Origin of the sequence: Nodosilinea nodulosa PCC 7104, assembly GCF_000309385.1 — a bacterium.
Classification (GTDB): domain Bacteria; phylum Cyanobacteriota; class Cyanobacteriia; order Phormidesmidales; family Phormidesmidaceae; genus Nodosilinea; species Nodosilinea nodulosa.
Window position 1 is genome coordinate 82,128 of the sequence record NZ_JH976537.1, and the last position, 57,671, is coordinate 139,798.

Below are 57,671 nucleotides of genomic sequence, written 5' to 3' on the forward strand. Positions count from 1 at the left end.
GGCATGATGAACGACAACTTCAACGCCATCAACCAGCGAATCACCGGCACACTATAGAATCCCCGGTCGAGATAGAGCCGTTCCACCTTAACGGCTAAGGGGTTCATCGCGTCAAGTAGGCGAGTGATAATCGCCACAGCCGTCTCGCCCCGCCGCACCGCATGAATAGCCAGCGTCACCCGCCGATGGGCACGAATTACGTACACCGTGGCGTAGGCAAAAAAGGATGTGGTGCCTGCTTTGGCTTGAGAGCGATAGATATAGGGGGCTTCTGCCTCACTCGGCTGACCGTAATAGGGCAAGAGATGCAGGTCGATGGCTAAGCGATGGCGATGATTGACGATGCCCGAGGGGAGATGGCTTTGCAGGGCCGCATTCACCTGTTGCTCGACTGTCGTCCTATCCTCAAATTTGTCCAAGTGGTAGCGGAGATCATTGACCGTGGGCACTCCAGTGAGCTGTTGGGCCGCATGCTCAACGCTGTCGTGATGGCTCGCCGCCCACAGCAACACCTCGTAGAGGGTCTCCGGCTGGCACTCCCCTTGCATGGGCACCGGCAGATGAGCTTTCAAGCACTCTAGGGCAGCACTCAAGGTCACCTCGTCCGTCAACGCTGGCGTAGGGGATACTGAAGGGGGGCAGGTTGTCATGGCTTTTCGTCCAATTCTTCTTGCCTGACCCTACCCCTTTTCTACAGATTCAGCCCCTGCCTCGATTCTTTGTGATCTACTGAGGATACGATAGAGGCACTCACTTCGCTCAATCATGTGCATTTAATCCGACTTGATATAAGACACCTCATAGCGAGTGTTGGGTGTCTTGCCAACGACAACCAGATCGCCCCCAGAGGTTTTGAAATGCTGGGGACGGGCTTCATCAAGGGCGTGAGAGCCATCGGATTTGGTGCGACAGGAGGGCCGAAGTTGAGTGGATAGGTTAGCGGGGTCGATGACCTCATTGCCGACCTGGATGGTGTCCATCGGGTAATTGACGGTGGCGCTAACTACTAAAAGGCCGCATGGGTTAGCCGTCAGGTTGCGACGGGGCGGGGCATCAAGGCCCACTCGAATTTGACTATTCGGCGGCAGCCTATAAACCGATATGCCGCCGTCGCCATCCAGTCCAGTAACCCAAACAGGGCCTCCGTCGTGTTCCACTCCTTAAAGAAGGCTCGGAAAGACTCTTTGGCGGCATACATCAACGCCAGTTTGGGCGACACCGCTTTCACCGCTGCCAGCGTCTCACGTTGGTTTTTCTGTTAGACGCTCTTCGGGTTTCAGCAAGGCAGACTTACTGTTTTTGAGGGCCGCTTTGGCGGCTTCGGGAGAAACGCCTTCCGGCACGTCATTGGGCGCTCGCCGAAACGCATTGCGCGCCTGATTCAGTTCGTCATTGACTAACTTCGTCATATGAAAGCGGTCTGCCACAACCTCGGCCTGGGGCATCAGCCGATGCACTAACCCCCGGTAATTCCCGGATAGGTCGATGCTGACTTCTTCAATAGCCGACAACACGGCGGGTCCCCAATCGAGCAGCACCGTCTCAATGGCGGCATGAGTCCGGGCTGGAGCCATGCCAATCAGCCGATGGGTGTCGAGGTCACTCAAAACGACAACAAAGTCTTTGTGCCCTTTGCGTAGGGCGATTTCATCGAGACCTAACCGACGCAGCCCGCTCACGTCGATGGCGACTTTTTTGCGCTCATATACTCCACCATCGACCAGACGATGTCTTCACTCAACCCTTGATGGCGGGCGACGTTGGCGCTATCACTGTGGACCACCTGCTGCACCACCCGTTCGGCGTAACGGTCGGTATAGCTGCGCCGAGCTCCCATAAACTCGAAGTCCTCGCTGAAGGGTTTGCCGCACACCGCGCACTTGAACTGGCGACGGTTGACCCGTAACCAGGTCTGGCCATAGTGACTGATGGGCAGGTCTCGCACGAGATGCCAGTGACTCTAGTGAAGATGGTGACTGACGCTACCACAACGAGGATAGACAGCTGACGCCGCATGGACGTCCATATCGAGAATCAAGCCGTCCTCATTGGCTTCATAAGACTCGACATTCACACCCGGTAAACCCAGTAGTTCCGTGAGTAGAGGCACCATAACAACTCGGTATAGTATCGACTACATCAGCATACTCATTCCCGTAGAGCCAGTAGATGGTCTAGCTGTATCATCCCAACTTGAGAACGCTTTTTTGAGCACCGCCCAACAGCTCTAAGATAAGTTGTCGTGAGCTGAGAGCAGTGGAACCACAATCCACCCTCTACCTGGGAATGTTTTTGGATAGGCCATCGTTGTTATGCCCCTGCTCGAGGCGATCGTGCATGAGCCGTACGGTATGCCAAGGATTGGGGTAAAGGCCGACGGCCGCCAGTCAACCAGCCCAAAACATAGCTCCATTTAAAGCGTCGTGCCCTCAACCTGTTCTCTTATGAACCTTTTGCCAAGTTTGGCAAGAAGGCGAAACGACTCAAACTAGGCTAGGATTATGCTCGTTTCACCAGAATCGTAGCCAGGATAGGGTTAGCATGCGTTAACTATGCCCTATAGAAGAGTTGACTGTTTCTTTAGAAGCAGTGTATAAATATCCTCATATTTTGTATGAGGATCAAAATTTACGCCTTTTGCCTTTGCGCTCAACTCAGTTGTCCGATATATGAGACTGGTTGAAGTACTGGCATAACACCTATTAACCACTTCAATCAAAATCCATACTTCCAAGGTTAAGCTTTTGCTGAACTGTTGGGAAAATACTTGCAGATGCAATGGGTGAATCTGCTTTTTATTCCGATGGGTTCATGGTGAAAGATTTGCCAGGGTAAGCGCAAGAAAACTATCGATACATTGTGCTAGGTTGCGAGCCCTGCAGCAAGGACAGTGAGCATGTAGTCAGGACTCATTGAGGCTCGCTTTGCCTTCTGCTTAAGACTTCGTTTTTTGAGGTTTCTTGGTTCAGCACACTGATGGCCAAGCGCCTCAGGAGCGCCATATTCTCGCCACCGTGGCCCCGCCTGATGCGAGACTTATCCTCGCCCCAGGTGACATCGAGCACCCAATGGAGTTGATTTTCGATACCCCAATGGGTGCGAATCGCCCGGCCAGCCATGGCGGCATCACAGGGCAATGACGTGAGATAAACCATCGTCTCTCGGGTGATCTTGTTCCAGAGATGTCGGACTCGCTTCACGAAGACGATGGTTTTGAGGCCCACCCATTGCTCGATTTGGTGTAGGTCTCCCATGGCGGCGATGGGTACAGCCCACACCTGCCGATGCTCCCGCCGATGATGGCCCGACTCCACCCGAGCGTCATAACTGTGCTCTAGAGCGGTAAAGTTACCGGCTTCAGCCTGCTCAAACCAGGCCGTGACCTCGGCCCACAGGGTGGGGTGATTGGCCTTGAGACAGAGGACATAGTCGGCCCCGTGCCCAACGATCTCACGAGCAATTTCCTTCTGGGTGCCCATGGCATCGAGGGTGATGATGCAGCCGCTGATATCGAGAAGTTTCAGCAACGCAGGAATGGCGGTGATCTCGTTGCTCTTGGAGGCAACTTTGACTTGCCCTAACAACAGCCGATGCTCGCTGGCCCAGGCGCTGACGACGTGGAGCGCAGACTGCTTGGCGTTGCGGTCATAGGAGCCTTTAATCGTCTTGCCATCGATGGGAATCACTTGGGCTCCACTGCTCTCAACGATCTGCTTCACCCAGCCCAGAAAGCAACGCTCTAGGGCTTCAGGGGCCATCCGCTCGAACAAACGACGATAGGTGTCGGCATGGGGCACGCCGTTCGGTATCGAGAACAGGGTACTCAGCCACGCCTCGTGACTCTCGGCATAGGTTTCGATGTCCTCCCACCCCGTCGCGCCGCCGATGACGGCCAGAATCGCGATCATCACAATGCTCAAGAACGGGTGCTCTACCCCTTGACTGCCACGCGGGTCTTCTAGTTCAGCAAAGTGTGATTCCCACTGCTGCTGAATGGAGTTAGCATCGGTAGCCGCGCTCAAGGGTGGCTTGGTCTGACCGGCTTTAGCCGTCTCTTCATTGGGAGCAAAGCCTTGGCTCATGGGGACTCGCTAAGGGTCGCAGTGATAGCATGCCCCTAGCATGTCACAGACCTATTTTTCTTGCGCTTACCCTGAAAGATTTGCAACTTCTTTCTAGAGATAACCGATGAGATCTATAGGCAAGGGTTAAGCATCGTGAAATACATTGTTAGAAAGCTGACAGTCTTTTCTGCGTTGATTACAACCAGTTTTTTCGGGATTGACCTAGGATCGATGACTACTGCTCAGGCCCAGGGATTAAAGCGTTTTTCCGCAGTCATTGCTCAATCTTCTAACCCTGTCACCTATATGACGGTAATCGACAGAAACACTGTCGTGATTCAAATTTCAGAGGGAGGAGAATTTTTCTTTCACGGTTATCTAGAGCGCACCTCGGGCAGCACATTTACTGGAGAAGACGATCAGGTTCGCGTGATCTACGACGAGAATACTAAGCAAATTGTCGTCATCAACCGAGTGACGGGCGATGAATTTTATAACTACTATTTCTCCAACGTGGATGAAGGAGCCCTTTGAAGACATAAACTCTAACCATTAATTGATCAGGCTAAACCCTGGTTTGTGATTTACAACGGCGAAAAACTGTCAACTTACTGCATTACTGCAACGGAGAAATTAGTTCATGGGAAGTTTTGCTCGGGCTACTGCTTACAACATGCTGGCCGCTGCCGCAATCACTACATCTCTCATCCTGGCTAGCGCTGCACCGTCGCTAGCTCAGGCGCACACGGTCGTCCATTTTTCCCCCGGTAACGACAATGCCTATATGAGTTCCTCGATCGTAGGCGACCAGTACCACGACTACATTTTGGGTGCTCGGACGGGCCAGACGATGACGGTTTCGCTGATTACCGACGGAACCGCCTACTTCAACATTCTGGCACCGGGCAGCAGTCGGGCGCTCTACAACAGTTCAATGTCGGGCAATGACGGCACCGTTACGCTGCCCCGGAGCGGCGATTACACCGTTCGCGTCTATCTGATGGGAAACGATCGCGACAGCAATCGCACGGTGCCCTATGAGCTTTCCGTTGCCATTCTGTAATGGTGAGCGATGGTTGGCGCGGCTGAATGGTAGCAGGGGCAAACGGTTGTGCCTCTGCTACAGGTATTAACTGTTTGACGCATACCAGTGTTCGGCAACCCTCAATTTAATTCAGTCCGGCAAGGCAGATCTAACCCTGTCGTTCGGGACGACTGCAACGCTGACATCCTAGAGACTCTCCATTTTGAACTGCGCATATTGAACCCCGCGCAGCGGTACTAGTAATCCTGATAGGTAATCTGTATGAAATTGCATCGAGTAATTGTTGGGGTGGTGAGTTCGCTGATTATCGCAGCGACCAGCAATGCCCAGGCTCAAAATGCTGGCGATTCTGTGCCTGAGCTTAACGATTTGGTGAATGTGCGCGGGCGCGATGGAGAAGTTCAATTGCAGCAGCGGGGTTATATCTATCGCTGGGCCGAGAGTTCCGACGATGCGGTCTATAGCTACTGGACTCAGTCAAGCACAGGGCAGTGCATTACGGTGAGAACCGAGCAGGGGCGCTATGTTTCTCTGGCCTATACCGGAGGCTCGGCTGACTGCGATCGCGGCGACCCGCCCACCGTGAGCAATACCTCTCCTCCCGCCCTGCAAGACATGGTGGGAGCCCGAGCCGGTCAGGCCGAGGCTGAATTGCAGCGGCGGGGGTATAGCTATCGCCGCAACGAGCGCATATCTAATGCCGCCGTTGCCTCATTCTGGATCGAGGGCAACTCGGGGCAGTGTGTTGAAATTGTCACCTCAGATGGCCGCTACAAGGACATCTATTACGTAAATTGGCACCACTGCGAGAACTAGCTGGATTGGTACTCTTTGTTGCCATTCTCAGGCGCGTATGACCTTATCCAACAGAGCCAGTCTGCTGTACGGCTCGCCTTTAAACAAACCCCGCAACGCCGTATTTCTGGTAGCTGTTCTACTGGTGCTGATTATCATCAGCGCGTCATCGTTCATTCGAGAATTTTCGGCTGTAACCCAGGGTGGTTTTCAGGTCTTTTTGATCGCTCTGGCGGGGGCGGCTTTGCTGGCGATTGTGCCCCTGGCGATTGTGTGGTTTCTCGATCGCCGCGAGCCCGAGTCGAGATGGCTCTACGCGATCGCCCTGCTGTGGGGAGGGCTAATTGCCACCGGGGTGGCATTGCCGATCAACAACTACCTCCTTACCACCATCGCCGGTTTTATCGATCTGCATCCCGCCCTTCAGACCATTTTGGGCTCCGATGCTGAGAGGGTTTTGGGCGCTCCCCTGGCCGGGCCTCTGGTGGAAGAAACCACCAAAGGCCTGGGCGTGCTGCTGCTGTTTTGGCTGCTGCGGGCTGAGTTTGACAATGTTCGCGACGGCTTTATCTACGGCGCGCTGGTCGGCATCGGGTTTAACCTGTGCGAAGCGCCTCTGTACGTGCTACAAGGGTTTGTCGCCGACGGAGACGCGCCGCTATATCTTCAGCTCGGGGATCGCTTCTCTCTGTTTGGCCTGGCGGGGCATGCGCTCTACACCGGGCTCTTTGGCCTGGGGCTGGGGCTAGCTCGGCAGACCACCCGTCGCTGGCTGCGCTACGCGGCTCCTGTGGGGGGCTGGCTGCTGGGGTTTTCGGCGCATTTCCTCAACAATGGCATTGGTCTGATGGTGCTCTTGTTTGTTTTTCTCACCACTGGGCAGCCGGTAACCCAAGACTCAACGCCCGAAGTGGCCCCTCAGATGGTTGAACCCTTCTTCCACGTGTGGATCATCCATAGTGCCTTGAGATTAATTGGCTTTTTTCCATTTTTCCTCATTGTTGGAGTGATGCTGTGGCAGAGCGGCATCTGGGAGCGGCGGGTGATTCGCGAGGAGCTGGCCGATGAGAGCGAACCTGTGATTTTGCCAGAAGAGTATGAAGCGGTGAAGGGCGATCGCCTATTCAAAACGCGCTCCATTCCCCACCTCAACCGCCGCACATCTGCTGCGATCGTGCGGGCGCAGGATGAGCTGGCCATTCGTAAGTGGCGGGTCAAGCAGGCGGGACAATCGGTGGAAAGCGACCCCTTAGTGGCCTCCTGGCGAAGTGAGCTGGGGCGGCTGCGGGGTTAGTCGCTAATCGGATTGCAGACTACGACAGTGGATGATTGAGAGGAAGGACTGATACAGTGACTAATTTGATCGATCCGGTTGTCAAAGATTATCTGCTGCATAATTCTCGCTGGCGATCGGCTTTAGGTAAGAGAGTTTTGTTGAGCATTGTACTAGTTGTAGCGGTGCTGGCGTATTTAGATCTCTACAGAAGCGGAAGAATCTTTGCCGCCTGGATCTGGGTTCCCTATGCAATTGCAGGCTCTACGATCGGCTATTTTCTCATTGCCTTTCTCGACCGCGAGCGGCGCGTTCGCTTTTTTCACGTCCTCACCATTGCCAGTGTTTTCTTCCTCACTGCCCCTGCTGCTGCTGTCTTTAATGATGTTTCTCCTTTCCCCAAACAAACAGTTGGTTTTGTTGAGGAGGGACTAAAGATTTTACCTGTGCTCTTGTTGGCAATTTATATCCCGAATCTGATCCGAACTCGAAAAGACGGTATCGTCTACGGGGCGCTGGCAGGAATGGGCTTTAACATCATTGAGATGGGAATTTACATTGCCGATCTCATCCATAAATCACCGGTGCTGGATGTGTTGGCTGAACAATCGACGCGCCTCGGACTGTGGGGATTAAGCGAACACGTCGTCTGGTCGGCTTTTGTGGGCATGGGCATCGGGTTTGCGGCAGAGTCAACCCAGCGCGGGTGGCGGAAGTGGAAGCGCTTTGTGCTCTTTTTTTTGATTGCGGCTGTGATGCACAGCGCGTTTGATTCCGGTCTTTTGGCAGTTGGATTAATCGTTGTAGCGAAAATTCAGAGTGTCCTGCAAGGTGTTCCTCTAGACTTTAATCGCCCGAGTGCCGGTCAGGTGTTTACGCCACTGTTAGACGGTATGCGCTATGGGTCATACCTCTACAACCTTGTGTTAATTGTTATTCTAATTGTGCAAATTAGACGATCGTTTCGGCTAGAAAACAGGCTACAGGCAGCTGAACTATCCACAGAAGAACCGAGCGTGGTGACAGAGGAGGAATTAAAGAAGGTCATGGGCGAGGGATTGTTCTCAAAGCGGAAGTACAAGAACTTTCCAAGGGCGATCGGGGCGAAGATGGTGCTCTACCAAAATCTGTTAGCCATGCAAAAACATGCGGCGACTCAGTTTGGTCTGCCCGTTGATGAAGTGAAGCCGGTTGGTAGGTTACGGCAAGCCATTGAATCGCTCAGAATAAGCCATCAATAGGGCCGACCGGCGATAGTCTGCTGAAGGGAAGACGCCAACTCAGGATCGATTGTCCAGCAGGTTTTTCATGGTTATGGGTTTCTCTCGGCAATTCTATCGGTTGACCATGCGCTTTGGGGTAATCAGCCTGATGGCGCTGGCGCTGGTACTTGGCAGCGGGGCGATCGCCCTGGGCCAGCTGCCCTCGCTGCCGACCGCTACCTCCAGCGCGTTTAGTCCGCCCGACGGGGTCAGCCGCCACGGCGAATACGAAACCGCTTCCATCCGATCGCCCCTTGATCGGCGGGAGTTGTTTGAGGTCACGTCCCCGACGGTTTTGAATCGCGATCGCGTTCCCGAGGGGCTGCTGCCGGTTGAGGTGCGCGCCGAGGAGGTGAATGAGCGCCTGTGGCGGCTGTTTTATCGCGCTTATGCCAGTGAGCCATCGGCCCAGCCACCGGTCGTGACGATTGCCACCCTCAGCAACCAGCCGATCATTCAGGCGAGCGACGATCAGTCCTCTCGCCCCATCCGGCTGGTGACCGTGACCGAGCCCGATGCCGACTTCAACGGCAAAACCCTAGACGAACTCGCCCAGGAGTGGCAGACCATTCTTCAAGCTGAAATCGTCCGCTTTAGAGAGCTAGGCAGCCCAGAGGTGATTGCTCAGCGCATCGGGCGGGCGCTGCAAATTTTGCTGGGGCTGCTGCTGGCCAGCGCGGTGATCTGGTGGTTGCGCCGCCGGTTGACCCGCCGACAGCAAACCCTGGAGAACCGGTATCAGGAGCAGCTAGCGGCCATCGCCGTCGGCCCATCGCCGTCAGGCTCAGAGGACGGGGAGGCGATCGCTAGGTCTACGCTGCGATCGCAAATCCTTGCCAGGGTGCAGCACTCGCTCAGCGTGCAGCGGCAGTTAGAGATCGACAAGTTTCTAAAATGGCTGCTGTTCTGGATTTTTATTGTGATGTGGTACGTCGGCATTGCCCGCATCTTAGCCACAGTGCCCCTCTTGATGCGGTGGAGCCTTTACGCCTGGGCAACACCGTTAGTCTTTATGGCCCTCTGGTTTGGTATCAGTTTAGCCATTCGCGTCAGCAGCAGCCTGATCAATCGCCTGACCCATTCCTGGAAAACTAGCCCCTACCCGTTGTTAGGTGAATCCCAGCGGATTTCCCTGCGAGCCACCACCATCTCTAACGCCCTCAAGGGGTTGACAACCTCGGTGCTGGTGATTATCGGCATCATTTGGACCCTCAGCCTGTTTAACATTCCCACCGGCTCAATTTTGGCAGGGGGCGCGGTGATTGGTCTGGCCGTGTCCTTTGGCTCCCAGAGTTTGGTCAAAGACCTTGTCAACGGCTGCTTGATCTTGATTGAAGATCAGTTTGCCGTGGGCGATGTGGTGCAGATTGGCGATAGGAGTGGCCTGGTCGAAAACCTCAACCTGCGCGTGACGCAGCTGCGCAACAGCGAGGGGCAGCTGATCACGATTCCCAACAGCACCATCACTTATGTCAGCAACCTGACGCGCCTGTGGTCGCGGGTCGATTTTTCGGTTGTGGTGGCCTACGAGAACGATCCTAAACAGGTGCTCAGCGTTTTGCAGCAGGTGTGCAACCAGCTCTACCGGGAGCCGGAATGGCGCGATCGCTTGCCAGAACCACCTACAGTCCTTGGCATTGATGATCTGTCCCACACCGGCATGCTTGTCCGCGTTTGGCTCAAGACCGCACCTATGCAGCAGTGGATCGTTGGGCGCGAGTTCCGGCTACGGGTACGTCAGGCCTTTGAAACAAACAACATTCAGATCGGCAAGCCACAAACAATTAACTACAATACGGGCTTAGCGGATGTAACGCCCCACAACTAGTGGTCAGTCAATAAATAATTGACTGACCACTAGCAGCAGCAGGGCCGATTTAATCGCGTCTTGGCCGACAATGGCTGCCAGGGGAAAGGTGTCAGTGCGGGGGGCGGCAGCGGCCATGGCTACCCCTTGACCCCTTCCAGGTCGGCATCGGTGAGGTCGTAGAGCTGACGCAGCTGGTCAATCTGGTCGGCATCGGGTTGCCAAAAGCCGCGACCGTGGGCTTCTAGCATGCGCCCGACCAGGTTGCGAAAGGCTTCGGGGTTGGCCTGCCGCAGTTTTTCGGCCATGGCGGCATCGAGGGCGTAGGTGGCGGCGGCCTGGTCGTAGACCCAGGGGTCTTTGAAGTTGGCGGTTCCGGCCCAGCCCATCAGCGCCGTCATCCGTTGCGAAATTTCGTAGGCACCGCCAGAACCCTGGTTGGCCATGGCCTCGGCCCATTTGGGGTTCAGCAGCTTGGTGCGATACTCCATCCGCAGTAGGTCTTCCAGCTTGCGGGGGGTGGTGTCGTTGGAGAAACTTTCCACAAAGCTGGCGGTGACGGCCTTGCCCCGCTGCATTTCGGCGGCCCGCTTCAGGCCCCCAGTGTTGGCGTAGTACTCCTGAATATCGGTGAGGCCGTACTCCACCGAGTCGATCTGCTGCACCACCCGCTCAGTGCTTTTCAGCAGGGTGTGCAGAATCTCGGGGCGGGCCTGGCCCTTATCCTGGCGACCGTAGCTGAAGGTGTTGCGATCGCGCCAGGTATCCCCCAGCTCGTCCCCGATTCCCAGTTGGCATCGGTGACGCGATCGTTCACCAACGAGCCAAAATCCCCCGCCGGGTTAGAAAACAAGCGAGCGCTGGCATTCTCAACCCCCTGGGCTTGCAGGGCCAGGGCATGTTTGCGAATGAAATTCTGGTCTTCCGGCTCATCCGCTGCCGCCGCCCGCTGAAACAAGTCATCCAGCAGCTCAATGATATTGACAAAGCTGTCGCGAAAAATCCCCGATAAATTTCCCAGCACATCTACCCTGGGGTGCCCCAGCTCCGCCAGGGGCCGCAGTTCGTAGCGCACAATTCGCCCGGTGCCCTCCTTCACCGGCTCGGCCCCCACCAGTTCCAGCAAAATGCCGATCGACTCGCCCCGCGTCTTGATCGCATCCAGCCCCCACAGCATCACGGCAACGGTTTCAGGGTAGGTGCCCGTTTCCTGCTGGTGCTGGGCCAGAATTTTTTGGGCAATTTCCCGACCGCGCAGGTAGGCTGCCGGGGAGGGCATGCGGTAGGGGTCGAGGGCGTGGATGTTGCGCCCCGTGGGCAGCACCCCAGGGCCATCCCGCAGCAGGTCGCCGCCGGGGGCCGGGGGAATATATTCGCCGTTGAGCCCCCGCAGCAGGTTGGTCAGTTCGTCGGTGGTTTGGGCCAGCAGGGTGCAGATATCGAGAGCGGCTTGGAGTTTGGCGTCGAGCTGGGGCCAGGTGTCGGGGGGAATTTTGGATTTTAGAATTTGGATTTTGGATTCTAGCTCCTGGAGGCTAGATTCTGCGGTCAATTGGCTCATGTCCTGGAGGAGATCTGGGGGCAAATCATCGCCGAAGTAGGCGGAGAGGTAGCTATGCAATTCCTCAGCGGTGGGGGGCTGGCCCAGGACGTGGAGGCCGCTAGAGAAGAGGCGGGTTTCGAGTACTTGCAGGTAGTCGTAGAGGGTGACCAGGTAGCGGTTGAAGACGGCGGCGCTGAAGAGATCCACGGTCTCTGGGGTGAACTCGATGCCGAGTTTTTTGGCCTCTGGGAAGGGGCAGTCGGCGTCGAGGCCCGTGTCAAACAGCTTTTTCAGAATGGCCTCTTTGAGGGCGGCGTTTTTGGCGGGGTCTTCGCGGTATTCGGCGATCAGCTCCCGCAGGGCCAGCAGTTCTTTGTAAAGGCCAGCCCGACCGTAGGGCGGCACATTGTGGGAAATCAGCACGCCGTAGCCCCGCCGTTTGGCCAGCATCGACTCGGAGGGGTTGTTGGCGGCGTAGATATAGAGGTGGGGCAGGTCGCCCAGTAAAATGTCGGGCCAGGAGTAGCCGGTGTTGCCCAGGGGCGAACCCGGTAGCCATTCCACCGTGCCGTGCATGCCAAAGTGCACCACCGCATCGGCCTGAAATGCGTTTTGCAGCCACTTATAAAAGGCGGCGTACTGGGGGTGGGGGGTGAGGTCACGCTCAAACATCAGCCGCATGGGGTCGCCCGCTATCCCCAGGGGTGGCTGTACGCCGATCCACACATTGCCCAGCTGCACGCCCCCCAGCAGACACTGCCCGTCGAAGGTTTTGAGGTTGGCCTTTTCGAGATCGCCCCACTGGCGAGTCATGCGATCGCGCTGCCGATAGGACAGCCATTTCTCTAGTTGTCTTAGGGAAACCGTAGTGGGCTGCGGGGCTGCTAGATCCCTGGGTGCTTGGGAAAACCTAGGGTTCTGAAAACCCGGAATCGCCTCATCCGCTGCCTTGACCTGCTCAATCAGCGCTTCTCCCTCCTCCGGCAAGTCCCCCACGGTATAGCCCTGGGATTTGAGCGCCTGCAACAGGCTCAGCAGCGATTTCGGCACGTTCAGCAGCGCCGCCGTACCCGTGGCCCCATAGCCGGGGGGAAAGCCGTAGAGAATGATGGCGATCTTGCGCTCTGCCGGGGGCTTCTGCCGCAGGGCAATCCATCGTTTGAGGCGACCCGTGAGGCGCTGCACCCGTTCGGGAATCAGATAGATGTGGTCGCCCACCAGCCCGCCCAGGGGCACCGGGTCGATCGCCCCATCCAGCTCCGGTAGGGCGTAGAGCACTACGCTCTGCAAACCGCCAATCCCTTGGCGCGTCCAGGAATGGATGTCTTGAATCAGCAGCGGGGCCGCAACGATATAGGGCACATTCTTGGCGCTGAGGATGCGCTTGGCCACCTCCACCTGCCGCCCCGCTTCCATGGATCCCGCTGGCCCACCTACCAGGGGAAAGCCAATCGTTGAAACAATGGCATCCACCTCTGCCGCCTCGGGCGAGAGGGAGAGGGTGTCGCGCTGGCCCCGCTGTCGCTGAGCGGTTTCGTAGGCCGTGGTGAGCAGGTCGCGCACGGCCACATGACCCTCCACCCCGTTGATAAAAATAGGCAGCGGCACCAGCTCGGCCTGCTCAAACTGGCGAATCAGCTGGGGAATGTAGGGCTGCTGGGTAATCACATGCTTGCGGTAGAGCAGCAGCCCCACCACGGGCCGGCCCTCGGCCTTCGGATGGGTTTGACGATACCAGTCGAGGTACTGCCGGGGCGACTCAAAGTAGCCGGGGTAGTCGGGGTGCAGCAGGCCCAGGTTCGGCGTTTCCTGCGGCGGTGGAATGTCGCCCACCGTCAGGCCCAGGTAGGTTTCAGCCAAAAACCAGAACAGCGCCGCCACATTGCCGTTGCCGCCCGCGTTCCAGTAGCCGTAGATGATCAGCCAGTGGCGCAGATCCTGCACCTTTTGGACCGGCACAAACTTGAGCAGCTTGGGGCCGGTCTTGAGAAAGCTCAGGTAGCCCGCTAGCTTGTCTTCTTCACGCCCGCTGCTGAACTTGCTGAGAATAAATTTGATCGGCTTGGGCATACCCTTGGGCTGGTCGCCAATCACAAATTTTCCCAACCGGGTCAGGCTCATCAGCTCCAGGGCCGACTCAAACACCAGGCGAATGGGGATAGTTTGCATACGCTCCCGCAGCCACATCACCTGGTCGTAGTCAAAGATCAGGCTGCAAAAGACAGCATCGGCCCCTTGCAGAGCGGCTTCTACCTCATTGGCGTGGGGGGTGAGGTCGCGATCGCTAAATACCTGAATATCCAGCTCTGGGCAGCGAGCCTGGGCCAGCTGGGCGGCCTGCCGGTAGAGGTCGGCGTTGAAGGACTCAAACCCAGCAATCAAGACAATGCGTTGCATACCCTGCCCCTGACTAGACCGCCATGGCTCACCTTAGGCTGCTACTCTGCCGTTCTCCTTGATCTTAGTTCCACAACACTAGCTGCTTTTGGAGCCAGCACAAAAATTTGCCGAGAGGGCGGCGCGGTTACAACGCAGGGGACGCTATTTTGCGCCTCTAACCCGGCGCAAGGGGCTCCCAAGCTTTCTAGTGGCGCTGCGCATTTTTTCTTGGGCCTGCCTTGCCCTTGGGCCTGGTTTGACCGCTACCGGAGAGAGAACCGCAGGCGTAGAAAGGCCTCGTTGCGTTGGCTCTTGCTATGCAGTCAGTTCCGTTTGAGTTCGTTCAGGGTTTCGCGGCTGAGTTCGGTGCAGTCGAGTGCTGCTGGCGCGAGTCCGACAGGTTGTTTACCGGCTTCGTGGCTGAGGTGTGGTTCGCGCAGTTGCCCTCGGAGTTCTGTGCTCGGTGGGCTGCGGTCGTGGGCTACTCCATCCTGGTGCGGGGGCTGTCCTTGGGGCCGGGGGCGTTCGCGGCCTCCATTCCCTGCACTGTCCCCAGTAGCCAGGTGTCCCTCGGCCCTGCTTCTCGCGGGTCACGGGTGCAGCTGCGGGGTTAGTTTCTTAGGGGGCTTAGGCTCCCTTTTTTGCGTTGAATAGGAAGAAAGGATATTTGACTTCAAATATTATGAAAAGACAACTAAATGTTGAACTTTTAATTTTGGTTAAAATTGCTCATTTACCCAATTTTTGATTCTGTTATTCAATTAAAATAAATTTGTTAGTAAAAATACTTATCACCTCGTTGGTGCTTGCTTTATGGTTTGCGCCGTGTAGTTGAAGTGAAGACTTCTTTATTCTGTGTTGCCAAAGTGTTTAACGGAAGGGTGAAATGCAATGAAAAACAAAATGCATGGGTACAATATTGCGCTGCTTCCTGGAAAGCCAGGCCCTAAAAATAGGTTTCTAAGATTCTATAGACATGTAGAAAGGAAAATTCATCTTGATAAAAATGTGTGGAATTTCCTTATAATATTTTTCATGCTATTTTCTGTCGCAATAGCATGGAGACATCCTGGATTAACCAATGAGCAACGAGATAGTTTAATAAGTACTGCTGCGATAATTGGTGCCGCTGGCGCTTTGGTTTGGACGGCAAATGGTATTCACAATCAGTATCATGCGTGTTTGCTTTCAAGAGCGTCAAACTATGTCCAAGCATGGTATAGCGATGATCTTGCTAATTCTCTAAAGGTAATCCGAGGTTTGGTTGGGAATGAATTTGACTCAGTTTATGATGGTCAAATTAATAACATTGATGATTTTGATATAAACCCGGTTCTATCTTTCAAGTATGGAGAACTGGAGTTGCTTGAGAAGCTTTCTGAAGCTCAGCTCAGGATTGCTAAAAAAATAATGTCTGACAAAGAACTAGAAGGGCATGTTGAGAAAGTAGCGTGTTTCTTTGAACAAATGGGGCAGGATGTTAAATTTGGGCTAGTAGATACTGAATACCTAAAAGATTTCTTCTATGTAATTGTAGTTAAGTATTATGAATTGCTGAGAAAATATATCGAATATTGGCAGGACTATCACAGAAGTCTCTATGTCTACTGCAACTTTGTCTATCTTGCTCAAACTTGGGAAAAGCAAGAATATCCGCCAAAAATCCCTACCATATGTCTTCGCAAGAGTATTCTTAGCAAGAAAGACTGCCGCCGAATAGGAAAAAGGAAATTGATTGACTTTGGTTTTCTCAGGAAGCTATTCGGTCAATAAAGATTCAACCGGGGACACTATCTCCCCTAAGACAACACCCTCGCTGAAGGAACACGGGCCGTGCTCTCGCCCCGCCCTTACCCTCTCTCTACCAACCTGCTCTACCAAGCCCCTGCCCTTCTCCCCACCGAGGGGGCAGGGCGTCAAACCTGCTTTGAGGCTGCGATCGCATCCAGCAGACCTACTTCACACCGTTGCTTAGCCTGCCTCCTCCGCTGGGGTTTGTAGACGATACTGAGTTTTACTTGCCAGAGAAAGAGCCAGTCATCCACGTTCGAGCAGCAGCCCGCTTAGGAGAATCTGATTTAGGTGTGAATAGACGGCGATTGGAGCAAATCCGCTTTGCCTTGAAGGACTTGGATATTTAGTCGGTCACAGCCAGCGATCGCGCTTCAGCCCCCGCCCCCTCCTCGCTGGCGGCACACGGGCCGCGCTACCCCGCCGAGAGGACAGGCAATGACCAGACTCCTTTCTGCAAGATGGGGCCTGTTCTTCTGTGCCATTCCATCAGAAAGCCGCTGCACCCTTTGGGTTAGCCTCCTGTAGCCCCACATTGATTGGTGTATGAGGCTGCTTTGCTCGCAGCCTGTTATTCCCCTAGCCACCTGGCTTTCTTTCACGGCAATGGAGGCCAGCGTGGGTAAGGATCAGCTGATGGCCTTGAATATGGTGAAGCTTGCCGCTTACGATGCCTTCCCAGTAGTCGTACTCCATCGCCCTCTCAAGAAAGCGTTTGAACGTTTTAGTTTTGATATCGGCCAAGACGGTATAGCCGCTACAGTACATTTCAATTTTGGTAATTCCACCAGGAGCAGCAGTGGCGATCGGGACACCGCTAAATTTAACCGTGATGTCGATTTCACCTTTTGCGGGCATGGCCTAAAACCGATTAAGGCTTGAGTTAATAGCAGATCCAAAAGATTAGCGTGATCTATGCCCCAGGAAAACCTGATAGACTCCATGTCTGCGAAGGTGCTGACGCAGAACGACTGGAAGGCCATTGCAGAAAGCGCTAGCCATCACATCTATGCTCAAGTGCTCAAGCAGGAACTGGTCGCCGCGGAGAGCTTGTGACTCCAATCTTTAAGCTGATAAGACCTACCGTTTTTCCCTTACCTGTTCTGGCGAATCTCCCCCATAGTGGTCTTTTTGTCCCGGAAGCGATTCGAGGGCAACTTACCGCAGCTCACCAAACCTTCCTGCCCCATCAAGACTGGCATTTGGATCAACTCTACAACTTTCTGCCAGCGTTGGGAATCACGATGTTGCAGGCCACCCACAGTCGCTACGTGGTGGATTTGAACCGATCGCTGAAACCCCCATACTTTGGCAACTTCTGGAGTTCTGCGATCGCTGAGAAAACCGCCTTTGATGTGCCCCTGTACCAAACCAAACCGTCAGCACAGGACATTGAGCAGCGGCTAGAGGACTACTATCGTCCTTATCATGCCGAGCTGAAATCCCAGCTCAACCAACTGATTGAGCAATTTGGTCAGGTCTATCTGCTTGACCTCCATAGCTTCTATGGCCCCATCACCGATGATATCTGTCTGGGCAATGCCAATGGCAAAACCTGCTCAGATTTCTTCATCGATACGGTGGACAATGCTTTTGCCCAGGTCGACTTTGGGGTAGTGCGCAACAAAGTCTTTAACGGTGGCTACATCACCCAACATTATGGCGGTTTACCCAAGCATGAGGCGCTTCAGGTTGAGGTGCGCTACCCCGTTTATCTGGATGAGAGCCAGTTGGCAGAGTCCAGAGTTCCCGATTGGCAGGTGCCTCACTTCGATCAGGCCAAGCTGCGATTCAAGACGGTATTCGCACAGATTGCTGAAACCTTTTCTGAAAGCTAATTGTGCTTGATGCCTTGGCCAACTCTTAAACCTGAGGTTCTGGTAGTTTCAGTGTGCCGAACTTGGGCGACCAAAACTCCCCACGGCTCTGAAAAAAGGCCACCTCTTTGCACTTGCCGCGCCGATTCTCAAGCAGGGAACAGCGCAGCATGACTTTGTCTTGCCCGTCTTTGGTGTAGGCATGGCGCTCCAGCAGGGCACCGCAGACGGGGCAGGGATGGTCGGTAAACAGCTCTGAATTGGTAGCCTGGCGCTGGGCCTGGGGCAGGTCGTAGCGCTTGGCCCTGGCATCCCAGAACATCACCGTACCGCAGCCTGCACCGGAGCATTTGAGGAAGTGCTTGGCTTTCATCTTCTTGGAGCGAGAGGGAACTTTAGTCAGTGCCTCCCCGCAGGTGGGACACTTCGTCTTGGTCGGTTGTCCGTTGGTGAGCTTTGCTTTAGTGGGGGTCGATCGCTCAGCAGGCATCCCGCCCGATGACGGGGGATGCTCGGCAAAGGTCGGCAGGGAGAGAAGCTGGGATTTGGCCTGGGCGATCGCAGGGGCAAAATACCCCCGATTCCAGCCAATCAGGTAGGTCTGCCACTCTTGTTCTCCTGTGGCGATCGCATCCAGCGCCGTCTCCATCTGGGCGGTGAACTCAGGCTGAATCAAATCCGGCAAGAGCTTCTCCAACGCTCCATCAAGCTCCAGTCCCAACGCCGTTGGCTGCAGCTTGCCCTGGAGCAGGCCCACGTATTCTCGCTGCCGCAAGGTTTTGATGGTCGGCGCATAGGTACTGGGTCGGCCAATGCCTTTTTGCTCCATCAGCTTCACCAGCTTGGGTTCGCTGTAGCGGGGTGGCGGCTGAGTTTGCTTGGCATCCGCCTGGGCCTGGTCGAGCTGGAGTCCTTGCCCCTGGGTGAGAGCAGGCAACACCGAATCGCCGCTGAGGTTATTCCAGTAGCGGGTGTACCCGGCAAATTCCAGCACCTGACCGCGAGCTTCCCAGTAGGCGTTGCCGGATTGTGTGACGATGCGCGTTTTGCGCATGCGGGCTGGGGCACATTGCGAGGCCACCGCCCGGTTCCAGATCAGCTCATAGAGTCGGGCCTGATCGGAGGAGAGTTCTCCTTGAAGCTGCTGGGGCAGATGAGTCACATCCGTGGGGCGAATCGCTTCGTGGGCCTCTTGAGATCCTTTGATGGCCCGATGCTGGGTGGTTTTGCGGGGCACGTTGGTAGGGTCGTGATGCTCGAGGTACTGGCGCACTGACTCACAAAAGGGCGCTGAGAGAATCACCGAATCGGTGCGCATGTAGGTGATGTGGCCCTTTTCGTAGAGCGCCTGGGCCACTCTCATGGTGTGCTCAGGGCTGAAGTGCAGTTTGGAGCCAGCGGCCTGCTGCAAGGTTGAGGTAATGAACGGAGCCGGGGGCGATTGGGTGGTTTGCTTGCCTTCGATTTGAAGCACATGGTGGGGATGGGTTTGGGCGATCGCCACCAGCTGATCCGCCCGCTCCTGAGATGTCACCCGCTCCGATTCTTTGTCTGCCCCTGTGTCTTCCCCGTCTTTGGCTGAAGCCTTCCGCTGCGGCTCGGGGCTACTGCGGTAAAAGGCTTTGAACCCCTCCCGGTAGGTGACCCACACGCTCCAATAGTCCTGGGGCACAAAAGCTTGAATCTCGCGTTCCCTGACACAGAGCAAGTGCAGCGTCGCGCTCTGGACGCGGCCCATGGATTTTGCGCCATTGTTCAGAGGCCAGACCACATGGCGACTGCCGGTGTAGCCCACCAGTTTATCGAGGCAGTCGCGGGCTCGTCCGGCGGCGACGAGGTCTTGGTTGAGGGTGCGGGGACGTGCGATCGCCGCCCTCACCGCCTGTGGGGTAATCTCGCTGTAGACCACCCGCTGAGGATTGCGCAGATTCAGCGCCTGCTGGAGGTGCCAGCCGATGGTTTCCCCTTCGCGATCGGGGTCAGTGGCGATATAGACGCGATCGGCAGCTTTGACCGCTTGGCGCAGTTCGGCCAGCACCTTTTTAGAGCGGGCATCGCGGGGCTGATAGCGACAGTCAATGGACCCTGCCCCCAGGTCAAAGCCCAGGGCATCGTCGCCATCGTTGGCGAGTTCGCGCACATGGCCCATGCTGGCCTTGATCACCCAGCCTGACCCCAGGATTTGCCCCAGTTTCTTTACCTTGCCGGGGCTTTCAATCAGCAGCAAATTGGGCATGGTTGCCTCGAGGGTTTATCGGGAGTATAGGTGCATTAGTTTAATAGTACACGTGAACTTAGAATTCTCAGCGTAAGGCTTCTATCTCAATGACCTGCTTTATGCGCTGGAGTTTGATCTACGGCACATCCAAGAGCGTGACTTGGTAGCATCCGGAGAGATGCGGCGGATTGTGGATACAGCCTCCGCTCAATCCTCTGGACAGGAGCTGTAGAGCGCCTTTGGCGGGTGGTTGCAGTAGAATCAAATCGAACCCACAGCGTCCTCAATGGCGACTCAGATTCCATCCCTCTCTGCACCACCGGGCTATCGACCTCAGGCCGACGATACTGGGGTCGAGACCGATCTGCTGTGCTTCTTAACGGGTGACAACATACCTAAAGCGCTTGCTGCATCAGGGATAGAGCATAGAAACCTCGCTGAAAATAGCGGTGTTTGTGGGGTTTGAGTGCTATCAGGTGGCGCGCCCAGTCGGCCCATAATTCCATGGCATAGATCCAGCGATGGCCATAGAGGCCGAGACTAAAATCACTCTGGCGAGGCGTCTTGTCGTGGTGCTCTTGGATACGCCCAGCATACTGCTCTACCCCGAGGTGTTTCATCTGCTGCCCATACATCGTGGCCCAACTGTAGGCCAAGGCGATCAGCAACACTAAGGCTAAAAACCGAGAGTCATTCACCTTGGCATTTTCCAGGTGATAGCCGCCCGTCTTGCAATCTTTGAAGAACTGTTCAATGCCCCAGCGACACCGATAGACCGCTAAGGTTCGTGCCAAGGTAGGCAAATTAGACAAGATATACCAGGGCTCTTTAGGCCCCTTTTGGCGGTACTTTCGCTTCCAATAGACGGCTAAGTTAAAGGGGCCAAGGCCATCGCCTTTATTGCACAAAATGCCCTGATAAAACCGAGACTGTCCTGGCTGGAAGCCCAGGTCTCTGAGCACACGGTAGTCGCCTTCAGAATCGGTTTGGAAATGAAGCGCTTTTTTCTGCCGGAGCGCAAAGAACACCCCTCGCTTATCCAACCAGGCCGCCAGTTTAGGGCTATGGAACTCCCGGTCACCCAGCACGAGCACCGGATAAGACTTGAACAAGGATAGGGCCGTTTTGAGGAGTCGCTGTTGCGTTGTTAGGTCACTACTGCCCGTCTGCCCTAACAACTCCCAATAGACGGGTAAGGCGTGAGTCCCCCATACCACGCTGACCATAAAGATATTCCGTCCTCTCCATTCCGTGCGGTCGATAGCCAGAATCCAATAGCCATATTGATGATGTTTGAGCGTTCTTAGACGGCGGCGTTGGTCGCGGTTCAACCCCCGTCCCGTTTGCACTTGCCGAATCCAATACTTGAGCAGTGGAAACCACAGCACCTTGAGGGTAAGTTTTGGCAGCGCTAAAAATCGCTGTAAGTTGCGTTTTCGACTTTGATACTGAATCGGCTGAGGAAAGACGCTGGCTAACACCGAGAGTTTGACCTGTCGGTGGGCCTGTAGCAATAGCAACAACAGCTGCAAGGTCAAGTACTGGGCTTCACTCAGGTGGGTGCGAAGGGTGGTTTGGTAGAATGCAGGAAACATATTGATTAGGGGGAGCCGCATTGGGGTTCCCTATTTTTTTGCCCCTCCATTGTCTCAAACCCTTATACCGTATGATGTTGATGGCCCTTGTCACCCGTTAAGGCTGTGCTTTTATCTGCTGCGCCAAAAAACCGTTGCTGAACGGTTACAAATGGGAGCCCAGCTCACCCGCAGTGCGCGTCAGTTTGCCCTCAATTGCTTTCATCAGCGCTTTGCCCAGCTCACGCCTCGGCAATTTGCTCGCAAGATCGCCGAGGCCTGGCTCCAGGAGCATTGTCCCCCTGATTATGTGCCGGGAGGTTCAGAGGTGTCCTGGATTCAAGATTCGATTCAGCTCGCGGTGGAACTCCATCAGATTTTTGTTGCTGAGGATATTCCGTACTACGTCACGGGTGGGGTAGCGGCGATCGCGTACGGCGAGTCACGCACGACTCAAGACCTAGATGTCGTGTTGTTTGTCTCCAGAGCCGTGGTTCCGGCTTTGGCCAGTGCCCTGGAACAAGCCGGATTTTACGTTCCTGGGGTAGACGATGTGGTAAGTGGGCGAATGCGGACGCTGCAAGTCACCCAGGTTGACACCATTTCTCGGGCTGATTTGATCATTGCCGATGACACAGTTTACGAGCAACAGAAGCTGGCACGGCGGCAGGCCTATAGGCTCACGAATGAGACTTCCATTTATCTGGCGTCTCCTGAAGATTTAGTGGTCAACAAGCTGCGTTGGGGGCAGCAGAGTCAATCTGAAAAGCAGTGGCGGGATGTGCTGGGTGTCTTGAAGGCTCAGCAAGAGAGCCTGGACTATGAGTATATGCACCGCTGGGCACCGGAATTTGATCTGGCCGCCGTGTTAGAACAGGCCACGGTGGAGGCTGGAGTCAGAGAAATAGCCGATCGCCAATGGGCCATGGCTATTTATCCCATGGTCAACCGTGCTTTCGAGATCGCCCAAGCGCGTAACCGTACTACTCAACCCAGTTTTAACCTCGATATTGTCGATGGCAATCTGTACACCCTGACCCGAGATGGCACGGCTCAAACCCTGGCTGTAATTGCCAAGGCAGATGATCGGGAAATTGCTCGATACGATTTACAGGGCACTGTATTGGCGTCCAGTCCGTCTTTAAACGATCGGCAGCAGTGGCGGGCCATTGCTCAGCGGCTGTGAAGCTACCCCATCAAACCAGCTCCAGAAACCGAGATGAGCAGGATTGCAGGGAGAGCTGCTGAATGCAGCGATCGAACTGATCAACGTCAGTTTGGCCCAAGTGGCAGGTTTGGATAGTGCCCGCTTCGGCCAGCAGCAACGTGCCTGGCTGCTGAGCAGAAATCTGCAAGCTCCCCTCGAATGAGCTTTCAATTCGGTATAGCCATCGCCAAATCAGTTAGGCCAGTCTACATAGCACTCGGGAGCGATGGCTATACGCCAGTGCGCCGCCCCAGTTTTCGCCAGTGGTAGTGACCCTGTCCTAGGCGCAGTGGCCATCGCTATAGTTGTGTTCTTTGTAGGTTGGATAGCCTGAATTGGCTGATATTCTCGCTACCGGTCTTCGCAAACAATCCTCCACCGCTACCTCGGGTCTGCGCCTGAACACCATATCCGTGATCAATATGGCCACAGCCGGTCTGGCCATAGCCTGGATCTCCTACTTCAACGACGGCTCCTTTCCCTGGGGTGAGGTTAAGGCTTGTCAACTACGTTTATGGGATTTGCGCAGACTTAACCCTCTTCTACCAGGTTGACCCCAGCGGGAATCTTCGCGATCTTGAAGCCGGTGATGCCGTAGAGCAGTGACAGAATGGGGCTGGCGATGTTAAATACCGCAAAGGGAAAGTACAGAAACGTAGACACCCCCAGGGTGACTGCCATGAAGGCACCGCAGGAGTTCCACGGGATCAGGGCCGAGGTGACGGTGCCCGCATCAGCCGCCAGGCGCGACAGGTTTTGGGGCTGCAAGCCGCGCTTTTGAAACTCCAGGCGAAACATACGGGCGGGCAGCACCAGGGCGATGTACTGATCGCCTGCAAAAATATTCAGGCCGATCGCCGTGGCTACCGCTGTGGCAAATAGTTTTCCCTGGGTGCGCGCCCGCAGCAGCACCGGGTTGATCAGCATGGTCAGCATGCCAAACTCCTCCATGAGGGTGCCAAAGGTGACCGCCCCAATAATGATCCACAGCGTGTAGAGCATGCTGTCCATGCCGCCGCGCGAGAGCAGCTGATCGACGTCGGCAACGCCAGAATTTTCGCTAAAGCCGTTGGCCATGGCCAGCCAGATGCCCTTAAGGAAGACGATCGGCGTGGCGGTGCCCGGTTCATTCACAAACCGCAGCACCGCCTCGGGTTGCAGCACCACCGCCGTTAGCCCCCCCACCAGCGCCGCCGTCATGATTGCCAGGGAGGGCGGCACCTTGCGGTAGGACATAAATCCCAAGAGGAACATCGGAATCAGGGTCAGGGGGGTGATCCAGAACAGCTCGCCGAGCTGGGTTAGATCGGTGGCCGTTTCGACTCCGGCGGTGACTTCGGTCTGGCTGCCGATGATGGTGAACACAATCAGCGCAATGATGAAGGCTGGCCCGGAGGTCCAGAGCTGGGCCTTGATATGGGCATACAGGTCGGTGCCGACCATTTGGGCGCTGAGCACCGTGGTCTCTGAGAGGGGGGAGGTTTTGTCGCCAAAGTAGGCCCCGGAGATCACGGCCCCGGCGGTGACGGCGGGGGAGACCCCCAGGGCGATCGCAATCCCCACCAGCCCCACACCAATGGTGCCCGCCGTTGTCCAGGAGCTGCCGATCGCCATCGACACCAGCCCGCAGATCAGCGCCGAGGCCACGTAAAACCAGCCCGGCTGCAAAATCTGAATGCCGTAGTACACCAGGGTGGGAATCGTGCCCGCCATGTTCCAGGTGCCGATCAGCGCCCCCACCGCCAGCAGAATAAAGATGGCGCTGGTCACCGAGGCCACCGCCTGCCCCCCGGCGGCGCTAATCGCCGACCAGGGGTGGCCGTTTTTGAGGGCGACAATAGCGGCCACCATGGCGCTGAGAATCAGCGCCACCTGCACGGGGCCACTGACCGCATCTAGCCCGAACAGCGTGACGGCACCGCCGATCAGCGCAATTAGCATAAGCAGGGGGAAGATCGCATCGAAAAACGAAGGCGGGCGCGGCGATCGCGGCCCTGAGTCAGGCTGAGTCATGGCAGTCTCCGGTTGGTGAGGGGTCAATAGATATAAACCAAGCCCGCCCCATCGATATTGAGGGAAATATCCCCAGGGGCAACGCTGGTGAGGGGCACAATGTCGGCGGTGATGGTGTTGCCCTCGATGTCAATCTGCGATCGCACGCTTGCCTCCTGTCCCAGCGGATAGACAAACAGGTTGACGGGCACCGTGGTAAACACTAGCTTGGCCGACTCGCCGGGAGCCACCTCCACATTGGCCCCGCCCGCAAAGCCTATTCCTAGAGGCCCGCTTAGCACGTTGTTGATCTCGATCTCGATGGGTTCTGCCGGATCGACCTGGCCTACCGTGCGAACGGTGGAGGTGTCCGGCACCCTGGGGCGAAAGATAGATCGCACCTGGGCCGTGGCTCGATCACTGGGCCAGATCAAGGCTCCAAAGGCCAGCAGGCCAATCAGAATTAAGCGGCGTTTATGGTGCATGGTTGAACATCCTGTGTAATCGTTTTTGAACAAGTCTTAGAGGGCGTTTGAAAAGTGAGTCGTTGTAGCTTTAGTCACCTGCTGATCCCCCCTGCCCCCCTTAAAAAGGGGGGTAAAAGTCCCCCTTTTTAAGGGGGATTTAGGGGGATCGTCATTTCTGCTACAAGAGAGAGGACTTTTCAAACATCCTTTTAGCGTTCGGGGGTAGGCACCTCGCCCGGCACGTAGCCAGGCAGCCGCCGCGACGGTACGATCACCAGCAGCGCCAGGGCCGCCAAAAACAGAAACGTGAGCTTCAGGGCGCGCAGTCGAGCGGCGGCGTTGATGGCGATCGCCTCATCTACCTGCGCGGGGGTAGCGGTGGTGGTGGCCAGGGTGGTTTCGAGGCGATCGTTGCTGACAAAGGTGACCTCATCCAGGTTCACCTGCTGGATCAGCTCTGGCGGAAGGTTGGGATTATCCATCACGCCGCGCTGGATATTGAGGCTGAGAATGCCCACCACCAGCGCCCCGGCCAGGGCGGTACCCACCCCCGCCGCCAGGTTGTTGATGGTGCCCCGCAGCGCTCCCACATCGGCGGCCAGTTCCTTGGGCGACGATGTAACCAGCACGTTAAACAGCAGCGTCACCAGGGAGCCCTGACCCAGACCCACCAAAATCAGACCCAGGATGACGGGCAGGGTACCCCACTCGTTGTTCATTACAATGGCGAGCACCACCATGCCCACCGCCACCAATATGAACGCCTTGCGGGCGATCTGGCGGGGAGAGAGGCGATCGAACACGCGCACAATGGAGATCGCCGCCGCAAACACCGCTAGCTGGTAGGGAATCATCGCTACCGAGGTGTCGAGGCTGGTGCGGCCCTGCACCATTTGAATGTAAAGGGGCACCAGAAAAGTCATCGCATTGCCCAGGATGACGATGGACATCATGGAAATCGCCGCCGCCTGCTCCTGGCGCGAGTCAATCACCTCCAGCGCCAGCAGCGGTGTCTGATGAGCCGCCACCCGTCGCTGCGCCCAGGCCACAAACAGCTGTACCCCGATCACGCCGAGCACGATGAGAATCGGCGCGGGGGAGATGCCCAACGGGGCCAGGGGAGCCGCAGCCCTGGCCAAAACTAAGCCCCAGCCATTCAGGTTGTTAAAGCCGACGCTGATAAAGATGATCGACAGGGCGGCCAGCACCACGCCCACCCAGTCAATCTTGACGCCAGGAATTTTGGGCACCCGCTTCAGCCGAAAGCTGAGCAGCAGCACCACCGCTGCAAAGGGAATGATGATGCCAAAGGCCCAGCGCCAGCCGATCCAGGTGCCAAGAGCCCCGGCCAAAAAGAAGGCGGTAACGGTGGTAATCGCCTGCACCGCCCCAAGAATGCCCAAGGCTTTAGACTGCTGCTTGCCCCGGTAGTTGTTAGCGATCAGCACCACCAGGGTGGGTACGATCGCCGCCGCCGCCAGCCCCGCAATCAGCTGGGCCACAATCATGATCTCAGCGCTGGTGCTAAAGGTCATTATCACCATGGCCAGCAGCAGCAGCACTGTGGCGATCTGGAAGACCAGCAGGGAGCCAAACTTTTGGCCCAGCTTGCCCCCCAGCATGACAAACCCCGCCACCGAGAGGGAGTAGGCGACGATCGCCGTGCCGACCGTAGTGGGCGCGGTGTTGAATTCGTTGACAATGTTGCCGATGGAGACGGGCAGGGCGTTGATGTTGAGCGACATCTGCACCTGGCCCATGCCAATCACGACCATGGGCAGCCAGGAGTCCTGGAGTTCGGCATCGATGTTGGGGGTGGGGGGAGATTGGGCAGTCATAGGGGTGGATGGGTAGAGGGTGGATGGGTGGATTCCGAAAATCCCCTCCTGGGAGGGGTAGGGGTGGGTTTGTTTGGGAGGGGTAGGGGTGGGTTCGGTCCAGACCCTTGACCCACCCCGCCCGTTGGGCACCCCTCCCAGGAGGGGAGGAGTCACGTGTTCGGACGGGAGGCGAACAAATTTAGGCCCAGCTGTTCCGAGAGAAACTGCGTCACCAGCTGTCCCTTGACGCTGTTGCCCGCCTCATCGAGCGGCGGGGCAAAGGTGGCCAGGCCGCCCTTGCCGGGAGAAACGGTGACCAAACCACCGCTGACGCCGCTCTTGCCGGGTAGTCCGGTCTCGTAGAGCCAATCGCCAGAGTTTTCGTACAGCCCGGCGGTGACCATAACGGCGAGGACGTGCTGGCAGTGAATGGGGTCGATGATGGCGTCCTGGGTGACGGGATTCACGCCGCCGTTAGCCAAAGTCGCCGCCATCACCGCCAGATCCCGAGCTGTAACGTTGAGGGAGCACTGCTTGGTGTAGATATCGGTGGCCTCGACCGGGTCAAAAAAGATGCGATCGTAGGCTTGCAGCAGCTTGGCGATGCCGGTGTTGCGCTGGTTGGTGGCCGCTTCTGACTCGTAGACCGCCTGATTGAGGGAAAGATCTCGCCCTGCAAACCGCGACAGCTGGGCCTGGATGAACTGCCACTTGGCCTCGGCGGTGTCGCCGGGGGCCAGGCTGGTGGTGGCGATCGCCCCCGCATTCACCATTGGGTTATTGGTGCCTTCGTCGATGCGCTCCAGGGCAATCACCGAGTTGAAGGGCAGGCCGGTGCTGTTTACCCCCAGCTTTTCCTGGGCCACATCTTCGCCAATGGCCTGGCAGATCAGGGCAAACACAAAGGGCTTCGACACGCTCTGAATCGAGAATTCGTAGTTGATGTCGCCCATGCCGTGGATCGCGCCGTTAACGCCCACGACGCAAAGGCCAAACAGATCCCGAGGTACCGCTGCCAGGGCAGGGATGTAGTTGGCGACTGCGCCGTCATCGATGGTTTTGAAGCGATCGTAGGCGTCATGGACTAGGGCCTTGATGCGATCGGGATCGGGCAAATGGCCCGTAGAGATGGGCGGGGTTTCGCCATTGGCTCGTGCAGAAGCACTCGCGGCAGCCTCCCGATCGCGTTTAGCCTGATTGCGTTGAGACAGTCGCCATCTATTCAGCCGCATCGTTCGTACCCAGTAGCTTGGCTTTGGCAATCTGAAACTCGTCGTCGGTCAGGGCACCGGCCTCTTTGAGCTGGGCTAGCTGGGCTAGTTGAGCGACCAAATCCGTCGGGGGCGAGGCGGGCTGTGACTCTACAGCGGCGGGCGGGGGCCCCATCTCGATCTGCTGGGGCTGGGGGTCGGTCGCAGATCGGCGCGCTGCTTTGTTGTGCATGACGTTGCTGGTGGCCTGGCTGGAGGCGGTCATGGCGCTGCTGACGACCGAGGCGCGGGCGGCGGTGCGGAGCAGGCTGGGTTGGTTGCGGCGGTTTCTACGCATGGGTTTGAGGAGTGAGTTGTGGGTTGAGTTCAAAATTCAAAGTTCAAAATTCAAGACTCGGCCTGGGCGGCGAGGGCTTCATCGACGATGCGGCTGGGGATGCGATCGCTCAGCACCAGCTGCCCCCCAGCATTGCGTACCGCATTGCCGAAGGCAGTAGCCCAGGTGTTTTCAAACAGCAGGATGGCGGCGAAGGAGTCGCTGTCTAGGCCCTCAGCGATGTCGGTCACATCTTGCTCGGAAATCAGCCCCGCAATGTCGGCCACCAGGGGGTCTAAGAAGCTGTGGTCGATAGTATCCATTTCGTCGATTTCGACCAGGGTGACCTCGCCGCTGTCGTGTTTTTGGACAAACACAATATCGACGATGCGAATCATGCGGCTGTCAATCAGCGCCTTGAGGGCGGTGGCAATATCCTCAGAAATCGCCGCTGTGGGGAATTTGATGCAGAGAATTTCGATCGGGCCGAGGGGCATGGGGGATCTCCTAGTAGCGCAGGGTGAGGGCGATGCCGTGGTGGTCGGCCAGGGAGCCGTCCTCCATCAGCATCACGTCGCCGCCCTTAGCCAGGACGGCTTCGATGATTTCGTCAATGGCGTCGTCCATCACCTCGCTGCCGCCTTTGGCTTCGACAATCTGGAGACCGCCCCGCTCGTCTACCACGCCGGGGACGTGGTAGTTGCTCTCTACCAGCAGCAGTTTGCCGCGTCCTTCGTTGGCCAACTGCCAGATTTCTTGCAGGGCGGTGGAGACTTTTTTCTCGCCCATGGCAGTGTCGAGGGCGGTCAGGGCATCGGCGCGCTGCTGCGATCGCACCGCCTGAATGAAGGGCCACACCTCGGGCACCAGTTCTGACACCGTGGCTTTGTCAAAGTTGCTGGAGAGGGTGCCGACAATCTGCGATTTGTACTGCGACACCTCCTGGAAGAAGGAGATCTGGCGAACCACGCCGCCGACAACGATCGGCAGGGTGTCGTCGTCGGCGTAGGCGGTAAAGGCGCGATCGACCTGCTGAAAGAAGCGGCGGTGGCGATCGTCTACATAGGCAGAGTCGGCGCTGTAGGGTAGGGCGGTGGTAGCACCAGGCCCCTCCATCTGTAGGGGAAAGTCGGTGTTGTTGACCTCTTCCAGGGTGTCGCCGGTACCGGCCAGCAGGCGACTGGCATTTTGGCTGAGCAAAAACACCCAGTAGCGCTGGGCGCGGTGCAGCCCGTAGACCAGGTCGCGGGTGGCAAAGCTCTGGTCAATGATCACCCGCTGGGGCACGGTGAAAGGCAGGTAGAATTTTTTGGCAAAGTCGTGGGCGACAAACAGCGCCAGGCCGTCGAGGGCGTAGGTGTAGTCAATGTCTGCCACCAGGTCGTCCAGGTTTTTCAGCAGCGGCTCTAGATCGCGGGCAGAAAATTCCTTTGACAGACGCTCCTTGGCGTTGGCCACCAGGTTTTTCACCAGAATCGGGTCTTGCTTGTTGTCAGGGGAGGTGCGGTGGGTGGGCAGCAAAATCGACAGGGCAGGAACCTTGGTGAGGGCTTGCAGTTCCTTCAGGTCGTGGCGGGTAATCATGGAGGTGATCCTGTGGGGTTGAGCGGTAGGGTGGGAAATGCCCACCCTATGGTTAGGATTAAACTAGGTTTGAATGCTGAGTTCTGTGGTTAATTCAAAACCCAAAACTCAAAGATATAATGTTCTCCTGTTAATATCCTTCTTCAATTCAAAATGAAACTTTGAGGTGCGGTATTTCAGTTCACTCTCATGGGAAGATACCGTAACGTGCCATTCATACAAGTCCTACCTGAATATCCCCGACTTGCAGGAGTCATTGCACGGAAATAACCCTGCGTGGTATTGGTTTAAAGTAGGGATTTTGTGGCCGGATTGGGTATCAAACTGAGGACAAACCTGACGCTAAAAGGTGATGCATGAGATAGTAGTCCACACTATCCTGAATGTCAGCTTTATATTATTCAATTAACAAAACTGGCTTTCTGAGCACTACTGCACCTTTTTTATTCCCAAAGAAGGAACGCCCTATGTTTGAGGTGTCAGGTCATTCCAAACATAGGGAAAGTGAGATGACTTGCAATAAAAGTAGATGAACTCTATAGGAAAATCATAGGAATATCGAAATATTTTTTATGAGCAGGCGAGACACCCGGGGCGGCATTCCCCCGTCGCAGCAGCGCCCGTACCCGCGCCAGCAGCTGCGACACATCGCAGCCCTTGACCACATAGTCGTTGGCCCCGGCGTCAAGCCCGGCCACAATGTCGTTCGGGCTGTCCTTGATCGTGAGCATAAGCATGGGGGTGCGGCTGCCCTGGGCACGTAGACGGCGGCACACCTCTAGACCATCCAGGGAGGGCAACCCACGGTCGATAATCAGCAGATCGTAGGGTCAGCGACTCGCCAAGTCTAGGCCGGTGGCCCCATCGGCGATCGCATCGACAGCGTAGCGATGGCTGACTAAGGTATCGGTCAAAAACTCACTGGTAAGGCGATTGTCCTCTAGCAGAAGTATTCTCGTGAGAGAGGCATTTTATAAGTCTACCTAAAGGGGCTTGTCTTGCTTTCAAAACACTCTGGCAGACCCAATGCTACAATCCCCCTCCCCGGTAATGGCAAAAGATCATTAGTCGGGTTGCTGTAGATGCAGGCTATGACGGTTAGTAGTTTTATAGGACAGAGAGACAACGCATCGCCAGTAACAGCGGAACTTATCAATCCTTCGATAAGGTCTGAATCAATAGAACTGAACCAAAGTTGGTATATAGCGGTTCTCATTCGGATGAGGTACAGTAACAGTCATTTGTGAACCAGCTGCGAATATCTTTTGAAGTGACTTGAGAATAAGCAGATTCAATCGCTTCTTTTAAGGCTTGATAAGTCCGTGCGCCAACCGAATCCAAGATGGTCTTGACCTTTGACCAAAACGGTTCAATGGGCGAGAAGTCCGGCGAATAAGGTGGCAGAAACATGAGTCGCGCACCCACTGCCTCAAGCGCCGTAATCACCTCCTCCGTCGCTTTATGTGTCGGACTATTATCGACGACAAGCACTGCCCCAGGCCAAAGGTTGGGTGCCACTCGACGGACGATATAAGCCTCAAAGGTCATGCTATCCATCGAGCCGAGAATCGTTAGCGGGGCAAGGGGACTTCGCAGACTTAACGCGTTGACCAGCGACACATTTTGCCCCCGCTTAGCCGGACGCTCTCCAACTGCACGCTGACCCTTAAGGGCACGAGCATATAATCGAATCATCGCTAAGTTAACCCCAGCCTCATCCATAAACACTAAGTTTTCTGCGGCGATGTCTCGGATCTCTTGCCAATACTCGACTCGGGCTTGTCGCACCCGTGCGCTCGCAGCCTCGGTCGCGTACAGCGTTTTTTTTTACGAGTCAGCTCAAGCTTCTGCACAATCCGTCCCATCGACGACCGACTCATCAAAATCGAGGTTTCAGCGGCTAGACGGTCCCGCAGTTCGTCTAGGGTCGCATCGTTGTCCGCATCGACTAACGCCTTCACAAGCTTCAGTTGTTCCGCATTGAGTTTGGGTTGTGGGCCACCCCCATGGGGCTTAGGCAAAATATCACCCGTTTCTCGGAGACGCTTGAGAAGAGTTTCTACAAAACTCTTCGACACGCCAAATCGCTTGGCTAGTTTGCGAACAGACACGTGCTCTGTAAAGTAAACGTCAATGATCTTTTCCCGGAAGTCAAGTGAGTAGGCTTTCATCACACTCTCCTGAAGGAAAACTAAGACTGTAGCGTGCGCAGTATTTCCTCTACTTTGATCGTACCTCGCCCATTCAGGAACCGCTATAAATTTAGACCGGGCAGATTCTAGTCCAGTTCAATCAACAGTTGCAGGGTGTCTTGCGATCATATTCTCTTCATACCTTGTCAGGCTAAAATCGTTCAAGACGCCAGGAGAAAGCAGCCCATGTCCAATCGCCCAAAAACTGTGCAGACCATTCCGACCGCCAGCTAAGGTTACTTTGATCGGCTGTACACAACGCTGGTACAAAAACTGGAGTTCTTCTGGAAATGCGCCAGTCTTGGTGTTAATTTCAAGAGAATCCCGGTTTCTTGATATCGTACCGAATTCTTTTGAAGCAAGATTAGCTGCTGCGATCGCTCACCCATTCTGCAATTACTGGCGGCAGCGTTGCTTGTATTTTCCGGTTCACATACATGCCCATGTGTCTTACCGGAAACGATTTCACCGTGTAATCGCCGTAATTGTTCAGGGGTTGATGAAAGGTATTTTTTCACCTAAGTCATATTCATGGCATCTAGTCCGCTGGGGTCTTTCAGAAGCACATTAGTGAATCTGCCTCTGGGCGGGGTAGTACTTTTACCGGTGGTGCCTCTGGCTCTCGGTGTGATTGCTTGCGCTCAATCCTTAGGAGATCCACCGGGTTCCCTGGCGACAGCTATGCTGCTGCTTGTGCCGCTGGGCAGTGCGATCGCGCTAGCTGGGGTAGCCACTGCCCTGATTGACCAACGCTTCGCCCGCCTCAGGCAGATCCACCAGCAGACTGAAGACGCGCTGCGTCAGAGTGAAGCCAACCTGCGCCAGACTCAGCAAATTGCCCGGCTTGGCAGTTGGGAACTAGACCTGGTGACGCAAAACGTTACCTGGTCGGACGAACTGTTCCGAATTTTTGGGCTGGATTCGGCCCAATCCCAACTGCCCTACGATCAGATTATGGCCGCTATCCCTGAAGGCGATCGGGAAAAACTATCGGCTGCGATTAATCAGGCGATCGCAGATGGCTCTCCCTACGAAGTTGAACATCGCATCGGTCGCCCCGATGGCACCACACGCTACCTGTTGAGCAGGGGGCAAGCAAAAACTGATGATGCTCAGCACATTACCAAGCTATTTGGCACAGCGCTGGACATCACCGATCGCAAACGGGCTGAATTAGCCCTGCAGGCAAGTGAAACTCGATTTCAGGAAATTGCTCAAACCCTCAACCAGGTGCCCTACGTCATCTCGTTACCCAGTGGAGAGTATCTCTACATCAGTCCGGCCTACGAAAGACTGTGGGGTTACTCCTGCGAAAGCCTCTATCAAGATAGTAAATCCTGGCTAAATCGAATCTATCCTGACGATTTGGACTATGTTTCGGAGGCGTTTAACCAGCTGCTGACCGGGCAGAAGAAGCGGCTAGAATATCGCATCTTTGCCGCCAATGGTGAGGTTCGCTGGATTGAGTCAGAATCGTTAATCGTCAAGGACGAAAACGGCAATCCGTTGCGAGTGGTGGGGCTGGCCGATGATATTACCCATCGCAAACAGGTTGAAACCACATTGCGTGACCAAGAGGCTAAACTGCGAGCCATTGGCGATAATCTTCCCCGGGGCTTTATCTATCAGCTGGTACACAACCCCGATCGCGGCTTTTACTACAGCTACATCAGTGCGGGAATCGAGCGCATTACTGGCCTTACCCCAGAGGCGATGCTTCAAAATCCAAATCTGCTACAGGATTCCTTAATTGAAGAAGATCGATTGATGCGCGAACAATTAACTCAGCAATCTATCGAAACCCTGTCGCTGTTTGAGATGCAGATGCGGGCGCGGAACGTTGCAGGAGAACTGCGGTGGCTGTCTGTGGTGTCTGTGCCCCGTCGCCTGGAGGATGGCAGCACAGTCTGGGATGGGGTTGTGGTTGATATTACCAGCCTTAAGCAGGCTGAAGTAGCCCTTCGCAATAACGAGGAGCTTTTTCGCAGCGCCTTTGACGATGCCCCCATTGGCATTGCTCTCATTTCACCCGCAGGGGAGTTTCTAAAAGTTAACCGCTACCTCTGTAATCTGCTGGGCTATAGTCAGAAAGAGCTGCTGGAATTATGTTTCCGAGATATTACCCACTCTGGCGATCTAGATCAAACCTGGCAGGGGTTGGCCCAAATGTTAGGGGGTGAACTGTCAAACTTAGAAATTAAGAAACGCTACATTTCTAAACAGGGTACGGTGATTCCTGTCCTTATAAATATCTCCCTTGTGCACGATATCGATGGTACTCCTCTCTACTGCATCGAACATGTTCAAGACATTCGTGAACAGCTTAAAGTCGAGCGCATGAAAGATGAGTTTGTGTCAATTGTCAGCCACGAACTGCGGACGCCAATCACCTCCATTAACGGCTCTCTGGTACTCTTAAATTCTGGCATCTATGATGCCCGGCCTGAAAAAGCTAGGAATATGCTGCAGGTGGCCATCAGAAACAGCGATCGCCTGGTGCGACTGGTCGATGACATTCTCAGCTTTGAGCGCCTTGAGTCGGGCAAAGTGCAGCTCGAAAAAGAAGACTGTGCCGTTGCCCACCTGCTCTACCAGGCGATCGACGCCGTTCAGCCCCTGGCCGATCAGTCGGGCATTACCCTCGCCCTCACCCCCCTCACCGCCACCCTGTGGGCTGCCCCCGATGGCATTATTCAGGTGCTCACCAATCTGTTGAGCAATGCGGTCAAGTTTTCGTCGCCGGGTGGGACGGTTTGGGTAAACGCGAGCACCGAGAGATTAGATGATTCAGCCTCTAATCTCTCGGTGCTGTTCACCGTTCAAGATCACGGTCGCGGCATTCCCGCCGACAAGCTAGAGACCATCTTCGACCAGTTTCAGCAGGTCGATGCGTCTGACTCCCGCCACAAGGGCGGCACCGGCCTAGGGTTGTCGATCTGCAAAAACATTGTAGAGCAGCACGGCGGCAGCATTTGGGTAGAGAGTTGTCTGGGCCAGGGCAGCACATTTTTCTTTACGGTACCGCTGGGACGCAGTGAAGGATAAAACGTGAGCAAAAATTTTCGTGTCTATGGGTATATAGCTCCTATTGCTACTAAGGCCTAGAGTCTGGGACATCCTGAACTCTGAGACACCCTGTAGAAAGCCGTTCAATTTTCCTATCGATTTCATATTGTCTTATCTTAAGCTAGCAAGCAAAGGTTTAGGGATCTATTGCAGCTAGAGTAGTCCCTAAAAGCCAAGGATTTTGGGTCTCTAGCGTGGGTCAGCTATGACGATTAGCCCTGGTGAAGTAAGAAAATTCGGAAAAGAAGATAAGTAGAACGCCTTAATTATCGTAGGGTGCGTCATCGCTTGGCGTGACGCACCAGGCCCAGACCTAGCGGTGCGTTGGGCTTTGTCACAACACACCCTACAGCAACGTTTAATTTGGGCTACCTACTTACCAGTGTTAATTCAGCGACTGTAGCTGCTGTAGGGTGGGCAGTGTTCACCATTTAGAAGGCTATTTTTCAGAGGTCACCGAAAGTGGCTTATTTAAGTAAATTATTTCACTTTTGTCTTACCTCTTCTAGTCACAAAGAAGGCATTAATGGCAGCCAAACTGATTTTATTAATTGAGCATGAGGCTGGCATTAGAGAGGTTTTGGAGGCCTGCCTACATGATATTGACGGTTGGAGAATAGTGCTCGCAAGTTCCATAAAAGCAGGGATCGATCTATGCGAGCAGCAGCGCCCTGATGTTATTTTGATCGATACCTCCACTCCAGAAATAGATGCCCTACTCTTCATTGAAGAGTTAAAGGTTTACTCAGCTGAATATTCTGTGCCAATTTTGCTAATTTCATCGAGAGCCAGCTGGTTCTCAGCTGAGATACTTCACCAAATGGGTTTTGCTGGCGCTATTAACAAGCCCTTTAACCCCCTCACACTTTCCCAGCGTATATCTCAAACACTAGGGTGGAGTAACTAACGCTTGATCTGTCCTTCTCAACGAGATTTCCATATTAAATTTCTATCTTTTTAATTTACCCTTAGTGCTATTGATAACCGCTGAATTGTTGACAAGAGCAAGAGTCTATCCAGCGTTTCAGACTTCATGGCAGATGTGTACGCTATTGACGGGAAACGGATTCGGCAACCGATAGTGGATGAGGAAGGCAAAACTCGCCTTGTCGGACTCGTCACTGTCTTTGCTCAACGCCAAGGTGTCACGGTCGATTTAGCCGCGCTGACTACGGCTGAGAATAGTGAGTTGAAGGTGGTGTAGTACCTGCTGGAGAAACTTTACCTCACTGGAGCGGTCTTCAGTCTAGATGCGCTTCACGCCCAAAAAGCGGTGCGACCCCTCGCCGTTGTACGGTGCTAGGGAACGCGCACCAAAACAAACGCCCTCCCTCATTAGTGCCAGCATGGTCGCCAGAAACAGCGCTCAGTCAAGGTATATTCAGCCAAAGGTCTTGATCCTCAACGCTGGCTGGGGGCGAAAACCATCCTCTGCGTCGAGCGACGGCGATGTACGTCAGACCAATGCTCCATCCATCGAGCCTACCATCTCAGCTCCGTCGCCACCACAGCCGCGCTGTGGAACACCATGGTGCGAGGGCATTGGAGTATTGAAAATCGATTGCATTGGCCGAAAGATGTCGTCCTCCATGAGGATGAGACCTATGGACGAGCCCCGAATGCCCTGCTCGTTGCCTCGTTGTTTCGATCCATAACGATTAATCTGCTCCGGCTAAATGGATTTATTTCGGTGACGTCTGCTCTACGGAAGCTGGCTAACCAGGTTGAGCAGATTTTTCGTCTCCTACAATGAATCAGCCCTGGGGGCTAGTAGACTGCGGCACAAATACGGGGACTATTGCTAATCGCGAGGGAGCAGGGGGGCGAGGGAGCCAAGCGAGCTGGAATAGTCGACATATTTCCGCCTTCGAGTACTAGGTGCTGGCCGTGAAAGCTGGGGGGAACAGGGGAACCAGGGCGAACAGCGATCGGAAGCGGTGGGCGTTTTAGCCTTCGGCGACTAGAACCGCCGCTGTGCCCCCGGCTGAGAGCGGGAGCAGGTTGCGAAAATGCGGCAGATAAAGTACAAGTGTACTTATTCAGCGTCTCCTATGGTCGCCTTAATTTGGTCCACAAACTCCTGATGGTCGATCACCGGCTTCGAAATATAGCCATCGGCACCGCTCTGGCTGAGGAAATTCTCGCGATCGCCCTCCATGGCGTGGGCGGTCACCAAAATGACGGGCAGATTAGCCGTGGCTGGGTCGGCCTTCAGCAGCTGGGTAATTTTAATGCCATCCATGGGCTTGCCCTGGTACATGCTGTGGGCCAGGGATACATCCATCAAAATCACATCAATTTCGCCGCTGCGGGCGATGGTCATCACCTCTTCTACATCTTCGGTGTGCTTGACGGCCAGGCCGCCGCGCTTGGTCAAAATCTTAGAAAATACCCGAGCGTTGACCAGGTCGTCTTCAACCAGTAAGACGGTCTTCATCGCGTGTGTTTACCCCTGTCATCGGAAAGTATGTTAGTAGAACGTAAATTAAGTGGTTGATGCCTTTGGCGATCGCCTGCACACCTGGGCTGGGTTTACTAGGGACGGCCAAGCTCACCTTGGTAAGTTGTTCCCCGTTAGAGAGTCCAGATACTTGCCAGATCCGCAGGCTTGCCTATAAGTTACAGCATTGTTAAAGCCAATCTGTCCAGGGCCAATTAAATTAGACCGTAAATTGAGTTTCAGGCTGTTGTCTTGGGCCATCGCTATGGCTAAACTCAACTACCGCCCCAGCTGCTGTCCCCATTCCCGCCCGGTCTGCCTCGCCTAGACCGCCGACCCTCTTCTCATCCAGGAACCCCGCCCATGGCCGACCAACTCGACATCCTTGCCTCCGGGCAAATTGTGCCCACCTCGCTCCACACCGAGGTGCAGCGGTCCTACCTGGAATACGCCATGAGCGTGATTGTGGGCCGGGCGCTGCCCGACGTGCGCGACGGCCTCAAGCCGGTGCACCGCCGCATTCTCTACGCCATGCACGAGCTGGGCTTAACCCCCGATCGCCCCTACCGAAAGTGCGCCCGCGTGGTGGGCGACGTGCTGGGCAAATACCACCCCCACGGCGACCAGGCGGTGTACGAAGCCCTGGTGCGCATGGTGCAGACCTTCTCCAGCCGCTACCCGCTGCTGGACGGCCACGGCAATTTTGGCTCAGTGGACAACGACCCGCCAGCGGCCATGCGCTACACCGAAACCCGCCTGTCGCCGATTAGCAACGAGGCCCTGCTGACTGACATCAGCGAGGCCCTGGTTGACTTTAGCGACAACTTCGACAGCTCCCAGCAGGAGCCGGTGGTACTGCCCACCCAGCTGCCCAACCTGCTGCTGAACGGGTCGTCGGGCATTGCCGTGGGCATGGCCACCAACATTCCGCCCCACAACATGGGCGAGGTGATCGACGGGCTGGTGGCGATGATCGATCGCCCCAACCTGTCGGACGACGAACTCTTTCGCCTCATCCCCGGCCCCGACTTCCCCACCGGAGGGGAAATCATTGGTACCGAGGGCATTCTGGATGCCTACCGCACCGGGCGGGGCAGCATTCCCGTGCGCGGCATTTGCCAGTTTGAGGAGGTTCACCCCGGCAAAGGGCGACAGCGGCGCAACGCCATTATCGTCACCGAGCTGCCCTACCAGGTGAATAAGGCGGGCTGGATTGAGAAAATTGCTCAGCTCGTCAATGCGGGACGGCTGGAGGGGATCGCGGATATTCGCGATGAGAGCGATCGCGACGGCATGCGGGTGGTGATCGAACTCAAACGCGACACCCCAACCCAGCGGGTGCTGCAAGACCTCTACCGCACCACCCCGCTCCAGAGCAACTTCGGCGTCATTATGCTGGCCCTCGACAACGGCCAGCCCCGCCAGCTGCCCCTGCGCGACGTTATGCAGGCCTTCTTAAACTTCCGGGAGACCACCCTCACCCGCCACTACCAGCACCAGCTCGAAAAAACCGAGGCCAAGCTGCACATCACCGAGGGGCTGCTCACCGCCCTCAACAACCTCGACGCCATCATCGACATTCTGCGCAACGCGCCCGACGGCACCACCGCTAAACAGACCTTTCAGCAGCAGTTTGACCTCAGCGAGCGCCAGTCTGACGCCATTTTGGCCATGCCCCTGCGCAAGCTCACCGGCATGGAGCGCCAGGGCCTCGCCACCGAGGCCGAGGAACTGCGCCAGCGGCGCGATGACCTGCAGCGGCTGCTGAGCGATCGCCGCGAACTGCTCAAGGCGATGAAAAAAGAGCTCAAAGCGTTGAAAAAGAAATTTAGCGACCCCCGCCGCACCCGCATTCAAACCGAGGCAGAGCGGGCCGAGGAATCGCAGCAGATCGAGGAAATTATTGCCGAAACCGTCGAAGAGGCGACGGTGGTGGAGTTTACCCAGAAGGGCTACGTGCGGCGGTATTCCCAAAAATCTTACCAGCGACGCCAGGCCCGCCTCGAAACCGACACCAACCCCAAACTGCACGAACTTGACGACGACCCCGTGGTGCAGGTGGAATCTGCCCTCACCACTCAGGAGGTGCTGACCCTCACCCGCGATGGCCGCGCCTTTACCGTGGCGGTGGAGGCCATCCCCAACAACCCGCGCCAGGGCAAGGGCTCGCCGCTGGTGAACCTGCTGCCCGGTTCGGTGCCCCCCGATGCCGACGCCGTTGTGGCTCAGTTTGTCATCCGCGACGACCTGCTGGAGCACGACCTGATTTTGGTCACCCGCCGGGGCAAAATCAAGCGCGCCCCGCTGCAAGAGTTCACGAGCCTGACCGGGCGCGGGCTGACGGCGATGAAGGTGAAAGATGGCGACGAGCTGGCCCACGTCACCCTGGCCGAACTGGGGGATGACCTGGTGCTGGGAACCACCGGCGGTCGGCTGCTGCGCTTTCCCATTGATGATGACAATTTGGCGATCATGGGCCGGGCGGCCCAGGGTCCCCAGGGCATTCGCATGGGCAAGCAAGAAACCCTGGCGGGCTGCGTGCGGGTGCAGTCGGGTAAAGACTGCCTGCTGCTGGTTTCGGCGGCGGGCTACGCCAAGCGCCTGCCCGTCGAGGGCCTGCGGGTGGCGAAGCGGGGCGACATTGGCACCCAGTCCTTTCAGTTCAGCCTCAAGACCGACAGTCTGGTGGCGCTGCTGCCAGCGGTGCCGAAGGAGTCGGTGACGGTGTTTACCAGCGGCGATCGCACCGCCGTCATTCCCGCCGAGTCTGTGCCGCGCCAGGGCAGAACCGGAGAGAGCGATCGTCTGGTTAAGCCCACCAAAGGCGAAACCGTCACCCAGGTGATTCGCATTAACTCGCCTGACCAGAGCAGTTTGCCCGAAGATGAGTAGGATGGATACCGACAGCGTTTGATGTACTGTTACACCGTTGGGCGATCAAAATTGAGCAAACACCATGCCAGTCATTACCTTCAAAGCACCCATTGAGAACGGGATAATTGAAATTCGTGAGGAATACAAAGAAGCTTTGCTCGGTACTGACCAAGTTGAAATGACAATTTTGACCCAATGCACCACGGCCAAAACGGGCTTGATCGCTGAACTGATCGAACATCCTACCGAAGTTGATGAGTTTATCCTTTGAGCTCGAGAGGACGCGATGACCGCAACCTCTGAAACCTACTTCCTGGACTCAAATGAATTTATCCGTAGCTCCTTAGTTCAGTAGCCCAACCTGCCGTGGCCCACGTCGCAATTGAAAATGTCTACAAAACCTTCCCCAAGTCTCGCCAGTCTGACGAGACAAAGGATGCGCTTCCCGATACCGACCCCAATGCAGCGGCGGTGCTCAAGCGCATTAACCTCACCATCCATGACGGCGAATTTATGGTGCTGGTCGGCCCCTCGGGCTGCGGCAAAAGCACGCTGCTGCGGCTGATTTCTGGGCTGGAGGAGATTACCGGGGGCAGCGTTTGGGTAGGCGATCGCAGAGTCAACGACCTGCCCCCCAAGCAGCGCGACACCGCCATGGTGTTCCAGAGCTACGCCCTCTATCCCCACCTGTCGGTGTACAACAACCTCGCCTTCGGCCTGCGCCGCATGGGGGCCGACCTCGAACAATCCCTGCCGGAGCTGGGCAAAAAACCGCTTCCCGTTAGCGATTCGCCCGCCAACCAGGAGCTAGAGCGCCTGCTGACCGAGAGCCGCTGGTGGGAAAAGCCGCTGGTGTCGGTGACCCGCAGGCTGCCCCCCGGCCTGCGCTACGTCTCAGAGGCCGAGCGGCTAATCGACGATCGCGTGCGGGCGGTAGCCAAAATGCTGCAAATTGACGGGCTATTGAGCCGCTACCCCCGCCAGCTCTCGGGCGGGCAAAAGCAGCGGGTGGCCCTGGGCCGCGCCATGGCCCGCAACCCCCAGGTGTTTTTGATGGATGAGCCCCTCTCTAACCTGGATGCCAAACTGCGTATGGAAACCCGCGCCCAGATTGTGAACTTGCAGCGGCAGTTGGGCATCACCACCATCTACGTCACCCACGACCAAATCGAAGCCATGACCATGGGCCACCGCATTGCGGTGATGAACCAGGGCCAAATTCAGCAGGTGGCCACGCCGCTAGATCTCTACAACCGCCCCGCCAATCGCTTTGTGGCCGAGTTCATTGGCTCGCCGCCCATGAATTTCATCCCCGTCCAGGTGCAGGCTCCGTTTTTGCTGGTGCACCCCGAGTTTCGCCTGTCGCTGCCCAGCGAGTGGGACAATCGCCTGCTGCCCTACGACAACCGCGAGGCAACGCTGGGCATTCGCCCCGAGCACCTGAGTTTGGCCCTGCCCGCCCCCAAAAATATTCGCGGTCAGGTTGTTCACCTAGAGGCTCTGGGCAGTGAGACCTACCTGACGGTGCAGACCGAGCGGCTGACGCTGCTGGCCAAAGTTCCGCCCGACGCGGCGGTGCGCATTGGCGATGAGGTCTGGCTGGCGATCGCCCCCGAAAAAGCTCACCTGTTTGACCCGGTGACCGAAGACTCTCTGTGGCATGGTTAGCCCACGGCAAAGTCAGTGAACTGGCGCTTGAACACGGCGATCGATGGTCGTGCTAAATCCAGAGTTGCGAATACTATGGGTTAAACATACGCCCCCTTTGCCCCATGGACGAAGAGCCGTCTAACTATACACCCACAACAATCGAGCAGGTCTTTGAACTGCTCGATACCAAATTGGTCTCTCTAGGCGTGCCTGGAGCCTTGAGCCTCGTGGGAGTTACTAACGCTCGATCCGGGCAATGGAGAGAGGCTGTCACCTGCTTTTCTGGTGCAGCCGCTGTTTTTGTTGCCATTAAGGTGGGCAACAAGCTCGCTCCCAAACTCGACCAACTGCTCGACTGGGGCATTAACAGCGCTGAGCGCTCACTGCTGTCGCTACGCTCAGACTTTACTGGCCCCTATCTGCGACAGCAGGCCCGCCTGTGCGAAGAGTTCACCGCCGAAGGCTTTAACCCCGATCGTACCGCTATCCCCCTGCTCGAAGATGTGTTTGTGCCCCTCGACCTAAGCGGGGCGATTAGCAGCGGTGCCTTAACCAATGGGGCTTTGATCAACGTCAAAAACAACTGGGCGCAGTATGACCCCGGCTTGCTATCGGAAAACCTGGATATTTGGAAGCTACTGGCCCGCACGCGCAAAGACCGCAAATTTCGCCAGATGAGTATTCTTGCTAAGGGCGGCATGGGCAAAACCACCCTGCTGCGCCACATTACCCTGATCTACAGCCAGGGCAAACACCGCCGCCATCGTGCCCCCAAACTGGTGCCCGTGTTGCTGCGCCTGCGCGACTGGGGCGACGAGCTAACCCAACCGCAGCCCCCCAGCCTGCCCCAACTTATTACCGAGCACCACATCCCCAGCCTGTCAAAAAATCATCCCCTCACACCACCACCCGCCTGGGCCGCCAAGCTGTTAACCAGCGGCAAAGCCTTAGTGATGTTCGACGGGTTCGACGAAATCCCTGCCGAAAAGCGTCCCCAGGTGAGCGAATGGTTGAGTGCCCAAATAGCCGAATATCGCCAGTCGGTGTTTATTCTCACCTCACGCCCCGCCGGGTACAAAGACTACACCGCCAAAAAGCCCGCTATCCCTATTTACGTCAACAGGTTCAACCCTGCCCAGCAAGAAGCGTTTATTCACCGCTGGTATCTGTGCCAAGAGCAGGTTTTTCGCCCTGCCAAGCAGCGCCGCCAGGCTAAGGAAGTAGCCACCGAGCGTTCGAATAACCTGATCGGCCAGCTGCAAGCACGCCGCGACGAACTGGGCTACATGGCCGAAAACCCGCTGCTGCTCAACATGCTGGTTACCTTTCACCGTTTGGCCCCTGCAACGGAACTGCCCCGTCAACGGCTAGGTCTCTATCAGGGCATCTGCAAACTCCAGCTCGATGATCGCCCTTGCGCCCGTTTTATTCAAATGCCGTTGCCTTACGGCAAAAGTCTGGCTCTGCTTCAGGCTATTGCCATAGGCATGGTCACATCTAAATCCAAGCGGCTGACCATCAATCGAGCTACGCTGCTGCACTTTTTGGCCCAGCACCCCTTACTGCAAGACGAAGAGGTAGACCCCGCCGAGTGGCTAAAGGCGATCGTAGATGTAAGCGAGTTGCTGGTTGAGCGCGAACCTGGGGAATACGAGTTTCCCCATGTCACGTTCCAGGGCTTTTTTGCTGCTACCTGGTTGGCCAAGCCCCAAGACAAGGACACCATTCAAAAAAATGCCCACCTGGTGCTGCAAAACTGGAATGAAGCCCTCTGGCGCGAAACCGTATTGCTGTACACTGCTCAGCTAACTCCGAGGTTGCTGGAGCAGATAGTTTATAAAGCTTTGGAGAAGGGTAGCGAAGCCGCTGAACTTGCCTCTATTGCACTAAAAGAATATCCTTACTATAGCAAGCTCAGCACCAATCTGACAGCTAAACGAATGCAAAATAAAAAAGAAATCTCTATTTCCAAAGAAGAAGTAAAAATTTTTATCAGCTATTCTAAGGCGGACTTTAAATTGGTGGAGAGTGTAATTAATAGAGTTCACATCAGAAGATATAAAAGACTAGAAGAGCTTCTGGAATCTAAAAAGTGGCGTAAGGCAGACGAAGAAACTTATCGATTGATGATCGCTACTGTGGAAAAAGAAGAGGGTCAGTGGTTTGACAGGAAAGATTTAGAATACTTTCCCTGCGACGACTTACTAACTTTAGACTATTTATGGCTGAAGCACAGTAAGGGTGTATTTGGCTTTAGCGTACAAAGAGAGATATGGGAAGCTTGCAATAGTCCCATTAACTATAATGACGATTGGAGCAAGTTTGGTGAAATAGTTGGCTGGAGTGAGGATCAAGGCTGGGTAGGATATTCCAGCCTTAAGTTTAACATCGACCTATCACCTAAAGGAGAACTACCTTTGCTGGGAAATTGGGGTTGGAACTCTGGAGGCCACAGATGGTTTCCTATTATCTTGTCTCGTTTACAATCTTGTGAAATTCAAAGATCTGCTCTTGCTGATCTGTAGATATATTAGCCTTGTCGTATGTGTTCGCGGTGTAAACCTATGTAGTCAAACTGCCAAAACTTACGTTTTAGCCGCAATGCACCACCCAATCAATTACATACCGTGGTGCATTGCTTTGCGAAAGCATCACTACGAAAATCCATAGATCCGTACCTGGATTTTAGCTAATAGCTTACAGCCTTAATCGTTTCGCTTCTATGGCTTCAAAACTGGATATACCGCTTACAAAAGTAATAATAAGTCAATCACAACTCCAATAATGTACTGCCTACCCATGGATAGATTCCCCATTGACCAAAAACCGGGTTTCTTTGTTCTTTAAAGGCTATTTTTATCAGCCCAGAAATCCGGCTTCTTAATTTTGCCTACACCGGGTGGAAGAAAAACGCCGCCCCCAAAATCACAAACGTCGACAGCAGCAGCACCCCCTCCAGCCAGTTCGATCGCCCGTCTAGGCTAATCAGGTTGGCAAAGGACACCGCAATTACCACCGCAATTACCTCAAACAGGCCAAAGTTGAGGTCCATGGGCTGGCCAATAAAGTAGCCAATAATCACCAGAACCGGGGCCACCAGCAGCGCCACCAGCAGGCTCGACCCCATGGCGATCGCGACCGCCAAGTCCATGTTGTCTTTGGTGGCTACTCGTACGGCGGTGACGTACTCCGCCGCACCACCCACCAGGGGCACCAAAATTACCCCCGTAAACAGGGCGGTAAACCCCAGGCTGGTGGCCGCCTCTTCCACCGCCCCCACAAAAATTTCAGACTCGATGGCAACTCCAATGGTGGCCGCTACCAACACGCCGAGCCAAAGCCACAGATTGGGCTTTTCCGCATCACCGTGCTCCGCGTTTTCTAGGTCGTTGACCCCCACGTCGTACAAGTAGCTGTGGGTCTTGAGCGAAAAGAGCAGCGTTAGCCCGTAGACCACAATCAGCACCGCCGCCACCGTCAGCGACAGGCGCTCAATGGTTTGGGGTTCAACAATATTGGATGTGTTGATCACCATGGCGGGCAGCACAATCGCCACCACGGCCAGGCTCATGGTCGAGGCATTCATGCGAACGACGGTTTGGTTAAAGCTCTGCTCTTTGTAGCGCAGCCCGCCAAAAAACATCGACAGGCCCAGCACCAGCAGCAGGTTGGCCAGCAGCGCCCCGGTAATACTGGCTTTGACAATATCTATCAGCCCCGCCTTGAGCGCCACCAGGGCGATAATTAACTCCGTGGCGTTGCCAAAGACGGCATTGATGAGGCCGCCAATGGTCGGCCCGGTGACCACCGCCAGCTCTTCGGTGGCGGTGCTCAGCCAAATCGCCAGGGGCACGATCGCCACCGCCGACAGCCCAAACACTGTGAGAGCACCCCACTCCAGCTGTTCTGCCGCGATCGAGATGGGGATAAAGACCAGCAGACCCAGGGAAACAATGTTTTTGATCGACATAGATAACCAGATCAAGGACTAGGCGGGCACCGGGGACAAGATATGGCCTTCACGCAGCGCTGAGATGGGAAACCATCCCAGACTACCTCTTGCCGAAGACGATCAGCCAGCCCTCGCTGACCAGCATAAACCCCTGGCTAACCCTATTTTTCTGCCCATTGTCGGTTGAGAGGCCGTTCTACGCAATCATTTGGGCTATCTTTTTGCAAAACGGCACCTACAGCCGTCGCCACGAGAGTTAGGACGCTTGCCCGGGTAATCCAGGGCGATGGCCATACGCCGATTCGCCATTCCAGACTTAGCTACAGGCAACCAGTAATGCCCTAGGGCGTGTTTTAAAACTAACCCCACATCATGATGGAGGCTAGAGTTAGCATGGCCAGGTAGTTTTCAGCCTTTTTCTCATAGCGAGTTGCGATGCGGCGGTACTGCTTCAAGTGATTGAAACACCGCTCAACTTGATTGCGCTGGCGGTATAGCGCCTTGTCAAAGGTACCGCGTCGCCGTTCATTGCGTTTGCGAGGAATGGTCACCCGAATTCCCCGCCGTCGCAAATAGCGACGAATGGAGCCACTGCTGTAAGCTTTATCCCCACTGACCCGCTTGGGACGTAAGCGCGGTCGTCCCCCGTGAGGGCGTTTCACCGCGCCTTGCTCCATCAATGGTTCAAACACGACCGCCTCATGACGCTCACCGACGGTCAGCAGAAAGGTCATCGGTAAGCCGTTTCCCTCGCAGCGCAGATGTAGTTTGGTGCTAAAGCCCCCTTGGGACCGTCCTAAGGCCTCTCGGATTTGCACCTGTTGAACCGCAGAGAGGTCCGAATCGGGCTCTAGGTCCCCCTTTTTGCCCCAGCGGCATGCTGGTGGGCACGGATGACACTGCCATCGACAAAATGAATATCCCAATTGAGCTTGCCCTCGGCATCGGCCTTCGCTTGGAGGCCTGTGAGCACCTGTTGCCATAGGCCAATCTTGCGCCAGTGATAAAACCGCCCGGCAACGGTTAACCAAGCCCCATAGCACTCCGGCAAGTCTCGCCATGGCGCACCCGTGCGCAAAATCCACAGGATGCCATTGATGATCAGGCGATGGTCTTTGGCTGGGCAGCCCGTGGGAGGTTTTTGCGGTGGCAGCAGGGGTTCAATCTGGTTCCATTGGTTTTCGCTCATTTCACCCCGACGAGGGGCGGGTTGAGGTGGAAGAATCATCGCAGTTCAAGAGTTTATTCGTACTACTTCCATTCTGCCAAAGAGTTTTAAAACACGCCCTAGTACTCGAAGGCGGAAATATGCCGACGATTCCAGCTCCCCTGCTCCCTAGCTCCCCTGCTCCCTAGCGATTGGCAATAGTCGCGACACTTGCGCCGCAGTCTACTAGCCAGTGGGCCAGCGCTATAAGTAGCCTCATCGTAATCGACCTCTGGAGGCGATGGGGGTTGCCCAAGGCTAGGCTAGCAGCTGCGCCATCTGCTCCTGGCTCAGCACGTTGCCCACCACCCGCCGCACCGGTTCCGGCGAAACTTGAATTAGGGTTGGGGTGGCGGAGATATTGGCGGCTTCGGCCTCGGCGGGATGGGTAATGACGTCGATGACTTGAAGCGTGTAGGCGCTGGCCAGGGTTGATTCCAGGGTGGTGTGCAAAAATCGCAGCATTCTCTCGGTGGCGGCGGTGTCGACTCCGCTGACAAAGAGCTTAAACCTGTGGGACTGGGGCATTGCGCCTGGGGCATCGAGGGTGGAGATAGGCAACGGCTGTTCTGAAACCTCGGCCCCTTGCTCAACTCGGATAATCAGGTCGTGGCATTCCCACAGTTGGGGAAAGGCGGGGCGATAGGACTCGATCAGCGCCACCGAACATTCTTCGGCACTGCTGTAGTTGGGCTGCCACTGAAGATTGCCCAAACCAAACAGCGCATTGAGCAGGGCCTGGAACCGCAGGGCACGGGGATAGGCTTCGGCTGCCGTGACGAGGGCCTGGGTGCTGGGGTTGACCCAGCGATCTACGGTGGCCGTGAAGCAGGGCAGCAAAAAGTAGGGCGGCTCGGCTAGCCCCAGGTGAGTTTGCAGAGCCGCGCACAGGTCTAAGTGCCAGTGCAGCCGCTTTTGCTCGTCGAGGCAGTAAACGCAGTCGCCCCCAGGGGTGAACAGGGCAATGCCCTTAAAGCTGGCGGCGACTGGGCTGGCAATCACGGGGTTAGACACGGCCCCGCAGCATTTGGGCCATTTCGTTCTGTTTGGGCGACATTTCCAGCGCAGTCTCTTCGGTGATGCGCCCCGACTCGTAGAGGGCGTAGAGCGACTGATTCATGGTGCACATGCCGTCGAAGGTACATTTGGGAATCAGCGCTTCGACCTCGTCGAGCTGGCCCCGCAGAATGTAGTCTTTGATGGCGTCGGTGTTGATCAGAATGTCGTGGAAGGCGGCTCGCTTGCCGTCGGTGGTACGGCAGAGGCCCTGGGCAATGACGGCTACCAGCGACTCTGCCAAGGACACGCGCACCGGAGCCTGCTGCTCGGGCTCGTAGAGATTGAGAATCCGCTCTACGGTTTTGACGGCGCTGTTGGTGTGCAGGGTGCCCATGACTAAGTGACCCGTTTGGGCCGCTTTGAGGGCGGTGTTGACGGTTTCTTTGTCCCGCATTTCACCGACCAGAATGATGTCGGGGTCTTCCCGCAGGGAGGCTTTGAGGGCGTTGTCGAACTTTTGGGTGTGCATGCCCACTTCCCGCTGCTTGACCAGCGATCGCTTGCTCTGGTGCACAAATTCCACCGGGTCTTCGATGGTGATGATGTTTTTGGGCATTTCGGTGTTGACGTAGTCAATCATCGCCGCCATGGTGGTCGATTTACCCGAGCCGGTCGGCCCAGTCACCAGCACCAGCCCCTTGTGGTAGTGGCAGACATCGCGAAAGATGGGCGAGAAGCCCAGCTGGTCGAGGGTGAGAATTTTTACCGGAATCAGGCGCAGCACCATGGCCGGGCCGCGCAGAGAGTCGAAGATGTTGATCCGGATACGGGTGAAGTCGTACTGGGCGGCACCGTCAAAGTCGAGGGTTTGGCGAAACTCCTGCACTTCTTCGGGCTTGAGAATTTCGTCGAGCCAGCTGTAGAAGGTGGCTTCGTCGGTGGCGGGGTACTCGGTGGTTGAAATGTCGCCGCGATCGCGGAAACGGGGTATTTCTCCCACGCCCAGGTGAATGTCAGAAAATCCTTTGTCGAAGGCCTCGCGGACAATTTTTTCGAGGGTAAGGCCGCTGCTGACCTTGAGGGTTTCCGCCGCCTTGGGCATGGGGGGCGGTGAGGCCGGGCGATGGCGGGCCTGGCCCGGTGCCGCTGCTGGCGGCGGCGCTTGTCCAGAGGGGGCCGAAGCAGGCATGGGAGCCGGCGGCGCTTGTCCGGACGGGGCCGAAGCGGGCATGGGAGCCGGCGGCGCTTGCCCTACCGGAGGCTGAGCTCTACCAGCACCGGCCTGGGCGGCCGCTTGGCCAGCGGCGCGGGCAGCCGCCTGGGCGCGGGCTTGGGCGGTGGACTGCTCCTGGACGGCCGCCTGGGGAGGTCTGGGGGGGGGCGGCGGCGCGGGATGGGCCGCAGAGGAGTTGGGTAGCTCAGCCATAAACGGATTCTCCATGATGGACTCAACAGCGACAGGTACAACAATCGGGTAAAAACAGCGCGGCTACCCGTGGAATACAGTCAGGTTGCCCACATTAGGCGTAGAAGTTAGCCGGGTCATGATCTCCGGCTATACCTTAGCAGCCCATAACCAATCCATGACTACAGGCCCATAACTCCAGGGATCCTAAATTGGGCTGGTTATAACCCTTGAGTATACGCTATGTCTCTAATTAGCTCATCAGGGTGCGTCCCAGCAGGTGGCCGTGGCTAAACACCGATCGCATCAACCCCAGCCGCACCGGGTTAGAGGCGCGGCCAAACAGGCCGATCATGGCCTGCACCACCTCCGGCAGCGTCAGGCTGTCGGCCAAAAACCCGGCCCAGTCGTCCGTGGGCAGGCTGAAGAAGGCGGCAAAGAACTGGTGCAGCTGCGGGCCATCAAAGGCCATCAGGTTTTCGAGGCCAAACAGGTAGAGGTAGTGCTTGCGAACGCGATCGGCGGGCCACAGCGCCTGCCAGGCCTGACTGGCGACCTCGGTCGGAGTGGTTTCGGGTGCGCCCAGGGCGGCGGCGATCGCCTGCGCCAGGCCTGGCCCCCGCCGCAGCATCGCCCCCACCATATAGCCCGAGGCCGGATGCACCATGCTGGCCGCCCCACCAAAGCCCACCACCCGCTGGTTAAAATCGGGCAGGGGTAGATTCATGGGAAACAGGCACTGCTCGACGTGGTGACTGCTTTCTACCGCAATGCCCCGATGGCGCAGGCGCTGGTGCAGCCGCTGCCGCAAAACTTCCATGGAAATAGCCGGATGGTGAGCCAGGGAGGTTTCTTCGACAAAATACAAGTCGTTGCCCAGGTCCATGGCGTAGAGGAAGGTGGGCGGCTCCCGGCGCTGGGCGGGGGTAAGGTGGTCGTCGCGGTAGTCCATCAGCACCATTTGCTGAGGGTCGGTGGGGGCCTGAGAAAATTGTCCGACGATGCCGTAGGCGGCCTGAAATGCCAGCTCTGAGGCGATCGGGCGTCTCACCAAAGCCGATCGGTGCCCTGTGGCATCCACAACCAGCCGGGCGGTGAGCAATTCACCGGCCTCCGTCGTAACCAGGGTGTGGGTAGTCAGGTGCTCAATACGCACAGCTTTACCCTGGTGCCAGGTGACCTGGTGCTTGTTTGCCTGGGTTAGCCAGTGGGTTTGCAGGCGATCTTTATTGAGTAGGCCATACTCCCGGTGCAGAGGCAGAGTGCCGCTGTTGACATTCACAACGCAGTCTTTCCAGCGGTGCTCCAGAAACTGCACCAGGCCCAGATCTTCCAGCTCATCGACCCAGATGCCGTAGGTGTTGGGCCAGGGGTGCGCCGGGTCGGCTAGGGCTAGCCCCTGCACCGCCAGCCCTGTTTTTGCCAGAGCTGCCGCCAACGATAGCCCGGCTGGCCCAGCGCCAATGACCAACACGTCCTGCATGAACTTGCCCACGACCTCGATACTTGCTGTGAATCCCTATCTTACAAAGATTGCGGCCCTTGTTGGTGAGGAGGTGGGGAAGGTGGGGAGGTGGGGAAGGTGGGGAGGTGGGCAGGGCGGAAACCTAAAGTTCAAAATTCAAAGTTCAAAATTCAAAGTTCATCCCCCCATCCCCTCATCCCCCCATCCCTCCCTGAATCAGCCAATGTATGATTTAGAAGCGATTTACTCCGATATCCCGGCAAATGGCAAATCTTGCTGCTGACCCTAACGTGCTAGCTACGGTGGTGGGCATTGTCGCCCTGGCCCTGGCTCCCCTGGCGTTTTTGCTCTGGTTTTTCTACACCCGCGACAAGCTCAACCCAGAGCCGCGATCGCTGGTGTTGAAGATCTTTTTGGGGGGAGTGCTGGCCTTTATTCCGGTATTTTTGGTGCGCGAGTATATCCCCCTGCCGACCTGGCTGATGGGGGTAGTGGTCGTGCCGGTGCTGGCGGAACTGGCCAAATTTTGGGTGGTGAAGCAGGGCGTCTACAACCACCCAGAGTTTGACGAACCCGTCGATGGGATTATTTTTGCCGCCGCCGCCGGCCTGGGTTTTGCCACCCTGGAGGTGGTTGGCTCCATGCTCTACGCCTACTTTGCCGTCGCCCGGCTGGGGATGCCGGGGACAGCGGTGGATGCCTCGGCCTGGACGGCGGTGCTGACCATGTTTGCCCTGTGGGGGCTGCTGTCGGGGCCGGGGAATGCCCTGTGGTCTTCCCTGTGGGGCTATGCCCTGGGGCTGGCCAAGTTTTCGCCCCCGGAGCAGCACAGCGGGCTGGTGCGCAACGGCCTGCTGGCGGCGATGCTCTCCCACGCGGCGTTTAATGCCCTGGCCCTGGAGTCGAGCTGGTGGCTGAATCGGGTGGGGCTGGTGCTGGTAATTGCGGTGCTGTGGTTTGTGGTGATGCGCTGCCTGCGCTACGCCCTGGCCCTGACGCCCCAGGACTGAGCATCGAGGCTGCGAACCGATGATTTTGGCAACCCCTGGCCCTAGGCATGAGCGTTGCCCTACAGAGCTGCGATCGCCGCATTGCAGCCACAATCTTCTTGTTCAGACATCCCTCAGTACTGCAACAGCACGGTGACGGGGGCAGCGGGGAGTTTGGCCCGTCCCTCTAGTCCCGCCAGCTCGATCAAAAAGCCAAACCCAGCTACGGTACAGCCGGTTTTCTCGATCAGTTCGGCGGTGGCGGCGGCGGTGCCGCCGGTGGCAATCAGGTCGTCGACAATCAGCACCCGGCTGTCTGCCGGGAATGCGTCTTGGTGGAGTTCTAGGGTGTCGTTGCCATACTCCAGCGCGTAGCTGGCGCTATGGACAGCCGCAGGCAGCTTGCCGGGCTTGCGCACCGGGGCAAACCCCACCCCCAGCTTGTAGGCCAGCGGCACCCCAAACATGAAGCCCCGCGACTCAATGCCCACAATGTAGTCGGGGCGATACTCGGCCACCCGCTCGGCAAACACATCAATGCTGTACTGCATGGCGGTGGGGTTGGCCAACAGCGGCGTAATGTCGCGGAACAAAATGCCGGGTTTAGGAAAGTCGGGAATATCGCGGATATGGTCTTTGAGATCCATTGGGGATGAGGGTTAAGGGCGTTGTTATAGTATCACCGCGAGAGGAATAAATGAGGGGTCGAGAGCAGTGAGCAAGGTTGCCCTATGGGGGGATCGCTCCATCCTGCGATCGCCTAAAGGTTTCATCAGGGTTTCATCCTGTAGTCAGCGACGCGTCGTTGAGAAATTGTCAAACCAGCCGCGCTTCCAGAAAAAGTAGATTTGCAGAGCGGCGATCGCCCCCATGACACCCAGGCAGATAGCGTAGCCCCAGTACCAATCCAGCTCGGGCATGTTGAAGGGCGATTTTTCGGGGTTAAAGTTCATGCCGTAGACCCCGGCGATGAAGGTGAGAGGGATGAAGATGGAGGAGATCACCGTCAGCAGCTTCATCACCTCGTTCATGCGGTTGTTGATCGACGACAGGTAGACATCCATCAGGCTGGAGGCGATCTCGCGGTAGTTTTCGATGATGTCGACCACCTGCACAATGTGGTCGTAGACATCTTGCAGATAGACCCGCACCTCCTGGGTGAGCAGATCGTCGCTGTCGCGGATGAGGCTGTTGATGACGCTGCGCTGGGGCCAGATGTAGCGGCGCAGCTTCATCAGCCCCCGCCGCATCCGGTGAATTTTTTCGATAGTGTGGCTGGTGGGGTTTGCGACCACTTCTTCTTCCAGTTCTTCGAGGGTTTCGCCGATCACCTCCAGCACCGGAAAGAAGCTGTCGACGATAGTATCGAGCAGGGCATAGGCAAGGTAGGCGGAGTTTTGGCGGCGAATGGTGCCGGTGCCCCGCCGAATGCGATCGCGCACCGGCCCAAAGGAATCCCAGTTGGGTTCTTCCTGAAAGGTGACCAAAAACCCCTTGCCCAGCACAAAACTGACCTGCTCGCTGCCCACCCCAGACCCCGTAGACTTGGGCCGTACCATCTGCATGATGATTAAAATCTTGCCGTCGTAAAAGTCGATTTTGGGGCGGTGAGGGACATTGACAATGTCTTCGAGCATCAGCGGATGCAAATCAAAGGTCTGGCTCATTTGGAGCAGTTTTTCCTCAGTGCCCAGCCCTCGGGCATCGAGCCAGGTAACGCTGTCGCTTGTGCCCAGGGCGGAGCACTCCTGGGGGTGATCAATGGTAGCGGTATGGACGACATCTGGGCTGTAGTCAATCAAAAATAGCTCCGTAGGCAGCGCGTCGTCGGGAATTCTGAGCGTACCCGGCAGCGCTCCCGGAGGGGAGTAGCTAAAGTCAAACAGCTCGTCCTCATCCTCATCTGCGTCCTGGGCCGGGTCAATTTGACAACAGGGACCCTGGGGGATTACGTCTGGGGTGGTAGCACCTGCCCCTGTCCCCCCAGATTGATCCCAATGCGGACGGGGAGCCGATTGTGCTTTTGCTGCCGGATTGTGTCTGCGCCGCGACATGGTCTTTGCTCCGTACAATATCCGCCAGGTAAAGCATAGGGGCACAGCCGTAGCTGCACCCCTAGAGATTAAGCATTTATTCAGGGATCGTCGAGGCTGGGTTACATCATGCCCATGCCGCCCATGCCGCCCATGCCGCCCATGCCGCCCATGCCACCCATGCCGCCCATGCCGGGGTCGCCAGCGGGGGCTGGGGGTTCAGGAATTTCGGCCACCAGGGCTTCGGTGGTGAGCACCATACCGGCGATCGAAGCCGCGTCTTGCAGGGCAGAGCGCACCACCTTGGCGGGGTCAATGATGCCCGCCTGAATCAGGTCTTCGTAGGTGCCGGTGAGGGCGTTGTAGCCCATGGGGAAGCTCATAGCCCGCACCTTTTCGACAATCACAGATCCCTGCTGACCGGCGTTGTCGGCGATCTGCCGCAGGGGGGCTTCCACCGCCCGCATGACGATATCGACCCCGATGGCCTCTTCGGAGCTGAGGGAACCTTTGAGGGCTTCCAGCTTGGGGGCCAGGTGCAGCAGGGTGGCCCCACCGCCGGGAACAATGCCTTCTTCGACGGCGGCCTTGGTGGCGCTGAGGGCGTCGTCAATGCGCAGCTTGCGATCTTTGAGTTCGGTTTCGGTGGCGGCCCCGACCTTGATGACCGCAACGCCCCCAGCCAGCTTGGCCAGCCGCTCGGACAGCTTTTCTTTGTCGTAGTCGGAGTCGGTGCGCTCCAGTTCCTGGCGAATTTGAGCGATGCGCTTGTCGATGTCGGCCTTATTGCCCGCATCGGACACCAGGGTGGTGGTGTCTTTGGTGATGGTGACTTTGGTGGCCAGACCCAGCATCGACAGGTCGGCGGTCTCCAGGCTGAGGCCGATTTCTTCGGAGATCACCTGGCCGCCGGTCAGCACGGCGATGTCCTGGAGCATGGCTTTGCGGCGATCGCCAAAGCTAGGCGATTTAATCGCAGCTACATTCAGCACGCCCCGGGCCTTGTTGACCACCAGGGTAGCCAGGGCCTCGCCCTCGATGTCTTCGGCAATAATCAGCAGGGGTGCCCCCTCGCGGGCGACCCGCTCCAGCACAGACACCAGGTCCTGAATGGAGCCGATTTTTTTGTCGACAATCAGAATGCGGGCGTTGTCTAGCTCGGTCACCATGCGCTCCTGGTCGGTGACGAAGTAGGGGGAGATGTAGCCGCGATCGAACTGCATCCCTTCGACCACATCCAGCTCGGTGTAGAGAGACTTGGACTCTTCTACGGTAATAACGCCGTCTTTGGTGACTTTGTCCATGGCTTCGGCAATCATTGTGCCGATTTCTTCATCGCTGCCCGCCGACACGGTGGCGACCTGGGCGATGGTGGCGTTACCTTCCACGGGCTTGGCGGCGGCGGCGATCTCACTGACCAGCAGGTTCACGGCTTTTTCAATGCCGCGACGCAGGCTGACGGGGTTGGTACCCGCGGCCACGTTCTTCAGACCTTCTTTGACCATGGCCTGGGCCAGTACGGTGGCGGTGGTAGTGCCATCGCCCGCCAGGTCTTTGGTCTTTGAGGCTACCTCCTGCATGAGGCGAGCGCCCAGGTTCTCAAAGGGGTCTTCGAGATCGATCTCTTTGGCAATGGTGATGCCGTCGTTGACGATCTGCGGTGCCCCGTACTTTTTCTCCAGTACTACGTTGCGCCCCCTGGGGCCGAGGGTAATTTTAACGGCGTCTGCTAGGGCGTTGACGCCTTTTTCGAGGGCCTGCCGCGACGCCTCATCAAAGGAAACTCGTTTTGCCATGTCCTGTCTTTCAGCTCTCCAGAGACAAATTTAGCACTCGCTGCATGTGAGTGCTAACTCAGCTAGATTACCGCTGTGGGGGACGGTCGGTAAGTCGCAATAACCGATCCTCGGCGAAATAGGCTGAAACAGGGGGGCAGGGGAGGGAAATATTGATTTTGGATTGGCAGGTTTATCCATTGCGAGCTACTGCGGTAGGGGCAGCTGCTGCAATAGCCAGAGGCCGGTGGTGGTCATGCCAGAATCGTCGGGGCGCACCAGCAGAAAGTGGAGGCCAGAGCTGGCCTGCTTGCGCTGCTCGAAGCGCTGACCGGCGGCGGCCACGTCGACGTCGCTGAAGGTGGTGAAGACCCAGCGATCGCACAGTCCGGCCTCCAAAATCAGCCCGTTGGGTTCCCCCCGCACGTAGCTCAGCCAGGCGGGGGCGCTGGCCTGAATCCACTGGGCCAGGGCCATCGCCTGCCGCCCGGCATCCACCACCACGCCGGGAATCGGGGTGGTGCTGGCCAACCCCAGCTGGGCGGGCATCAGGCTGGCTGGCAGGTGGCGCAGGGGAATGGGTTCGTAGGGCAGGGTTTGCTCAAAGTCGTAGGCGGCCAGGGCGGTAAACCCCCAGCGGCTCGAACCGCTAGGCGAACCGCCCCACAGATTTTCCGGCACCGGCAGCGGCGGCGGCGACTCGATGTGCAGCGGGTTGTAGGGGATGGGGATGGCGTTGGGCTGGGTGGGGTACCACTTGGCCCGCTGGCGGAGCCACTGGTGCAGGGTGGGGGTGTGGCGGGTGGGTTCGACGGCAATGCCCAGGGGCCCAGCGGCGGTGGTCAGCAGCGACAGGGCCTGGGGCCGAAACACCTGGATGCGATCGGGCAGGATGCCCGCCTTTGCCACCGCTGTTGTGATCTGATCGGTTACCCAGGCTTTGTTGACGGCGGCCTGGGGAGCGGTGGCCCCATAGCTGAAGCTGAAATCTTCGCTGCACAGCAAAATTTCCCAGAGCGGCTCACCGCCGTTGCTGGCCAGGGGGGGTCGGTGCAGATCGGCCTGCCAAATTGCCATGGCTACAGACCTCCTAGGAACTGGGGCCAACGGCGATGGGCTCAGGACTGAGCGCATACATTTGGGTGAGGTACTCGGTCACCATGCGATCGCTGTTGTAATAGGGCGCACAGGTTTTAATTGAGGCCTTCATCATGGCAATCCACTGGCGGGGCAGCCCGGCGCGATCGCGCTGGTAATAAACCGGGGCAATGTGGTGCTCCAGCAGGTCGTAGAGGGAGTCGGCATCCTGGCGGTTTTGGCTGTCGGGGTCCTCCGCCGGGTTGGCTTTGCCGATCACCCAGCCGTTGGCCACCTGGCCAGCGCCCCCAGCCCTGTAGGCCTCGGCCCACCAGCCGTCGAGGGTGGCGCAGTTGAGGCCGCCGTTGAGGGCTACTTTTTG

Annotated in this window: 47 protein-coding genes and 4 pseudogenes (1 of these 51 only partly in view); 20 read left to right on the plus strand and 31 right to left on the minus strand. The window is 56.6% G+C overall.

The genetic code is table 11. The annotated features are described in order from the left end of the window. The 5 genes and pseudogenes from LEPTO7104_RS41065 to LEPTO7104_RS32095 form a co-directional block, all read right to left on the minus strand. A pseudogene (locus tag LEPTO7104_RS41065) lies at positions 1 to 650 on the minus strand (ISH3 family transposase); the annotation flags it as partial. Positions 651 to 773: 123 nt separating this feature from the next. Then, positions 774 to 1,157: a hypothetical protein gene (locus tag LEPTO7104_RS41445; protein WP_225886898.1), complete on the minus strand. Its 384-nt coding sequence runs from the start codon at positions 1,155 to 1,157 to the stop codon at positions 774 to 776. An 84-nt stretch (positions 1,158 to 1,241) separates the two neighbouring features. After that, positions 1,242 to 1,679: a transposase gene (locus LEPTO7104_RS36505; RefSeq protein ID WP_051158458.1), complete on the minus strand. Its 438-nt coding sequence runs from the start codon at positions 1,677 to 1,679 to the stop codon at positions 1,242 to 1,244. Continuing rightward, positions 1,676 to 1,945, minus strand: coding sequence for a helix-turn-helix domain-containing protein (locus LEPTO7104_RS36510; RefSeq protein ID WP_051158459.1), 270 nt, complete (start codon positions 1,943 to 1,945; stop codon positions 1,676 to 1,678). The genes LEPTO7104_RS36505 and LEPTO7104_RS36510 overlap by 4 nt, the downstream gene beginning before the upstream one ends. 917 nt (positions 1,946 to 2,862) lie before the next feature. Then, a pseudogene (locus tag LEPTO7104_RS32095) lies at positions 2,863 to 4,082 on the minus strand (ISAs1 family transposase). A gap of 135 nt (positions 4,083 to 4,217) precedes the next feature. Here LEPTO7104_RS32095 and LEPTO7104_RS0100340 point away from each other — a divergent pair. The 6 genes from LEPTO7104_RS0100340 to LEPTO7104_RS32110 all read left to right on the plus strand — a co-directional run bounded on the left by LEPTO7104_RS0100340 (position 4,218) and on the right by LEPTO7104_RS32110 (position 10,267). Further along, the gene (locus tag LEPTO7104_RS0100340; protein WP_225886899.1) at positions 4,218 to 4,598 is read left to right on the plus strand and encodes a hypothetical protein; all 381 of its coding nucleotides are present in this window, start codon (positions 4,218 to 4,220) and stop codon (positions 4,596 to 4,598) included. Positions 4,599 to 4,704: 106 nt separating this feature from the next. After that, complete coding sequence (locus LEPTO7104_RS0100345; protein WP_026072240.1) at positions 4,705 to 5,127, plus strand: hypothetical protein; 423 nt, start codon at positions 4,705 to 4,707, stop codon at positions 5,125 to 5,127. Between the two features lie 243 nt (positions 5,128 to 5,370). Continuing rightward, a complete protein-coding gene (locus LEPTO7104_RS36515; RefSeq protein WP_017296549.1) occupies positions 5,371 to 5,925 on the plus strand; it encodes a hypothetical protein in 555 nt (184 codons plus the stop codon). A 37-nt stretch (positions 5,926 to 5,962) separates the two neighbouring features. Then, positions 5,963 to 7,198 carry a PrsW family intramembrane metalloprotease gene (locus tag LEPTO7104_RS0100360; RefSeq protein ID WP_017296550.1) on the plus strand — a complete coding sequence of 412 codons (1,236 nt, stop codon included), beginning with the start codon at positions 5,963 to 5,965 and terminating at the stop codon, positions 7,196 to 7,198. 56 nt (positions 7,199 to 7,254) lie between these two features. Then, the gene (locus LEPTO7104_RS0100365) at positions 7,255 to 8,418 is read left to right on the plus strand and encodes a PrsW family intramembrane metalloprotease (RefSeq protein WP_155523462.1); all 1,164 of its coding nucleotides are present in this window, start codon (positions 7,255 to 7,257) and stop codon (positions 8,416 to 8,418) included. A 73-nt stretch (positions 8,419 to 8,491) separates the two neighbouring features. Further along, complete coding sequence (locus LEPTO7104_RS32110; protein WP_225886900.1) at positions 8,492 to 10,267, plus strand: mechanosensitive ion channel family protein; 1,776 nt, start codon at positions 8,492 to 8,494, stop codon at positions 10,265 to 10,267. A gap of 119 nt (positions 10,268 to 10,386) precedes the next feature. Here LEPTO7104_RS32110 and LEPTO7104_RS43140 read toward each other — a convergent pair whose 3' ends face one another. Beyond that, complete coding sequence (locus LEPTO7104_RS43140; protein ID WP_340627237.1) at positions 10,387 to 11,037, minus strand: cobaltochelatase subunit CobN; 651 nt, start codon at positions 11,035 to 11,037, stop codon at positions 10,387 to 10,389. Beyond that, positions 10,929 to 14,186: a magnesium chelatase subunit H gene (bchH, locus tag LEPTO7104_RS32115; RefSeq protein WP_264307579.1), complete on the minus strand. Its 3,258-nt coding sequence runs from the start codon at positions 14,184 to 14,186 to the stop codon at positions 10,929 to 10,931. The genes LEPTO7104_RS43140 and bchH overlap by 109 nt, the downstream gene beginning before the upstream one ends. A 299-nt stretch (positions 14,187 to 14,485) precedes the next feature. Between bchH and LEPTO7104_RS0100385 the strand changes: the two genes are divergently transcribed. The 3 genes from LEPTO7104_RS0100385 to LEPTO7104_RS37740 all read left to right on the plus strand — a co-directional run bounded on the left by LEPTO7104_RS0100385 (position 14,486) and on the right by LEPTO7104_RS37740 (position 16,309). Next, positions 14,486 to 14,782, plus strand: coding sequence for a hypothetical protein (locus tag LEPTO7104_RS0100385; protein WP_017296554.1), 297 nt, complete (start codon positions 14,486 to 14,488; stop codon positions 14,780 to 14,782). 277 nt (positions 14,783 to 15,059) lie between these two features. Then, positions 15,060 to 15,941 (plus strand): DUF4760 domain-containing protein, encoded by an 882-nt coding sequence (locus tag LEPTO7104_RS0100390; protein ID WP_017296555.1) that lies wholly within the window; start codon positions 15,060 to 15,062, stop codon positions 15,939 to 15,941. A 170-nt stretch (positions 15,942 to 16,111) separates the two neighbouring features. After that, the gene (locus LEPTO7104_RS37740; RefSeq protein ID WP_083886972.1) at positions 16,112 to 16,309 is read left to right on the plus strand and encodes a DUF1499 domain-containing protein; all 198 of its coding nucleotides are present in this window, start codon (positions 16,112 to 16,114) and stop codon (positions 16,307 to 16,309) included. 229 nt (positions 16,310 to 16,538) lie between these two features. Here the strand turns inward: LEPTO7104_RS37740 and LEPTO7104_RS39750 are convergent, their stop codons facing one another. Continuing rightward, positions 16,539 to 16,817, minus strand: coding sequence for a hypothetical protein (locus LEPTO7104_RS39750; protein WP_155523463.1), 279 nt, complete (start codon positions 16,815 to 16,817; stop codon positions 16,539 to 16,541). Between the two features lie 57 nt (positions 16,818 to 16,874). Between LEPTO7104_RS39750 and LEPTO7104_RS39755 the strand changes: the two genes are divergently transcribed. Further along, the gene (locus LEPTO7104_RS39755; protein WP_017296557.1) at positions 16,875 to 17,015 is read left to right on the plus strand and encodes a hypothetical protein; all 141 of its coding nucleotides are present in this window, start codon (positions 16,875 to 16,877) and stop codon (positions 17,013 to 17,015) included. Next, complete coding sequence (locus LEPTO7104_RS0100405) at positions 17,012 to 17,797, plus strand: N-formylglutamate amidohydrolase (RefSeq protein ID WP_026072241.1); 786 nt, start codon at positions 17,012 to 17,014, stop codon at positions 17,795 to 17,797. Before LEPTO7104_RS39755 ends, LEPTO7104_RS0100405 begins: the two co-directional genes overlap by 4 nt. 25 nt (positions 17,798 to 17,822) lie before the next feature. On the opposite strand, the gene topA is transcribed toward LEPTO7104_RS0100405, so the two are convergent. Next, the gene (gene topA / locus LEPTO7104_RS0100410; RefSeq protein WP_017296559.1) at positions 17,823 to 20,012 is read right to left on the minus strand and encodes a type I DNA topoisomerase; all 2,190 of its coding nucleotides are present in this window, start codon (positions 20,010 to 20,012) and stop codon (positions 17,823 to 17,825) included. A gap of 377 nt (positions 20,013 to 20,389) precedes the next feature. Beyond that, positions 20,390 to 21,589, minus strand: a complete 1,200-nt coding sequence (locus LEPTO7104_RS0100415; RefSeq protein ID WP_026072242.1) for an IS4 family transposase — start codon at positions 21,587 to 21,589, stop codon at positions 20,390 to 20,392. A gap of 151 nt (positions 21,590 to 21,740) precedes the next feature. Here LEPTO7104_RS0100415 and LEPTO7104_RS32120 point away from each other — a divergent pair, with 151 nt between their 5' ends. Further along, on the plus strand, positions 21,741 to 22,754 hold the full coding sequence (locus LEPTO7104_RS32120) for a hypothetical protein (protein ID WP_017296561.1): 1,014 nt from the start codon (positions 21,741 to 21,743) through the stop codon (positions 22,752 to 22,754). A 10-nt stretch (positions 22,755 to 22,764) separates the two neighbouring features. On the opposite strand, the gene LEPTO7104_RS39760 is transcribed toward LEPTO7104_RS32120, so the two are convergent. From LEPTO7104_RS39760 to LEPTO7104_RS39230, 10 genes are all read right to left on the minus strand, one after another. Next, the gene (locus LEPTO7104_RS39760; RefSeq protein WP_017296562.1) at positions 22,765 to 22,923 is read right to left on the minus strand and encodes a hypothetical protein; all 159 of its coding nucleotides are present in this window, start codon (positions 22,921 to 22,923) and stop codon (positions 22,765 to 22,767) included. A 383-nt stretch (positions 22,924 to 23,306) separates the two neighbouring features. Next, positions 23,307 to 24,788 (minus strand): Na+/H+ antiporter NhaC, encoded by a 1,482-nt coding sequence (gene nhaC, locus LEPTO7104_RS0100430; RefSeq protein WP_040695221.1) that lies wholly within the window; start codon positions 24,786 to 24,788, stop codon positions 23,307 to 23,309. A gap of 23 nt (positions 24,789 to 24,811) precedes the next feature. Further along, positions 24,812 to 25,252, minus strand: coding sequence for a hypothetical protein (locus LEPTO7104_RS0100435; RefSeq protein ID WP_017296564.1), 441 nt, complete (start codon positions 25,250 to 25,252; stop codon positions 24,812 to 24,814). Positions 25,253 to 25,443: 191 nt separating this feature from the next. Next, positions 25,444 to 27,072, minus strand: coding sequence for an MFS transporter (locus LEPTO7104_RS0100440; RefSeq protein ID WP_017296565.1), 1,629 nt, complete (start codon positions 27,070 to 27,072; stop codon positions 25,444 to 25,446). A gap of 152 nt (positions 27,073 to 27,224) precedes the next feature. Continuing rightward, positions 27,225 to 28,169 (minus strand): glutaminase A, encoded by a 945-nt coding sequence (gene glsA, locus LEPTO7104_RS0100445; protein ID WP_017296566.1) that lies wholly within the window; start codon positions 28,167 to 28,169, stop codon positions 27,225 to 27,227. Positions 28,170 to 28,272: 103 nt separating this feature from the next. Then, positions 28,273 to 28,602: an SHOCT domain-containing protein gene (locus tag LEPTO7104_RS0100450; protein WP_017296567.1), complete on the minus strand. Its 330-nt coding sequence runs from the start codon at positions 28,600 to 28,602 to the stop codon at positions 28,273 to 28,275. A gap of 50 nt (positions 28,603 to 28,652) precedes the next feature. Beyond that, positions 28,653 to 29,078 carry a DUF6325 family protein gene (locus LEPTO7104_RS0100455; RefSeq protein ID WP_017296568.1) on the minus strand — a complete coding sequence of 142 codons (426 nt, stop codon included), beginning with the start codon at positions 29,076 to 29,078 and terminating at the stop codon, positions 28,653 to 28,655. 10 nt (positions 29,079 to 29,088) lie between these two features. After that, a complete protein-coding gene (locus tag LEPTO7104_RS0100460) occupies positions 29,089 to 30,165 on the minus strand; it encodes an AOC03_06830 family ribosome hibernation factor (protein ID WP_017296569.1) in 1,077 nt (358 codons plus the stop codon). A 536-nt stretch (positions 30,166 to 30,701) separates the two neighbouring features. Next, positions 30,702 to 30,986: a response regulator transcription factor gene (locus tag LEPTO7104_RS39225; RefSeq protein ID WP_225887070.1), complete on the minus strand. Its 285-nt coding sequence runs from the start codon at positions 30,984 to 30,986 to the stop codon at positions 30,702 to 30,704. Between the two features lie 391 nt (positions 30,987 to 31,377). Next, positions 31,378 to 32,336, minus strand: a protein-coding gene (locus LEPTO7104_RS39230) for an IS630 family transposase (protein ID WP_225886901.1) whose coding sequence is annotated in 2 segments (ribosomal slippage) — positions 31,378 to 31,994 and positions 31,994 to 32,336 — 960 coding nt in all. Because the reading frame shifts where the segments join, the coding sequence is not laid out codon by codon here. Between the two features lie 702 nt (positions 32,337 to 33,038). On the opposite strand from LEPTO7104_RS39230, the gene LEPTO7104_RS32130 reads away from it, so the two are divergent. From LEPTO7104_RS32130 to LEPTO7104_RS43440, 3 genes and pseudogenes are all read left to right on the plus strand, one after another. Then, complete coding sequence (locus LEPTO7104_RS32130; RefSeq protein ID WP_017296573.1) at positions 33,039 to 35,402, plus strand: PAS domain S-box protein; 2,364 nt, start codon at positions 33,039 to 33,041, stop codon at positions 35,400 to 35,402. A gap of 547 nt (positions 35,403 to 35,949) precedes the next feature. Continuing rightward, a complete protein-coding gene (locus LEPTO7104_RS0100485) occupies positions 35,950 to 36,330 on the plus strand; it encodes a response regulator (RefSeq protein WP_017296574.1) in 381 nt (126 codons plus the stop codon). A 447-nt stretch (positions 36,331 to 36,777) separates the two neighbouring features. Continuing rightward, a pseudogene (locus LEPTO7104_RS43440) lies at positions 36,778 to 37,176 on the plus strand (ISAs1 family transposase); the annotation flags it as partial. Between the two features lie 282 nt (positions 37,177 to 37,458). On the opposite strand, the gene LEPTO7104_RS0100495 reads toward LEPTO7104_RS43440, so the two are convergent. Continuing rightward, complete coding sequence (locus tag LEPTO7104_RS0100495; protein ID WP_017296576.1) at positions 37,459 to 37,860, minus strand: response regulator; 402 nt, start codon at positions 37,858 to 37,860, stop codon at positions 37,459 to 37,461. A 366-nt stretch (positions 37,861 to 38,226) separates the two neighbouring features. Here LEPTO7104_RS0100495 and gyrA point away from each other — a divergent pair, with 366 nt between their 5' ends. The 4 genes from gyrA to LEPTO7104_RS0100515 all read left to right on the plus strand — a co-directional run bounded on the left by gyrA (position 38,227) and on the right by LEPTO7104_RS0100515 (position 44,912). After that, positions 38,227 to 40,755, plus strand: a complete 2,529-nt coding sequence (gene gyrA, locus LEPTO7104_RS0100500) for a DNA gyrase subunit A (protein ID WP_017296577.1) — start codon at positions 38,227 to 38,229, stop codon at positions 40,753 to 40,755. A gap of 64 nt (positions 40,756 to 40,819) precedes the next feature. Further along, positions 40,820 to 41,008 (plus strand): hypothetical protein, encoded by a 189-nt coding sequence (locus tag LEPTO7104_RS0100505; RefSeq protein ID WP_017296578.1) that lies wholly within the window; start codon positions 40,820 to 40,822, stop codon positions 41,006 to 41,008. Positions 41,009 to 41,103: 95 nt separating this feature from the next. Beyond that, positions 41,104 to 42,405 carry an ABC transporter ATP-binding protein gene (locus tag LEPTO7104_RS0100510; protein WP_017296579.1) on the plus strand — a complete coding sequence of 434 codons (1,302 nt, stop codon included), beginning with the start codon at positions 41,104 to 41,106 and terminating at the stop codon, positions 42,403 to 42,405. A 545-nt stretch (positions 42,406 to 42,950) separates the two neighbouring features. Then, positions 42,951 to 44,912: a GUN4 domain-containing protein gene (locus LEPTO7104_RS0100515; RefSeq protein ID WP_196358079.1), complete on the plus strand. Its 1,962-nt coding sequence runs from the start codon at positions 42,951 to 42,953 to the stop codon at positions 44,910 to 44,912. Positions 44,913 to 45,277: 365 nt separating this feature from the next. On the opposite strand, the gene cax is transcribed toward LEPTO7104_RS0100515, so the two are convergent. The 5 genes and pseudogenes from cax to crtL all read right to left on the minus strand — a co-directional run bounded on the left by cax (position 45,278) and on the right by crtL (position 51,433). Next, a complete protein-coding gene (gene cax / locus LEPTO7104_RS0100520; protein ID WP_017296581.1) occupies positions 45,278 to 46,357 on the minus strand; it encodes a calcium/proton exchanger in 1,080 nt (359 codons plus the stop codon). 341 nt (positions 46,358 to 46,698) lie between these two features. After that, positions 46,699 to 47,567: pseudogene (locus LEPTO7104_RS39235) on the minus strand (IS5 family transposase). Between the two features lie 237 nt (positions 47,568 to 47,804). After that, positions 47,805 to 48,560 (minus strand): circadian clock KaiB family protein, encoded by a 756-nt coding sequence (locus LEPTO7104_RS0100535; protein ID WP_051158460.1) that lies wholly within the window; start codon positions 48,558 to 48,560, stop codon positions 47,805 to 47,807. Next, on the minus strand, positions 48,553 to 49,971 hold the full coding sequence (locus tag LEPTO7104_RS0100540) for a PilT/PilU family type 4a pilus ATPase (RefSeq protein WP_040695742.1): 1,419 nt from the start codon (positions 49,969 to 49,971) through the stop codon (positions 48,553 to 48,555). The genes LEPTO7104_RS0100535 and LEPTO7104_RS0100540 overlap by 8 nt, the downstream gene beginning before the upstream one ends. Before the next feature lie 232 nt (positions 49,972 to 50,203). Next, entirely contained in the window at positions 50,204 to 51,433 is a 1,230-nt protein-coding gene (gene crtL / locus LEPTO7104_RS0100545; RefSeq protein ID WP_017296586.1) for a lycopene beta cyclase, read from the minus strand. Between the two features lie 245 nt (positions 51,434 to 51,678). On the opposite strand from crtL, the gene LEPTO7104_RS36525 reads away from it, so the two are divergent. After that, positions 51,679 to 52,425: a PrsW family glutamic-type intramembrane protease gene (locus tag LEPTO7104_RS36525; protein WP_017296587.1), complete on the plus strand. Its 747-nt coding sequence runs from the start codon at positions 51,679 to 51,681 to the stop codon at positions 52,423 to 52,425. Positions 52,426 to 52,538: 113 nt separating this feature from the next. Here the strand turns inward: LEPTO7104_RS36525 and LEPTO7104_RS0100555 are convergent, their stop codons facing one another. The 5 genes from LEPTO7104_RS0100555 to glgP form a co-directional block, all read right to left on the minus strand. Continuing rightward, positions 52,539 to 53,051, minus strand: coding sequence for an adenine phosphoribosyltransferase (locus LEPTO7104_RS0100555; RefSeq protein WP_017296588.1), 513 nt, complete (start codon positions 53,049 to 53,051; stop codon positions 52,539 to 52,541). A gap of 144 nt (positions 53,052 to 53,195) precedes the next feature. Continuing rightward, positions 53,196 to 54,458, minus strand: coding sequence for a magnesium/cobalt transporter CorA (gene corA / locus LEPTO7104_RS0100560; protein ID WP_017296589.1), 1,263 nt, complete (start codon positions 54,456 to 54,458; stop codon positions 53,196 to 53,198). 101 nt (positions 54,459 to 54,559) lie between these two features. Beyond that, on the minus strand, positions 54,560 to 56,233 hold the full coding sequence (groL, locus tag LEPTO7104_RS0100565) for a chaperonin GroEL (RefSeq protein ID WP_017296590.1): 1,674 nt from the start codon (positions 56,231 to 56,233) through the stop codon (positions 54,560 to 54,562). A gap of 186 nt (positions 56,234 to 56,419) precedes the next feature. After that, the gene (locus LEPTO7104_RS0100570; protein ID WP_017296591.1) at positions 56,420 to 57,289 is read right to left on the minus strand and encodes a Tab2/Atab2 family RNA-binding protein; all 870 of its coding nucleotides are present in this window, start codon (positions 57,287 to 57,289) and stop codon (positions 56,420 to 56,422) included. A 13-nt stretch (positions 57,290 to 57,302) separates the two neighbouring features. Further along, positions 57,303 to 57,671: the end of an alpha-glucan family phosphorylase gene (gene glgP, locus LEPTO7104_RS0100575; RefSeq protein WP_017296592.1), read on the minus strand. It continues 1,848 nt past the right edge of the window; only the last 369 of its 2,217 coding nucleotides appear in the window; its start codon lies off the right edge, out of view; it ends in the stop codon at positions 57,303 to 57,305.

What these genes read in the sequence shown, in the direction of transcription:
- cax (WP_017296581.1), bottom strand. Translation starts at nt 46,357, where the DNA reads ATGTCGATCAAAAACATTGTTTCCCTGGGTCTGCTGGTCTTTATCCCC.
- nhaC (WP_040695221.1), bottom strand. Translation starts at nt 24,788, where the DNA reads ATGACTCAGCCTGACTCAGGGCCGCGATCGCCGCGCCCGCCTTCGTTT.
- crtL (WP_017296586.1), bottom strand. Translation starts at nt 51,433, where the DNA reads ATGCAGGACGTGTTGGTCATTGGCGCTGGGCCAGCCGGGCTATCGTTG.
- LEPTO7104_RS36515 (WP_017296549.1), top strand. Translation starts at nt 5,371, where the DNA reads ATGAAATTGCATCGAGTAATTGTTGGGGTGGTGAGTTCGCTGATTATC.
- LEPTO7104_RS0100385 (WP_017296554.1), top strand. Translation starts at nt 14,486, where the DNA reads ATGCAGTCAGTTCCGTTTGAGTTCGTTCAGGGTTTCGCGGCTGAGTTC.
- LEPTO7104_RS39755 (WP_017296557.1), top strand. Translation starts at nt 16,875, where the DNA reads ATGCCCCAGGAAAACCTGATAGACTCCATGTCTGCGAAGGTGCTGACG.
- LEPTO7104_RS0100460 (WP_017296569.1), bottom strand. Translation starts at nt 30,165, where the DNA reads ATGATTACCCGCCACGACCTGAAGGAACTGCAAGCCCTCACCAAGGTT.
- corA (WP_017296589.1), bottom strand. Translation starts at nt 54,458, where the DNA reads ATGTCGCGGCGCAGACACAATCCGGCAGCAAAAGCACAATCGGCTCCC.
- LEPTO7104_RS32110 (WP_225886900.1), top strand. Translation starts at nt 8,492, where the DNA reads ATGGGTTTCTCTCGGCAATTCTATCGGTTGACCATGCGCTTTGGGGTA.
- LEPTO7104_RS0100390 (WP_017296555.1), top strand. Translation starts at nt 15,060, where the DNA reads ATGAAAAACAAAATGCATGGGTACAATATTGCGCTGCTTCCTGGAAAG.
- LEPTO7104_RS0100455 (WP_017296568.1), bottom strand. Translation starts at nt 29,078, where the DNA reads ATGCCCCTCGGCCCGATCGAAATTCTCTGCATCAAATTCCCCACAGCG.
- LEPTO7104_RS36525 (WP_017296587.1), top strand. Translation starts at nt 51,679, where the DNA reads ATGGCAAATCTTGCTGCTGACCCTAACGTGCTAGCTACGGTGGTGGGC.
- LEPTO7104_RS0100360 (WP_017296550.1), top strand. Translation starts at nt 5,963, where the DNA reads ATGACCTTATCCAACAGAGCCAGTCTGCTGTACGGCTCGCCTTTAAAC.
- LEPTO7104_RS0100485 (WP_017296574.1), top strand. Translation starts at nt 35,950, where the DNA reads ATGGCAGCCAAACTGATTTTATTAATTGAGCATGAGGCTGGCATTAGA.
- LEPTO7104_RS0100450 (WP_017296567.1), bottom strand. Translation starts at nt 28,602, where the DNA reads ATGCGTAGAAACCGCCGCAACCAACCCAGCCTGCTCCGCACCGCCGCC.
- LEPTO7104_RS0100415 (WP_026072242.1), bottom strand. Translation starts at nt 21,589, where the DNA reads ATGTTTCCTGCATTCTACCAAACCACCCTTCGCACCCACCTGAGTGAA.
- LEPTO7104_RS0100570 (WP_017296591.1), bottom strand. Translation starts at nt 57,289, where the DNA reads ATGGCAATTTGGCAGGCCGATCTGCACCGACCCCCCCTGGCCAGCAAC.
- gyrA (WP_017296577.1), top strand. Translation starts at nt 38,227, where the DNA reads ATGGCCGACCAACTCGACATCCTTGCCTCCGGGCAAATTGTGCCCACC.
- LEPTO7104_RS0100345 (WP_026072240.1), top strand. Translation starts at nt 4,705, where the DNA reads ATGGGAAGTTTTGCTCGGGCTACTGCTTACAACATGCTGGCCGCTGCC.
- LEPTO7104_RS39750 (WP_155523463.1), bottom strand. Translation starts at nt 16,817, where the DNA reads ATGCCCGCAAAAGGTGAAATCGACATCACGGTTAAATTTAGCGGTGTC.
- LEPTO7104_RS32120 (WP_017296561.1), top strand. Translation starts at nt 21,741, where the DNA reads ATGGGAGCCCAGCTCACCCGCAGTGCGCGTCAGTTTGCCCTCAATTGC.
- groL (WP_017296590.1), bottom strand. Translation starts at nt 56,233, where the DNA reads ATGGCAAAACGAGTTTCCTTTGATGAGGCGTCGCGGCAGGCCCTCGAA.
- LEPTO7104_RS0100555 (WP_017296588.1), bottom strand. Translation starts at nt 53,051, where the DNA reads ATGGATCTCAAAGACCATATCCGCGATATTCCCGACTTTCCTAAACCC.
- LEPTO7104_RS0100435 (WP_017296564.1), bottom strand. Translation starts at nt 25,252, where the DNA reads ATGCACCATAAACGCCGCTTAATTCTGATTGGCCTGCTGGCCTTTGGA.
- LEPTO7104_RS0100540 (WP_040695742.1), bottom strand. Translation starts at nt 49,971, where the DNA reads ATGGCTGAGCTACCCAACTCCTCTGCGGCCCATCCCGCGCCGCCGCCC.
- bchH (WP_264307579.1), bottom strand. Translation starts at nt 14,186, where the DNA reads ATGCAACGCATTGTCTTGATTGCTGGGTTTGAGTCCTTCAACGCCGAC.
- LEPTO7104_RS0100440 (WP_017296565.1), bottom strand. Translation starts at nt 27,072, where the DNA reads ATGACTGCCCAATCTCCCCCCACCCCCAACATCGATGCCGAACTCCAG.
- LEPTO7104_RS32130 (WP_017296573.1), top strand. Translation starts at nt 33,039, where the DNA reads ATGCTGCTGCTTGTGCCGCTGGGCAGTGCGATCGCGCTAGCTGGGGTA.
- topA (WP_017296559.1), bottom strand. Translation starts at nt 20,012, where the DNA reads ATGCCCAATTTGCTGCTGATTGAAAGCCCCGGCAAGGTAAAGAAACTG.
- LEPTO7104_RS0100505 (WP_017296578.1), top strand. Translation starts at nt 40,820, where the DNA reads ATGCCAGTCATTACCTTCAAAGCACCCATTGAGAACGGGATAATTGAA.
- LEPTO7104_RS0100495 (WP_017296576.1), bottom strand. Translation starts at nt 37,860, where the DNA reads ATGAAGACCGTCTTACTGGTTGAAGACGACCTGGTCAACGCTCGGGTA.